Here is a 57,671-nt window from a genome sequence, read left to right on the forward strand (position 1 = left end):
AAGGTGCCAGAGATGATGCAGACGATTTTACTTTAGCTGAAAAGAATTATTTAAAGGCACTTGAGCATTATAACCAACAGAACTTTCATTATATAAATTTAGGTGATAGCGAGGAGCTTTGGGAAAATTTGCTCGAAACGGTAATCAAACATAATCAAGAAACATTCGAAGCAGAGAAAGCCTTTATTGCCAAAAATCATTTCACTAAAATATTTGGCAACCATGATTTATACTGGGACAATGATCCCTTGGCCGGATTTAACCTGAACAGAATTTATGGAAGCCCGATCCGTATCTTCGAAGGTGCAATCTTAAGGATGCCCCTAAAAGAAAGTAAACTTGATATTTTCCTAACCCATGGACACCAGGGCGACCTGCAGAGCGATGGAAACTGGTTTAGTAAATGGTTTGTAAGTAACATATGGGCCCCGTTACAATCGTACCTCCAGATTAACCTCAATACACCAGCTTACGACAATCAGCTTAAAACAGTACACAATGCATTGATGTACGATTGGATATCTACCCAAAAAAATATCGCTTTGATTACAGGGCATACACACCAGCCTGTTTTCGCATCGTTAACACACCTGGAACGGATTTATGTAAAACTAAATAAAGCTAAAGAAGAGAAAAATACCAGTGAGCTTGCATTTTTAAATAACGAACTCCGTAAAAGGATAAAGGAAGGAGATAAGGCTCCTATCTTCGACAAATACAAACCAGGGTACTTTAACAGCGGCTGCTGTTGTTTTAGTGATGGCGATATTACGGGTATCGAAATTGCTGATGGTTTTATAAGATTGATCAAATGGTCATACCATAGCCGTGCCATACCCGAAAGGGTTTTACTGGAGGAAATGAAAATAAACGATTTGTCTGATTTAAACCTATTTAATGGGTAATGTTACATAGAACGTAGTTCCCAAATCTTTTCCATCGCTTTCTGCCCATAACTTACCTTTATGGATATCGATTAATGCATTTGCAGTAATCAGTCCTAATCCATAACTATTTTCGCGGTTAGTACTTACCGAACTTAGGGGCGAAAATTTAAGAAAAACTTTCCCTAAATCTTCCTTGGTTAAACCCACACCTTTGTCCTTTACCGCAATAGTTATCTCATGATCAGCCAGTTGATGGGTGATAAGAATTTCGTTTCCTATTGGCGAAAACTTGATCGCATTATCCATCAGCTGACTAAAAACCATGGCAATTTTATCAGGGTCAGCAAAAACCTCAAGGGTTTCCTGAATGTTGATTAAAACGGTCTGGCTTTTACGTTTAAGCGACAGCGTAAATTCTTTTTTTACCTGTTCCAGTATTTGTCTTAAATCTATCTTATCTTTTTTGGGTTTAAATGAAGTAGCTTCTTTACGGGCAGCACTTAAAATACCATTCAGATTATCAATCATTTTTTTAGATTGTGCATTAATCTTACCGGCAACTAAAATGGCCTTATCATCCATACCAGGGATGCGTCCCAGCAATTCAGATTGAAGTGTAATGGTGGTCATTGGGTTTTTAAGATCATGAACCAATACATGTAATCGATCATCATAAGCCCTCAAGGTTCTTCTGATGGCCATTCTCGACTCCAGTTTTTCCACTACCATACCAGCTAAGTGCTGTAGCATTCTCAATTGCCGTTCTTCAGCCGATTTAAATTCAGTATCGGCAACGTAAATCAGACCAAGATGATAACCGTCAGGTGAGACAATTGGCACTGAAGCAAAAAAAACAAACCTGGCACTATCCAGATCCCGAACAATTTCTAAAGCAGCTCCACCAACCTCCGATTTCACAAAGAAACGACCATCTTCCTCGAAACAGATTCCGGCAAAAGGTACGTCAAATATTTCGGCAGCCAACTGCGAAATCTGATCAAAAGCAATTTCTGCAGGCGTATTTAAAATTTCATAACTACCCAGCTTTTTCAAATGCAGGGTTTCGTTTGAAGAAATATTTTGTTCTGCTTTTTCGTATTGCATTTATAGCTCAGTTAAATAGATAACATGAATAGTAAAGGTAAAAATTATGTACAAACTATAAACAATTAAGCGATAATTTTCGTTATGATAAGGTGGAGATTACAGCGCGGAAAGCATTAAAATTACCACCAAAACTGTTAAATAATGAGACTATATATTGAACGTAAACCTGTTAAGGTAAATCCAGATACGAAGAGAGTTATTGCACGTTTTTTTTTTAATGGAGAAGAGAGAGCACTTGAAGTAATCAGGAAGGTTTTAGAATTTTCGGATGAAAAGGTATTTTCACTGATATCGCCCATACTACAGGAGTATTCTAAAAGACACCGGAATATTACTAAAATCTTAACCCGCCATTGTAAAAAATTAAAAAAACAATTTTTGGCCCTGGGTACCTCATTCGAAGATATTGATGAATACACCAGGTTGTTGATCGGGGCATACTTTACTCACGAATATTCGATAGAATCAGCCGCTTTTTTCAATCCGAGCATTGTTGATGATCCTGATCAAACGGATTTGGTTGAAGGCGAGAAAAGGGTAATTATTAGCTTTAGAGCCGTGGGTGAAGGGCATATTTCTTCGATTGTTTTCCGCCGTGCCCTAATCGATAAAAACAATAATATCCAGGTTTTACCGGTTGGCAATTATGTTGATGAGGCTGAGGTAGTGAAGAATGCCATTTACATCAAAAAATTATTCTTAAAAAAGGCGGCTTATGCACAGATTGATCCAGCTGTTTTAGAAGAAATAGAGTCGAAGCTTGATGATAAATTTGAATATACCAGTTTAAGCAATATCATTAAAGATTCAAAAAGTTTACATAAAGAAAATCCATCCCGATTAATCGAATACGATAAAATTCTTTGGCTTTCAGACACTTACCACACCATTACTTTTTCTAAAGATACTGATATATCTGATCGTGTGATTTTCCCTATTTCTGAATTTGAACGTAAAGGGATCGAAGACGCACGTTTCGTTAAATTTATCAAAGACGATGGCAAAGTGCTTTACTACGCTACTTATACCGCTTTTGATGGTTCTTTAATTATCCCTAAACTCGTTCAAACAGAAGATTTTTATGAATTTAAAGTGATTCCGCTTTATGGAGATGGTGCACAGAATAAAAACCTGGCATTGTTTCCACGAAAAATTAAAGGAAAGTATGTGATGATGAGCAGGATAGATGGATGGAACAATTACCTGATGTTTTCTGATAAAGTAAATGTATGGGAAAATCCGGTGCTTTTAAAACAGCCACGGTACGATTGGGAACTGGTGCAGATCGGTAATTGTGGTTCTCCTATAGAAACCGAAAAAGGATGGCTTGTTATTACGCACGGTGTTGGCCCTATGCGGAGATATTGTATCGGGGTAAGTTTATTGGATCTGGAAAACCCTAGCATTGAAATTGGCCATTTGAAAGAACCTTTGATTATCCCAAATAACGATGAAAGGGAAGGTTATGTACCCAATGTGGTATACTCCTGTGGTTCTATTATCAGTAATGGAGAATTAATTATCCCATATGGCTTATCAGATTATAGCTCATCATTCGCTACCGTAAATTTAGAATTACTGTTAAACAGGTTATTAGAAAATAATTAAATTTTACAGACGTCATCAATTGCTTTGCTGAACCCGTTTTATAGTTAATCTTAAGATAAAAGCCGTCTCAGGCGAACCTCACTGGAGACGGCTTTTTTTTATTTTATCTCATCAAATTGAAAAAAAAAAAGCTGATTCTTTTCGAATCAGCTTTTAATATTTGAAAGAAAGTCTAAATCCCTAGTTGATCTTATCTGTTTCCATCAAAGGTGAAGATAAAGTTTCGTATTCAACCTCAGCAGCTTTCAAAATGGCTAAATGCGAGATAAAATAGGCCAATGTACTCTCGGCGCCCTGGTTTCTGTTTACACTATTAAACTGTAATCCATCCGCACAACCATGGGTTTCATAATCATATAAAGGAATATGAAGACTGTTTTCGCCTAAAAACCATTTATAGCTCATATGCATCAAATGCAGATATTGATCGTCTTTGGTAATCTCAAAAGTTTTGGCATACAATAAAACCATGGCCATTGTCTCTATAGCCTGTTGATCGTAAATTGGATTTTTTCCATGCTTTTTCATCCAGCCCGCATTTCCAACGGGGTTCAGATATCCGTTTTCGAAAGAAAAACTGTTTAAAAATTCAATACTTTCCATCGCTATCTGATACGATTCTTGATTCCCTGTAACATCGTAGTGATGCAGCAAAGCCAGCGGAAGAATGGCATTATCATAAGTTAAAATATCTTCAAACCAATGCCAGTCTCCATCTTTATTTTCATTATATGAGGCTACCAGCGAACCGGCCAGCATGTTAATCTCCTGAATAATCATTTCATCTCCAGGATGTGCGTTTAAGTAATAAGATAACCCAATAATTGTATTTGCCTTTCCGCGTAAATATTTTAATTCTTTAAAGTGCTTTACAGAGTGAGAGAATAACTCACGGCCAAATTCCCGGTAGGAATTATTGGGCGCGCTGGAAACTAAATAACCCAATGCCCAAATGGTTCTGCCAAAAGAATCTTCCGACCCTACTTCATCTAAATATTGCCTGTTAAAACTTAAGAAATTTCTGAAATTTCCATCTTCAGTTTGCATATATTGGATAAAACTCAGGTATATTGGCATAAAAGATAAAGCTCGTTTATTTTTGTCCTGCTCAACCGCCATTAAGGCCATAATTAATGCTCTTGCATTATCATCGATACAATAGCCTTCTTTTAAATTTGGAATGCCGAAGCGTGCATGCTGTATAATCCCTGTATCATCTGTTAACAGCGCAATATGGTTCAAATTTAAGGCTGGCATCCCTTCTACATCTATAATGGGCGGAATCGGCCTTTCTTTAACTTCAGCTGTTAATGCTTCATTCAATACATTAAGATAAATACTTCCGATAGCCGGCCAACGAAGATTTAACCCATATTCGTAGGCGTTTTGTTTCAGTTTATAATATTTGTCATTGTCACTTAAAAGATCATTAACAATTGCTGCCAGTTTATGATGATCTTTAAAATCGAATAATTTTCCCCTATTATCGGCCAATAGCTCCTGGGCATGCCAGTATGGAGTAGAAATTACTGCAGCACCTGCCCCAATGGCATATGATAATGTGCCGCTGGTGATCTGCGCCTCATTTAAATAAGGTGTGATATATAAATGGCAGGCGGTTAAATATTGATGTAATTCATCTTCCGAAACAAATTTGTTAACGAAAGCAATATTCTTTTCCACGCCTAAATCTTTGGCAAGCGCTTTCAAACTGTCGCGATACTCTTCGCCATTATGTTTTACAACGCCAGGATGGGTATTGCCTAATATCATATATAGCACATCGGGATGTTCCGCTACAATAGCTGGTAATGCCTGTATTACTGTTTCCAAACCTTTATTTCTGCTGATCAAGCCAAATGTAAAAAGTACTTTTTTGCCTTTAAACAATTCACTCTGTGCGATCTGATTATTAACTATAGGCTCTAAATCCGGAACACCATGCTCAATTAGTTTTATAGAAGTTTTTGGAATCTGATAGATACTGGTTAAAAACATGACCGCTTTTTTGCTCATTACCACCAATTTAGCCGATTTAGATGCAATCTCCTTGATAATGGTTTGCTGCATAAAATTTGGCTCTTTTAAAACCGTATGTAAAATAGTAATGAAAGGCTTTTTTAAACGATTAATTAATGATAATAAAAAAACACCACTATTACCACCAAATATGCCAAATTCATGCTCAATGATACAGGTATCTACATCACTGTTATTGATAAAATCAGCGGCTTCAATATAATCCTGCTGATTTTGTTGTCGGATAATAAATTTAACTTCTTTTGGATAATGATGTTCGTTCACATCATCCGACTCATTCATCGCAACTACAAAACTCTTATTAGCATCGTATGTTGGATTTAAACTTAAAGCATTAACTAAATTTTGGTTGAAGGTAGCTAAACCACACTCACGGGGCGGATAGGTAGAAATATAGGCTATTTTCATCTTACAAATGTTTTCAATGGTAATTACACAATCGTGATCTCTTCATTCCCTTTATTACTTTGAAAAATCATAATGGTTTCACAAGTATTTCTATAAGGTTATGATCAAATAACATTATAGAATCCAAATAGTTTGCGGTTTAGCCGATTTACAGGTTACAAACCCAAAACAATAAGTTTTAGACACATGTTAATAGGTAAATATTTAAACATTTAGCTATGAGATCAATATGGAAAGGTTCGATTGGATTTGGTTTGGTAAATATTCCGGTCAGGTTATTTTCCGGTGTCCAGAATAGTAACCTGGACTTAGATATGCTTGATGAACGTGATCATGCCAAAATTAAATTTTTGAGGGTGAACGAAAATACGCACAAAGAGGTGCCATATGATAAAATAGTAAGAGGCTACTTTTTAAAGGACAGGTATATAGTTTTGGATAAACATGATTTTGAAGAGGCTGCACCAGAAAAAACAAAGATTATTGAGCTGGAGAATTTTGTCGACATAAAGGATATCAATCCCATCTATTACGAAACTTCTTATTATACCGAGCCCGAAAAGCAGGGTAGAAAGGCCTATAGTTTATTGTTAAAAGCATTACAAAAATCAGGTAAAGCTGGGGTGGCCCGGTTTGTGCTCAGGAATACTGAAAATCTCTGTGTGATCCATCCCATGGAAAATGTGATCGTCATCACAAAGATCAGGTTTGACCAGGAAATCAGGAGCTTATCCGAAATTAATAAGGTTGATGATATCAGCATCACCAAAAAAGAAATGGATGTAGGATTGGCTTTAATTAAACAATATAGCTCAAAATTTGACCTCAGTACGTTTAAAGATGATTACAGTAATGAGTTACTGAAAATTATTAAGGCAAAAGCTAAAGGAAAGCGGGCCACCGTTAAAAAGATGAAACCTAAAAAAGCTTCAAGTGATGATTTATACGATCAACTGATGCAAAGTTTAGGTTCAAAGAAAGGAGCTTAATCGCCTGGCAGTTTGTAGTTATCAGTTTGCAGTTCCGAGTTTTTAAATACTTTACGGTTAACTCCATAGAAAAGCCCCATTGAAGTGTTCACACTTCAATGGGGATAATTTTATTTAAAAGCAGCTTTCAACTGTTCAGCGGCATAGGCCTGAGCAGCTTTTGCCTCTGGTACAAGAAGCGACATGCCAAAGAATTCGTGCGTTACCCCTTCATAATTTTTAGTGTCAACTTTTACACCAGCAGCTTTAAGCTTATCAGCCAGCATTACTCCATCATCATGCAAGGGATCTATTTCGGCAGTAATAATAGTTGTTGGAGGAAGTCCTTTTAAATTCGCATTAACCAATGATATTTTAGGGTCTTTCGCTTCTACCATACTATTCAGGTATTTCTCTGTAAACCAGCTCATCATGGCTTTGTTTAAAGGTTTTGCGTTCGCGTACATCTTGTAAGACTCTGTATTCATATCAGCCTGGGCAATTGGATAAACCAAAACTTCGTGTACAGGAATCATAATATTTTTGTTTCTGGCCATAATAGAAACATTTGCCGCTAAATTTCCACCGGCACTTTCTCCAACTACAGCAATTTTCGCTGGGTCTGCCTTTAAATCTACAGCATTTTTAACTGCCCATTCATAGGCTGCAAATGCATCATTGTGTGCTGTAGGAAATTTATTCTCTGGTGCTAAACGGTAAGCCACAGAAACTACAATTGCCCCAACCTGTTCAGCCAAAGCCTGGGCCGATGCATTATAAACATCTATATTGGCAATTACGAAACCGCCGCCATGATAATAAACAATAAGCGGGTAAGGTTCATTCCCGGCTTTGGGTGTGTAGACACGTAAATGTATCTTACCGCCGCTAGCGTCAATATCCTTGCCTATGGTATCAACCTTAGGCGATGGTACAGCAACATTGTTCTGCTTTGCTAAAGCCATTACCGCATCTGTTGGCGTATGGTTCTTACGTGCATCGGTGGCACTTAAAGTTTCGATAGGCTTATCGCCATAACTGCTTAATTTTTCTATTACAGCCTGCATTTCAGACTTTATTGTTTTTCCCCATTCTGGCGCAGGTCCGGCAGGTTTTAGTGTTGCCATTTGTGTAGAATCAGTCATAGAAGAATCTGTAGCTGCGGTATTTTTTGTTCCGCTGGTACAGGCTGAAAGCAAGATTGCGGTTCCACATGCCAGCATAATGGGTTTTAACAAATTGTTTTTCATAGGATTGTTTTTTATTTTTTTTAAAATATTGATTTATAACATCATCGGTAATAAAAGTGTTTTTATGATCGCACAACTTCTCAGAATTTATATAAATGGCAAACTTCTTGACAGATTAATATGTTCTTAATTAAACGAATAATTATGCTAACGGAAATAACAGGACTACCGGACCACATTTTTGGCGTAAGAGCCACAGGAGAAGTTACAAGTGATGATATAAAAAGCGTTTTAATAACAGGTTTAAAAAGAACAGCTGAAAGGTTTAAAGAAATCAGGTATTTGTTGGTTTTAGAAACTGATGTAAAGAATTTTACAGCTGGTGCATGGGTACAGGATATCAAAGCAGGTTTACAAAATTTCAGTAAATGGAAAAAAATTGCGGTTGTAAGTGCTGAAAAAGGAGTGGAGTGGTTTACCGATGTATTCACCCTTGCTACCCCTGGTCAGTCAAAAGGTTTTAAACCAGAAGAAATAGAAGAGGCGAAAGTTTGGCTCAATAGCGAAGATTAAAGATTAAATGATGAAAGATTCTAAAACGTCGGCAGAAAGTAGCAAGGCTACTGCACCGAAAAATGCAAAAGCTAAAGGTGCTGATGAGCAGGTTACATCAGCGAAAGATGCAAAAAAAGTAGATGTAACCAAAGACAAGTCAGCTAAACAAAAAAAGCAATAATAACATACAGAAAATACCACGATGAAGATTGATGCCGGTAATGTTGACCGTTTTTATGATAAGGCTTATGATTGGATAATTAATAAAGGGCCATCAATAATTTTAGGTGTAATACTGCTTATTTTAGGCTTATGGCTCATTAAGCTATTAGCGAAATGGATGCAGGGGGGCATGCACCGCAAAGATATAAATCCATCGTTACGCCCCTTTTTAACAAGCCTGATTATTATCACTTTAAGGATTTTGCTTGTGCTTACCGTAATGCAGGTTATTGGCATACAGCTTACATTCTTAACAGTTCTTATTGGTGGTATTGGAGTTGCGGCAGGTTTAGCTTTATCCGGCACATTGCAGAATTTTGCAAGCGGGGTGTTGATTTTGCTGCTCAAACCTTTTGTTGTGGGAGACAACATCATTGCACAAGGCCAGGAAGGAACGGTCGCCTCGATCCAGATATTTTATACGATCGTTAAGACATTTGATAACAGAACCGTAGTGATCCCAAATAGTAAACTATCCAACGAGGTAATCATCAATATCAGTAGGGAGGGTACCCGAAGATTGGATATAGAAATTAAATTCAGCTATGGGATTGATTACGAAAATGTGGTTTCCATTTTCAATAACACAGTCGACGAATTCAGCGCCTGCTTAAAAACTCCTGAACGACGGATTGGTGTATCATCTTTAGAAGATAACGGTTTCAAAATAAGTTTAAATATTTGGGTAAATGCACATGGATTTACCGATACTAAACTTTCTTTTCTGGAAGTATTGATGAAAAACCTAAAACTTGGAGGAATAAAATTACCAGGTATGCCCGAGTAAAAACTATTTTTTCAGCAAGGCATAAATTTTATCCATTAAGTCATCGATGTTAAAAGGCTTGGCCATAAAGTCGTCTGCTTCTATACCATCCAATGAATAGTTGCTGGCATTATAACGGGCAGAAATCATTAAAACCGGAATATCTTTTGTAGCTTCTACATTTTTAAGTTCCTTTAAAAGTACCCTTCCATCAGTGTCAGGCAGCATAATATCCATAATTATTACATCTGGATTGAATTCCCGGACATGTTTAATAAAATCTGCGCCTTTGTTGAGTCCATCAACGTTAAAAGCTTCACTTTCTAAAATAAGTGTTATAACATCCAGGATTGCATGGTTATCCTCGATTACCAAAATATTTTTCTTTGCCAAGTTTGAATGATTTTTTAAATTCAAACAAATATATAATAAAAACAAATCTCAAAATCCGAATTTATCAAATTATAGACATTCTAAAATTAGGCTTTATATTTGTTAATTTGCGAGATTAAATATGCTGCAATATAATACACATGACTAAATTTTCTGTAGACCTAACCAATTGTGATCAAGAGCCTATCCATATACCGGGCAAAATTCAGTCACATGGTTTTCTAGTAGCTGTAGATAAAAACAGCTCAACCATTTCCTATATTAGTGAAAATACAGGAGATTTTTTAAAAGAACAGACCAAAAGCTTATTAAATAAACCACTCTCTACACTAAATAATTTAATCAAACAACCAGATTCTGCTCTTTACATTGAAGATTTGCTAAAGCTCGGTATCATCCGTAAAAGTTTCGATACCATGAGTCCACATCCGTTGGAAATTAACGGTAGTCCGTTTTACCTTATTATTTCTTCATCAAAAAACGATTGGTTATTAGAATTCGAACCTGTAACACTACAGTTTGATATTCAAAGTTCCATAGGCCGTTCAGCCTCGTCTATGCTTCAGGGAAAAAACATTTCGTCATTGTTAAAGGGTGCAGCGAAAGAGGTAAAAAGGCTGATCAATTACGACCGTATCATGGTTTACAAATTTTTAGAAGATGGCCATGGCGAGGTTGTAGCAGAAGAAAAAGAAACAGATTTAGAGGCCTTTTTGGGCTTACACTATCCTGCATCCGATATTCCAAAGCAGGCCAGAGAACTTTATAAACTAAATTTAACCAGATTAATTGCAGATGTAAACATAGCTGATTCGAAGGTGATAACATATAAGGAGAATGAAGCGCTTGATTTAACAAACGGAGGTTTACGTGCTGTATCACCTATCCATATCCAATATTTAAAAAATATGGGAGTCCACTCCAGTTTTAGTATCTCCTTAATTTCTCACGGTGAGCTTTGGGGCCTGATTGCCTGTCATAATTATAGCCCTAAATTTATAGATTATAAAGCAAGAGAAGGCGCTAAATTAATCGGACAGATTCTTTCATCAGCACTTGAATATCGCCAGGAAGAAGAAGATGCTAAGGTTATTGAACAATTTAAAAACACAGCAACTATACTTTCTGAACATTTAAACCGTGATAAATATTTAATACAGGCAATAACTACCCACAAACGAACTATCCTGAATGCAACCAGCGCTACCGGCGTGGCTGTCATTTTTGAAAACGAACTCAAAACCATTGGAAATGTACCATCAGAAGAAGATATCAGGCAACTTGCCGAATGGTTAAAGGCAAATAATGATGAGTCAGTTTACTATACCCACCGATTGCCTGAAATCTATTCTCCGGCCCGAAAATATAAAACAATTGCTTCTGGTATTCTTTCTTGTGTGATCAATAAAGAAATGGGCGAAATGATCATCTGGTTTAAACCCGAAATGATTACCAAGGTAAACTGGGCCGGAAATCCCGATAAACCGGTAGTTTCAGCTGAAAACGGGTTGATGACTCTATCTCCACGTAAATCTTTTGAGATCTGGTCGGAAGTTGTTAATAATACTTCTGAAAAATGGATGGCTGAAGAAATTGCCTCCGTATTAAGGATACGGGAAATTATCATCACCGATATTAATAAAAAAGCAAACGAAATCAGATTGCTAAATGAAAAACTTCAGGCCGCTTATGAAGAACTGGATACGTTTAGCTATACCATATCGCACGATTTAAGAACACCACTTACCTCAATCAAAACCTACGCAGAGCTGATGGCTAAAAACAAAAGCATAGATGAGGGCGGTAAGAAAATGTTAAACAGGATTTTGGTAGGTGCCGATAAAATGAACTTGTTGATTAAGGAGATTTTAAATTTAGCAAGAGTTGGCCGTTCTGAAATTAATTTCGAAACAGTTGATATAGCTTCCTTATTAAAAGACATCACAACCGAAATATGGGCAGCATATAAAGCCGAGCATATTACGCTGATTTTAGGACAACTTCCCAATATCAAGGGAGATAAAATTATGATTACTCAGGTGTTTACCAACCTGATCGGAAATGCTGTAAAATATTCGGCAATGGTTAACAAACCCAAGGTTGAAGTTTCTGCGTATATAGAAGGAGGAGAAATTATCTATTCGGTTAAAGATAATGGTATAGGAATTGATAACCGTTATTACGACAGGGTATTTGAGCTATTTAAGCGTATGGATAATGTGAAGGACATTGAAGGATCTGGAGTGGGACTTGCTATCGTAAAGAGGATTGTAGAGAAACATCATGGCAGAGTTTGGTTCGAAAGTACGTTAAATGCAGGATCGACTTTTTTTGTCGCTTTTAAAAACAGATAAATGAAAACACCAGATATATTTTACGTAGAGGACGACATAGACTATGCATTTTTTATGCAGAGTGCGGTAAAGGAGGTTAAGGATAACCTTAATCTGGCCATAGTTGAAGATGGGGTAGAAGCATTGAAAAAACTCCAGCATTTTGCAGAAAACAAAACGAAACCAAAATTAATCTTGCTAGATCTGAATTTACCTGGCTTATCCGGCCTGGATTTATTAAAATTTATACGGGATATCCCTTATCTGAAAACCATACCCGTAATCCTATTTTCTACATCGGATAATCCCGAAGATGTAAAAGCATCTATAGAATTTGGCGCCAATGCCTACCTAACCAAGCCTGATGGCTACGAGAACCTGCTTAAATGTGTACATTCCGTACACGACTTTTGGTTTAATCAACATTTGAAATTAAATTAAAATTTAATAAAAATATGGATAGATCCGGCTTTAAATGCTAAATCTTTTCTAGCTGTTCAGGGATTTTGAACAAATTACATGAGTAATCTTATTTTATCATCAAATTGCAAAAAATTGCGTTGCAATAAGTGCCAGGGCGTTTTTTCGATTGTGAAAATGTGCAAAACTTCTTGTAAATAAATATTTGCTTTCTGTTGTTAATTCGAGGTAAATATGTATTATTGAAAAAAATAAATTTTTTAAACCTTTAAAACATCAATTAGCGATGGAAAAATTCTCAAAAGTTAAAGCTGCTGTTGCTGCTATTGAAGCAGATGTAGAAAAATTTTATAACGCTGGCAACGCAGCTGCTGGTACTCGTGTGCGTAAAGCAATGCAAGATCTTAAAGTTTTAGCACAAGAAATCCGTGCAGAAGTAACTGAAAAGAAAAACTCTGGAAAATAATATTTCGCGAGTATGAAACAAAAAGGGTTCTGGTATGCCGGAGCCCTTTTTGCGTTTATGAACGATTTGTCTTGCGGGGTAAAAAGGGAAGTGTGATAGTGAAAACTCGTAAGCTTCCGGAATGTCATGCGTAATTTATTTCACGGTCTCTTTAACTACATCGCGATCTCCATTTCGCTCAAAATGACTATCGTTTGTTATCAAGCCTTGTAGGTCTGCGGCACACAACAGCCCTTAAAATGATAAAGCTCCCCATCGCGGGGAGCATCTATCCAACTAACAAAACATATTTTAATAGGCATAAGTCTTAGCCGAAATTGATCCTCTGTGAATCAGGTGCATTCATAACGGGATTACCACATCTACTCCCTATCTGTTGATTTATCAAATCCTGATAGCATTACTTACGAGCTTAATCAACCGCTGTAGCTATAACCACTATAATCTCCTTATATATAGATTATCAATTCAATATTCAAATTTATTTAGACTAATTATAAATAATTATGCAAATTTGCAAATAATCATAAGAGTCAAATAACGGTAACAGGATAATTAATACCGCTAAACGGATTAACTTTATATGGAAATTAAACTTTCAACCTATCAGCACACGACGCTTATTGATGAGCAAACGTACCCCGAAAATTTCAACGGGGTTGAAGATATAGAAGAGAGAGTAACGAAATTTGCTACAGATCAGGTCAGTTTACAGGTTATTCAGTTTTTTTTTAGTGGCATTCACATCGCAATTGCAGCAATTGATCCTCAAAGGGAAGAGTGTTTTTGCTTTAAATCTTCTCAACAACATATTGCCTTTTTATTTTGCCTGAGCGGTGCAGTCAGCTATTGTAACAATCAACAATGTGATTTTTTATCACTGTTTCAAAACCAGCAGGACCTCAACATCGGCAGGGTGAATTTAATCAGTTTTAATGCAAAAGAAAAAACCAGATTTGTTTATATCCGGCTCACAGAACGGTATTTTGCTCAGGTAACAGGCAAAAACTTTATGGACAATACAGTGCTAACTCAGAAATCAATTGGTCCTGAAACCAGGCTGGTATTGCAGCAAATTATCCGGCCCAAATACGAGGGTAGAGTCAAACGTTTATTTCTGGAAGCCAGGATATTTGACTTGATCATTGCTTATTTTAACCAAAAACCGGAGAAACAGACACGCATACTAAAAAAGGATGATGCAGAAAAAATTCTTTTGGCTAAGAGACTGGTAGAATATGATTTGCAACATCCTAATTCATTATTGGAATTATCGCGCAAAGCGGGGATTAATGATTACAAGCTTAAAATAGGCTTTAAGGAACTTACCGGATATACCGTATTTGGGTATCTATCTAAAATCAGAATGGAAAAGGCCCATTATCTTCTCTCCAAAGAAAAGAAAAGGGTAAATGAAGTTTCCTTTTTGGTGGGCTATAAAAATCCGCAACATTTTATTACTGCTTTTAAAAAGCAATATCAGATTTTACCGGGAAGTTTAAATAAAAGTTAAAAACTCGGCACAAACGTTTGTTTATTCATTTGTGTCATTTATAATCAGATCGGCATCTACAATTGTATGGTAGTAGGCCTGGTTTTCAGCATTGGGACGTTGAATAAGATCCAATAAGATATTAACGGCCTTTTGTCCCTGCAGATATGGATATTGCTCTACCGAGGCTACCGGTGGGTGATCTAAATAACTGATAATCGGTAGATTAGCATAACTCAATATATCAAAACTGTTAATTACATTTAGCTTCTTGAAGTATTTAATCAGAAAAAGCGCCACATAATCATTAAAAGCGACAATTGCCGTTGGCTTTCTTTTATGGTTTAAAAACTTTTCAGCAGCATCCAAGGTACCTTGTTCGGTTAAATCGCAATTGATCACCAGTGAAGGATCAAACTTTAAGCGGTTAAAAGTAATCGCCTGTTTATAGCCCTCCTTACGCTCCTCACTCGCATACAAAGTTTTGGGGCCATTGATCATCCCGATACTTCGGTGTCCTCTTTTTAAAAGATAGTTCAGGGCTTTAACCGTTGCACTTTCCAGGCTACTAGCAACGTAATGTACGTTCCTAAACGGTGGAATCCGGTCAAAAAATACAACCGGTATATTAAACGAATTTAGTTTTTCGAAATGATCAAATTTAAAGGTGTCTTTACTGATGGATACCAATAAACCATCAACACGCTGATTTTTCATTTTCTCGACAAGCGTTACTTCCTGCTCATAACGATCGTGCGATTGGGCAAAATTACCGTATAATTTTTCTTGATCGCCTCATCTTCGATTGCAGAAATAGCGATGGAAAAAAAATATTCTGATAGCTCCGGTAAGATTACGCCAATAGTATATGTTTTTCCCTTTTGAAAAAGAATGGCAGCCTTGTTAGGCTCGTAATTTAGCGACTTCGCCAGTTGTTTAATTTTCTCCCTTGTAATTGCCCCAATGCTCGGATGATCGTGCAGTCCTCTTGAAACACTGGACGGAGAAATGTTTAAGATTCTGGCTATTTCTTTGATGGTTGTTGGTTTCGACTGCATGATGCCTGATAAACTACTACATTAAATTGCTTCAATACCTAATAATACAAAATTAATCAAACGTTTGTACTGTTTTACGCAATCTTTGTAAAGCTTTTATCGGTAAATAACAGGAGGCATTCGTAATTTAAGATGTAATCAACAGGTCATATAAACAGAACCGACTTCATTTTTAAAATGATATTCATATTTTGGTTGCTCAGAATTCTAAAAATGATCTTCTTATACGTTTTATCTGTTATCGTCACCATATTCCTTATAATCATCAACCTACCGGTTTTTGGTCGTTTGCCAGGAGGATTAAGGTTGGAAAAAATCCGCAGTCAGAATAACTACCGGAATGGCGCACTGCAAAACCTTTCGGTAACGCCGATGCAGCCAGAAGGTGTAAGCTTTTTCAAAATTTTAAATGCTTTCTTTTTCGAAAAGCATTCCAATAAAGTGCCAGGTAAGGCGCTACCAGCTATTTTGCCTAATGTAAATGGTAGTACTAAGGGCAATTTGCCTGAAATTATCTGGTTTGGGCATTCATCTTACCTGATTAAAATAAATGGTTTAAGGGTACTGGTTGATCCCATATTTAGTAAAACGCCTTCTCCATTTTCATTTATCGGGAGTAAGGCTTTTTTAGGTACCGACGTGGTAAAGGCTGAAGAATTTGAAAATATTGATGTCCTCATCATTACCCACGATCATTATGATCATTTGGATTATGAGAGTATCTTAAAAATTTCGCCACAGGTGAAAAGCATTGTAACCTCTCTTGGAGTTGGTTCACATCTGGAGCGGTGGAAAATCAAGAAAGAAAAGATAAATGAACTGAACTGGAATGAGTCAATAACATTGTTTAACAATCTCCATTTAACAGCTGTTCCGGCCAGGCACTTTACAGGGAGAAAGTTTAAAAGAAATCAAACGCTTTGGTCGGCCTTTGTATTGAAAACGGCAAATTTCCGACTTTTTTTAGGTGGCGATTCGGGTTATGACACACATTTTGCCAAAATAGGCGAGGAGCATGGGCCTTTTGATTTAGCCTTGCTCGAGTGCGGACAGTACAATGCTTACTGGCCATACATCCATATGTTTCCGGAAGAAACGGTCCAGGCTGCAATCGATTTAAAAGCAAAATTTTTAATGCCTGTACACTGGGGGAAATTTAGCCTGGCGATGCACCCCTGGAATGAGCCAATTGAACGCGTCGTCTCCGCTGCAGTAGCCAGACAACTCCTTCTGGTTACCCCAAAATTGGGCGAAACCATTATTTTAACTGAATATATGCCAAATGAAAATTGGTGGCTTAACGAATAAAAATTAAACAATAACTGTACTGCGGTGTTTAATGCTAAAATCAAATGCTATATGAAAACTGATCTTGTAGAAATTTTTCAGACTATCAGAGCCGGATTACAGCCCTATGCCACTCAAGGATATACGGTACATGAAAATTCCGAAAACGGATATGATCTGTTTAGTGAAAAAAATATCGAACTGGATGGAGAAAAAATAACCGAGCGCTTTTTTGCAGGTGTTTATATTAATGGAGATGCTGTTGAAGTCAAAGTAAATACAGAAGATTTTTCTACAGAAAACCATAATTTAAGTGATTTTGGCCATCACCAAGCGGGCTTAAAAATTTCGGCCCTTGATGATACTAAATTAAAAGAAGTAGAAACCTTAGTAGAGATTGTCCACGCAAACTTTAAAGAAAAAGAATGGATTTAACCATCTGATGGTTAAATTTGCGATAGATATTTTTCTGAACAAGATCCTACTGATTGAATAATTTAACTTTTGACGATAACTGGCACCACCAACTAAGTTTGGCACTTGCTGATCACAAAATCGGGTGCTTTTTTTTTACAGAAGGTAGATTTCAATTACTGCGGATTGATCATCAGGTTATCCTGCACCTGGTCTGCCTGAAAAACAGCTTTATTCCACAAGACCTTATTGATCTGCAGGAGCGTTATTATCGACAAGGTATTAGACTTATTCACCTTTGGGAAGATCTCTGGTTATCAAAATCAGACCAGGTTTTATCAAGAATAAAATCTTTGCTGGGTAGAAATACCCGCATTCACGGTAGGAAAACTAAAATCGCAAAGATTACTAAACCAGTTGCTGATTCTTTTTTAGCCGAAAATCATTTGCAGGGTGCGGTAACCAGCCGTTACAAAATTGGCTTATTTGAAAAAGATCAGCTTGTAGCCCTTGCTACTTTTTCGGCATTGCGCAAGATGAACTATACCGAAAATTATAAATCTGCAGAATTGATCAGGTTTGCCGTTAAAGCAGGTTACTCCATTACAGGTGGATTAAGTAAACTCATTTCATTCTTTGCCGCAACCTATCAACCTAACGACCTCATGACTTATGCTGACCGCGACTGGTCAGCAGGAGAGGCCTATATCAAATTAGGTTTCAGGCAAACGGCAATTTTGGAACCGCAGATCTACAACCTGGATGAAAATCTAAATCGTCGGCTCAAAAAAGATGAGCAAACTTTTGTGCAGAACGTGTTTAATACCGGAAGTTTAAAATATATTCTTCAATTTTAATGGATCAGCATAATCTCATCATCATTTTAGGGGCAACTGCCTCAGGTAAAACCAAGCTGGCCGTAAGTGTAGCTGACGCTTTAAATGGAGAAATTATTAGTGCCGATAGCCGTCAGGTATTTAAACGAATGGATATTGGCACGGGTAAAGATCTGCAGGACTATCATATTAACGGCAAGACAATTCCACATCATTTAATCGATATTTTATCACCCGGCGAACGTTATCATGTAGATGCTTTCAAAAATGATTTCTATCAGGCCTTTGCATCCATCACGCAAAAAAAAAGCATGCCTATCCTTTGCGGTGGAACGGGAATGTATATCCATAGCCTTTTGCAAAACCAAACTTATACTGCTGTTCCCGTCAATCAACCATTGAGAGATTTATTGGATTTATTATCAAAGGAAGAGTTGATCTTAAAATTGCAGCAGGATAAATTTCAAAAAAAAGATCATGTTGATCTATCATCTAAAAAAAGATTGATTCGCGCGTTGGAGATTGCAGATTATTTGAAGCATCATACACTGGAAGCTGTTGACCGGCCGGCCCTCAAACCGGTTATTTTCGGATTGAAGAACGAAATTGAAACAACCAGGGCCAAAATTCTAGGCAGACTGAACGAAAGGTTCAAAGATGGTTTAATAGAAGAAGTAGAACAATTAATAAAAGAAGGGATTAGCAAGGAAATTTTAATCTTCTACGGACTGGAATATAAATTTATCGTGAATTACCTTGATGGATTATTAAGTTTTGAGGAATTAAAATTAAAACTCGGTACCGCCATTTGCCAGTATGCAAAAAGACAAAACACCTTTTTTAGAAAAATGGAAAAAGACAATATAGAGATTATCTGGCTCGACGCGGCTGCACCAACCAACCTGTTAAAACAACTGATACTTGATAAAGTTTAAGTTAATCGGAAATCTACACAATTAGATCATTTTAAACTATTTTACACCCTAAATCACTACAAAAATGCCCCTTTGGCACAACCTTTGTGTTTATTGATTCATATTATTTTAACTCAAAAACAATATCTTAAACATGAAAACAATTACAAAAATTATTGCTACATCAGCAGCTGTTGTGGCTCTATTTTTTTCTACTAATGCAAATGCACAAAGTTCAGCAAGAAATTTAGGTATCGGTTTAAATGTTGGCGCAGGAACAACAACCGGATATGGTTTAGTACTAGGAGGTGATATTAGATATCAATTTAATGTAGATAAACAATTATCAATTCCTGTAACCGCCGGTTACAATAACTTTTCTCTTAAAGATTCATACGGAGGTGGAAGCTTTGGTGTAATTCCGGTAAAAGCTGGTGCTAAATATTTCTTTAACGATTCGGGTTCCGGTGCTTATGGCTTAGCAGAACTAGGTGCTGGTTTTGGTACAAAATCTGGCAGTGGTACTTCATTTGTTTATTCACCAGCAATTGGATACTCTTGGGCTAACGGTTTAGATTTAGCAGCAAAATACGAAGGTTACTCCAATAATGGTAGCATAGGTTTCGCAGGTATTCGCCTGGCTTACGGATTTAGTTTGTAAGATCATCAACCGCATAAAAAAAGCCCCGGCAAATGCCGGGGCTTTTTTTATTTACGATTATTTCTGAAAAAAATGAAAATATTAAATCCGGATGAAATCATATTACGTATATCTACCAAAACCTTAGTATTAACTTAATTTTATCTAATATGAAAACGATTACTAAAATTTTCGCAACAGCAGCTACTGCGGTTGCCGTGTTTGCAACTACTACATTAAATGCGCAAACCATGACAGAAACTGATCCAAATCCGGCTCCGAAAGGGATGGCTTTCAAAGTAGGGGTTGGTGTTAACGGTGGACTCTTTCGTGATCAATCACCAATGGACTATGCTTATGGTGCTGATTTAAAATTGCAATGGGATCTTTCGCCATATGTTGCCGTTACCGCGTCAGGTGGTTATACTAAACTAATGGCAAAAAATAACGCCATTGACGTTGATTTTATTCCGGCCAAAGGTGGTGTTAAAGTATTCCCGATTAAAAGAATGTATTTGGCAACTGAGGCGGGAGCAGGCTTTGCCATTAAAGATGGTGGTAAAACGAACTTTATTTATTCTGGTGGCCTTGGATATGAGTTCGGTGGTTTCGATGCAGGAGTAAGATATGAAGGTTATGTGAATGATAGTTCATCAGCAACCTATTTCAGAAAAACAGGTCAGTATGCATTGAGACTAGCATACAATTTCAAATTATAATTCAAACATCATATAATTTTAGAGTCCCGATGAAAATTGGGACTTTTTTATTTATTTACCATTTTAATTGCTATTTTGAGCGGAAAACCAAATACCATGAAAAGAATATTCGGAATAGCCACATTGACTATTTTATTGGCCTGTAACCAGGCGGATAAAAAATCTCCCGAAACTAAAGATACTGCTCAAACGAATACCGTATCGGCGAAAAATGAGATTTCTATAAAAGACGAAAGGAAACTGGCCATATTTACAAATTATGTAGATTTAAAAAATGCACTGGTAAAATCTGATGCCGCAAATGCACAAAAAACTGCTGCCGTATTAAAAAGCAGTTTAGCTGCCTACGAGGGCTGTGAGCCAACGGCAGAAATTGCGCAAAAAATTGCATCAAGCAATAACCTGGTTGTGCAACGAAAAGACTTTACAGCTTTAAGTGCTGATATCATCGCTTTGTTAAAAAATACTGAAATAGAAAAAGGTACGATCTATGTTCAACATTGCCCAATGGCAAATAAAGGAGATGGAGGCGATTGGCTATCAATCGAAAAGGAAATTAAAAACCCTTATTATGGGAACGAGATGTTAGAATGCGGAAGGGTTGCCGAAGAGATTAAAGCAAAATAAAGGTGCTAATATGGCTTAAATTAAGCATGATTGTTACGTCATTTTGACCAATTATTCATATTAATTTAACAGATTTGTTATGCATGTATATTAATTTTATATAATTTAGAAAGCTATAAACACAATACAATAATATGTCAGATATTGCAGAGATAAAAGTTGATGGTAAGACAGTAGAATTGCCAGTAATAACAGGAACAGAAGATGAAAAGGCCATTGATATTTCTAAATTAAGAGATTTAACGGGCTTCGTAACTTTAGATACTGGTTTTAAAAATACTGGTTCTACAAAAAGTAAAATCACTTTTTTAGATGGTGAAAAAGGCATTTTAAAATATAGGGGATATGCTATTGAAGAACTTGCCGCAAAATCAAGTTTTTTGGAAGTGATTTATCTGATTATTTATGGTGATCTTCCAACACAATCCCAATTAGAGGAACTTCAGGCCGAAATCAGCAAACATACACTCATCCACGAGGATATGAAGAAGTTTTTTGATGGTTATCCGTCAAGATCGCATCCTATGGGACAATTGGGTTCGTTGATTTTTTCTCTATCTACATTCTATCCGGAATGCTTAAAACCAAATCAAACTGCAGAGGAGCAAAATTTAACCATTATCAAACTCCTGGCTAAATTTCCAACTATTGTTTCTTTCGTTTATAAAAAATCATTAGGTCACCCGCTTATTTATCCAAAAAATAAATATGATTACGTAACTAATTTCCTTTGGATGACCTTTGGACAGCGAACTGAAGATTATGATGTGAACCCGATTGTGGTTAATGCCATGAATAAATTGCTGATTCTGCATGCAGACCATGAGCAAAACTGTTCGGCTTCTACTGTTCGTATCGTAGGCTCATCTGATTGCAACTTATATGCTTCGGTTGCTGCTGGTATTGCGGCTTTGTGGGGACCATTGCATGGCGGTGCTAACCAGGCTGTGATTGATATGCTTGAGTTGATTAAAGCTGACGGTGGTGATACGGAGAAATGGATTGCAAAAGCGAAAGACAAAAACGATCCGTTCCGCATGATGGGCTTTGGTCACAGGGTTTACAAGAACTTCGATCCAAGAGCTAAAATTATTAAAAAAGCTTGCGATGATATTTTAGAGAACCTGGGCATTGATGATCCGATTTTGGAAATCGCTAAAAAACTGGAAGAAGCAGCGTTAACCGACCAATATTTCATCGACCGTAAATTATATCCGAATGTAGATTTTTATTCAGGTATTATTTACCGCGCATTAGGCTTCCCGTCAGAAATGTTTACCGTGCTGTTTGCTTTAGGCCGTTTACCAGGATGGATTGCACAATGGAAAGAAATGCACGAAAATAAAGAACCTATTGGTCGTCCACGTCAGATTTATGTTGGCGAAACCGACAGGGAATTTGTTGAACTTAAAGACAGAAAATAATTTTCACAGCCATAAAAAAAACCACCCAAAATCCGGGTGGTTTTTTTTTATGAATTCAATTTTTTATTAAATTCTGTCATTATCGCGAAGCTTCTCGTGTTCCGTCATTTCGAGCGAAGTGCAACGAAGTCGAGAAATCTGTCTTGATAACACTTTTGATTAGATCTCTCCGTTTCGCTGCGCTTCAATCGAGATGACGTAATATTCTAAATAGCTACGTAATAAATTAAATTGATCATCACCAATTCAGTGAGCTTGAATGCTACAGCATACAAAATCAAGATCCAAAATATTTTAAAAATGGTGCTCCAGGTTTTTCGTTGATAGAATACGGTGAGTGCTTTGAACATATACCAGAACAGATATACCGTAACTCCAATTTCAATAATACTACTCAACAAAGAATCTTCTCCGAACACATGTTTCATGATGGGCTGGGTGAAAATGGAGACAATAAAATAAACCATCATACCATGAATGGTGAAAATCAGGTGATCTAAATAATAGATGTGGTTTTTCCTGAAATTGAGCATAATAAACCAGGCCAATAACGGCATCAATAAAAAATATTGTTTTGGCCGGTTATGTTCGAGGGTTTCCTGGATCACTTCCGATTTTTCTCCAATGGTAATGGCTCTCTTTTTGATCAATCTATCATACCAGCTATCCTGTTCTGCAAGAGGCAATTTCTTCTGGCGTGCCAGGTAAGCGGCATAGGTACTATCATTTCTCCCGATATGGATTTCATTATATTCATCAATAACATCGGAGAGGGAATCGGATTTCAGTTTAGCATTTTCTGCCTTAAGCCTGTTTAATTCCTTCTCTTGCTCGGCAAAGCCAAGTTTTATAAATTCTTTTCTCCTAATTGCTTCATTAATTGATTTTGTTGCTTTATTGGCAATTTCTTTAGATATACCCGTAAGCTTTAATGCTTTATTCACACTGTCAGAAACATCCGCACCTTTTTTTTCTTCGATACCGATATGACCATCATCCGGATCTTTTTCTACATGTTTTGGTGAGTATACTACCAAAAAATACACGATGGAAACAAAAATGTACATGCTCACCGGATTAATATACCGGGCTCTTTTTCCTGCCAGATAATCGAGTGTAACTTTACCTGGTTTGGTTAGGAGAGGGGTCAGCGTTTGAAAAAACTTATTGTCGAAATGAAAATAATGGGCTACGCTATGGCTGATAAATGCCCAGAAACTTTCTTTTAACTCTAAATTTGGCTGACCGCAATCGCTGCAATAATGTTTCTCAACATGAGCACCGCAGTTTAAACAGTTGTGTTCTTTTCTATATTTACCGGCTGACATAAGAGATTAATCGCGAATTATAAATGGTTAATGACTTCGAGTTCTGCCCGGGTATGTTTATGTTTAAAAGTAACAACAAAGACAATGGCAATAATGAGCACATAGATGGTAAAGGTTAACCAGATGTTATGCCAGTCTTTTACATCAAGGGCTCTGCTCAGTTCCCCGTTAGGTAATACATCAATGCCTTTATCTTTAAGAAATTTTAGCAGATGTACATTGTCTTCTTTACTTTTTACATATTTGGAAAGCGAACCGATAGTATGGTAATATGTGGTAAAGAAACGGCTAATCATCCAGCCTGAAACCAAACTGCCAAACACGGCACCAAAGCCATTGGTCATCATCATAAACAAACCCTGTGCAGAAGAGCGGATTTTTGGCGCGGTAGAGGTTTCTACAAACAGTGATCCCGAAATATTGAAGAAATCGAATGCCATGCCGTACACTATGCACGAAATGATAATCATCCAGAGATTGGTTGATGGATCACCATAGGCAAATAAACCAAAACGCAGCACCCACGCAAACATGGCAATGGCAATAACCCATTTAATTCCAAATCTTTTCAGAAAGAAAGGAATAGCCAGGATAAAAAGTGTTTCTGAAACCTGAGAAATCGATAAAATGATAGTAGAATATTTAATGACAAATGATTCGGCAAAAACCGGGAATAATTTAAATTCATCCAGGAAAACATCACCGTAAGCATTAGTTAACTGCAATGCAGCTCCTAAAAACATCGAAAAGATAAAAAACAGCGCCATTTTGTAGTCGGCAAAAAGCTTGAAAGATTCAAGTCCGAGTTTTTGCGCAAATGTTTTTTTGTCGCTGATTAAGTTTAACGGCTTACAAGCAGGTAATGTAAAAGAATATAAACCCAACAATGAGGCACTTATACCTGCAATATAAAACTGATTGGCGCTGGCCTTATTACCCGTTAAATTGGTAATCCACATGGCGGCAATAAACCCAATGGTACCCCAAACCCTAATAGGCGGAAAGTCTTTTATTACATCAAAATTGCCGTTTTTTAAAGTGGTATAACTGATCGAATTGCTCAGGGCTATGGTTGGCATATAAAAACACATGGCTACCAATATTACCCAGAAAAAAGTATGCGGATCATTTACCTGTGGCAGATAAAACATCGTTGCGGCATAAAGGAGATGCAAAATGGCATAAAGTTTTTCTGCATTGATCCACTTATCAGCCAGAATACCGGTAATGGTAGGCATAAACAGCGATGCAATGCCCATAGTAGAGAAAATGATTCCAAAATCTGCACCATCCCATTGTTTGGTTCCAAACCAATAATTTGCTATTGTAATTAACCAGGCCGCCCATACAAAAAATTGCATGAAGCTCATTATCGTTAAGCGAAACTTAACATTCATAATAATAGTTTAGTTTGAATGATTGAAAGTAAAAGCTGAATATAGAACTATTTTAAATGATAATCCAAAATGAACCTAAATTATTTTAAACAATCTGGTTCATTTTAGAATTTAGCTTTTTATAATTGGGATTTACGAAAAAATTGGAATAGATTTGAACAGAAAATCATTTTTGATATGCCCGATACTACGATTTATTGCGTTTATTCAATTCGTCCCTCAATCTAGCGGCCTTTTCATAAGCTTCTTCAGCAATGGCTTCCTGCAATTTTTGCTGAAGTTCTTCTAATGTTAAATCACCAAAACCCTGTTGCTGGCTTGAATTTGATAGATGATCTTTATCATGTTCTTTGGCAATAGAGTCCATATTCTCAAGGAAAAGAAAGTCGTTGCCTTCTATCACGATCCCTGCAGAAGCCAAAATAAATTCATAAGTGTAAATCATGGCATTAAACCGGACGGCCAAAGCAATGGCATCGGATGTTCTGGCATCAACTTCATGGGTATTTTTACCATCAGTACAGATCAATTTTGCATAAAAAACACCATCAACTAAATTGTAGATGATAATCTCCTTGATATCGATATGAAAAGTATCAGCCATTGATTTGAACAAATCATGGGTTAATGGCCTGCTAGGAGTCATTTTCTCGATTTCTATCGCTATAGCCTGCGCTTCAAATGCGCCAATAATAATCGGCAGGCGCCGGCGTCCGTTTACTTCTCCTAAAACAAGGGCATAAGCACCAGATTGAGTCTGGCTGTAAGATAAACCTACAATATCTAATTTAACTTTTTTCATATTTGTGGTAAGACCTCATAGGTTTAATTCGGAATATTTACGTTTTTAACGGCCTCATTGAGGGCTACGCCGTTTTAAAAACCTATAAGGTCTATAAGATACTATCCCTTATGTGCTTTTAATGCTTCAATTAATTTCGGTACAACCTCAAAAGCATCGCCTACGATACCATAATCAGCCACTTTGAAGAAAGGTGCTTCCGGATCTTTATTGATCACCACAATCACTTTTGATGAACTCACACCCGCCAGATGCTGGATAGCGCCAGAAATACCGATAGCGATATAAAGGTTAGGACTAATTGCAATACCAGTTTGACCAACGTGTTCTGAATGCGGCCTCCAGTCTGCATCTGACACCGGTTTGGAACATGCTGTTGCGGCACCCAATAAACCAGCCAATTCTTCAATCATTCCCCAGTTTTCAGGTCCTTTTAAACCTCTACCAGCTGAAACGACCAGTTCTGCATCAGGTAAAGACACTTTATCGGTTGCCCTAACAATCTCTTTTATTACCGTTCCTAAATCCGACTGTTTAACATCTGCAGTAAAGGTTTCAATTGCAGCATCGGCAGCATTTTCTTTAACACCAAATGCATTAGGATTTAAAGCGATTACTTTATTAGCAGATGTTAACTCGGTAATTGCAAATGCTTTACCAGAGAAAGCGGTTTTCTTAACCGAAAACTTTCCATCAGTACTTGGTAATTCTACTGCACCATCAGCCAAACCTGCTTTAAGTTTTACTGCAATACGCGGTGCCAAACCTTTACCAGAGAAAGAGTTAGACAATACAATAATATCAGCACCTTCTTTTTCGGCAGCTGAAGCGATAACACTGGCGTAAGCCTGATTTACAAAGGTTTTTAATTGATCGGCACTTACGTTTAAGACTTTTGATGCACCATATTTCCCCAATTCCTTTAATTCACTCTCGGCAACATCTCCAATAGAAATTGCAGTTAAATTGGTTGATTGTTGATCGGCAATGGCTTTGGCATAAGAAACGGCTTCAAAAACAGATTTCTTAAATTTTCCTTCAGCGTGTTCTACATATACTAATACTGACATATTTATCCTGAACCCCCTTAGAGGGGACTTTATTTTAATGAAATATTCTATTTATTATCTCTTTATAAACTGGCAACCTGCCAATTGACTAAATTACTTTAGCTTCGCTATGTAAAAGGTTTATTAATGATTCTGTTTGATCAGCAGGGATTAACTTTACCGTCCCACGCGGAGCTGGGGTTTCATATCTGATTACTTTAGTTACCTGTTCAGAATCAACCGCATCCACCACATTCAACGGTTTGGTCCTGGCGCTCATAATGCCACGCATATTTGGAATTTTAGGTTCTGCAACCCCCTCTGCACAGCTGGCAATAAATTTGCCCGAAACGGTTAAAACCTCTTTACCGCCTTCAATTTCACGTTCAATTGTTGCCGTATCGCCATCAATATCCAATTTTTTGATAATTGATACCGAAGGAATATCTAAAAATTCGCCAACCATCGCGGCAACCTGATTACCATTATAATCGATTGATTCGCGACCTGTTAAAATGAGATTAAAATCTTTATCTTTTGCATATGCTGCTATCTGTTTAGCCACAAAATAAGCATCTCTGGGCGCTGCATTTACGCGAACCGCATCATCGGCACCAATGGCGAGAGCTTTTCTGATAGTTGGATCATTAGCTGCTTCGCCAACATTGATCACAGTTACCGTTCCTTTCCCACCTTCGGTTAACTCAATTGCACGCGATAACGCAATTTCATCGTAAGGGTTAACAATATATTGAACTCCTGACGTATTGAATTCGGTATTATCATTAGTAAAAGTTATTTTTGTCGTCGTGTCTGGCACGTTACTGATACAAACTAATATTTTCATATGTTAATAGTGGTTTTATTGTTATGAACGATCTCAAACTAAAATTGTTTAGCAATTGACCAGTCCATATACGATATGATTATTATATAAGGTCTTTCTGCAAATTTAATTAAAAAAGCAAGGAAATAAAATGTCATCTACCCGTTTAAGTAAGTTATTGGAATTTTTAGAAAGTGATCCTAACGATCCATTTATATTATATGCCTTAGCCACAGAGTATAACGCTCAAAATGATAAAGAAAAAGCCTATTCTTTTTACCTTCAGTTAACCGATAAACATCCTGATTATGTAGGAACCTACTATCATTTAGGCAAGTTACTGGAAAGAGATCATCAAAAAGAGAAAGCAATCGAAATTTACCAAAAGGGGATGCAAATAGCTCGAAACAAAAGAGATATGCATGCTTTTTCAGAATTACAGGGTGCGTATAATACCGCTGCCGGATTAGATTATGAAGATGACTAGGTCATTTTTCAGTTCACCATTATCAATTTAAATTAATGCAAAACAAACCTATCGCTGCCAAAAAGCAGTGGCTGTTTATCCGGAATGTTATCTTTTTTACCTTCACTTCTTTTGGTGGGGCACAGGCGCATCTGTCTTTATTGCTTAAATATTTTGTTCAGAGTGCCAAATTTATCTCAGAAGAGGAACTTTTAGAGTTAAATGCACTGGCACAGGTACTCCCTGGTCCGTCATCAACACAAACCTTGGTTGGAATAGCCTGGAAAGTGGGAAGGCTTAAACTGGCCATTATTACTTTCCTAATCTGGATCTTACCTACCGCAACGATCATGACTTTTGCAGCAATTAGTTATGCTCTACTTGATCAAAAAGAAAAGTTTAGCTATGTTTTAGAATATATCCAGCCCATAGCGCTGGGTATTGTAGCTTATGGCGCATGGAAACTGGGCAAAAAGGTTTTGTCCTCACAGGTTTCTATATTTTTGGCCATTGCCTCGATTATTGCCACATTGGTTTTAAGAAATGCCTATGTATTTCCATTGTCGATATTAATCGGCGGCATGATCTCTTCCGCGATTGAAACGCCAAAAGAGGAAACAGAGCTAAGGGTTAAACTGTTTTCAAATATCAATCCCCGAAAACTGGTTTACTTCCTCGGTGCTTTGCTGTTGTTTGCATTGGTAGGGGCCATTATAAACAGAACTTCTCCTTTTAGTTTACCGATCCGTTTACTGGAAAACTTTTACCGTAACGGAATATTGGTTTTTGGAGGAGGGCAGGTGCTTGTTCCCTTAATGTTTACCGAATTTGTAGAGATGAAACAGTACCTGCCTTCATCTGGCTTTTTGTCTGGTTTTGCGCTGCAGCAAGCCTTACCTGGTCCAACATTTTCTTTTACCAGCTATTTGGGCGCATTAAGCATGAAGAATTTTGGATATGGCTTATGGGGGCAGATTTTAGGAGGATTGATCGGCGTAATCGGGATTAATTTGCCTGGCCTTATCCTTGTTTTATTTATTGTTCCCTTTTGGGACGATCTGAAAAAAATCTCCAGAATCCGACATAGCCTTTCAGGAATCAATGCCGTTAGTGTTGGATTTATTATTGCCGCTTTCATACTGTTGTTGATACCCATGGGCTTTAACTGGCTGTTTTTAGGCATTATGCTTACTACGTTCCTATTGCTTAATTTCACTAAGGTAAGCCCGCCAATTATAGTATTGGCTGGAATCCTGGTTGGGTATTTACTTTAGTACCAGTGGATAGATTACTGATTGGCCCTATAAAAAAGGATTTAGAATTTGGAAAGCAGGTACAGTACACCATGGGTTAATGTGCTCCCGCTATCACTGCTGCTCCGATGAAGGATCGGGAGCATTCGTTTTATCAGGTTTAAATCGGTTAATGCTCTGCTATCAGGCCGGTTTTCGCGCCATTGACCATTATTTGGCCTTTTATTATAACTGAAATACTTTTTGCTATGCTCTATGTAGTTTATTGCAGAAAAAAAACATGAATGACAGGGGAGTTTAGATGAATTGACACATTATGTGGGGTCGTCATTCCCAACCTGATCCGATAGCTATCGGATGGGAACCACGGAGTGCCCATCGAAGATAATCTTAATGCCATAAGCCTAAAGATTAAGATTCCCGCCTACGCAGAAATAAAGATCAATCTATTGAAGTCTGTCGCCCAAGAGTAATAATTATCTCACAAAAATCATAGGTGTGACATCAAGATTTTGGAGCAGTTTAGGTCGTGTGGAATTTCCTAAAAAGGTGGATCATCATCATTATAATCATCCATTTTTGAAGGACGGATAATCACATTGCTTTGTTTTTCAAAATCCTGAGACGGATACATTCCGGCAGAAGGATCGGCAGCAAACGAGCTTGGCGGCGCATTAAAATCATCCTCCAGATCCTGGAATTTCACGAATTTACCTACGAATTTAAGTGGTACGATTCCGGTTTCACCATTACGGTGTTTGGCGATGATTACCTCACCGATACCGGCCTGCGATCTTCCTTGCTCATCTTCGGTAATACCATAATACTCTGGACGGTATAAAAACAACACCATATCCGCATCCTGCTCAATGGAACCCGACTCACGTAGATCGGATAACATCGGACGCTTACCTTGCAAACCAGGCCTACTTTCTACCGCACGACTTAACTGCGACAGCGCCAGCACCGGAACATCCAGTTCTTTTGCAACCGATTTCAGAGCCCTTGAAATACTACCGATTTCCTGTTCACGGTTACCTCCGCCTTTTCCCTCGCCTTTACCATGCATTAACTGCAAATAATCGACGATAACCAACTGGATATCGTATTGTGATTTTAGTCTTCGGCATTTTGCCCTGAACTCAAAAATATTCAATGCAGGTGTATCATCAATTAATAGGGGAGCTTCGGTTAAACGGCCAATTTTACTATGTAACTGTTGCCATTCCCATTCTTGTAAATTCCCTTTTCTGATTTTTTCCTGCTCAATTTCCGCTTCTCCTGAAATTAAACGATTAACCAGCTGAACGGAAGACATCTCAAGAGAGAATACCACGCAAGGTCTTTGGAAATCAACGGTAGCGTTACGCGCACAGGTTAATACGAAAGCGGTTTTCCCCATCGCCGGACGGGCAGCAATGATAACCAGATCCTGTTTTTGCCATCCGCCGGTAATCCGGTCTAGTCCGGTAAAACCTGTTGGCACGCCTGTTAAACCATCGGTTTTGGTACGAAGTTCCTCTAGTGTGGCCAGCGATTGTTTAACGATATCGTCCATCTTCTGAGTATCTCTACGCAGGTTATTCTGGGCGATTTCAAAAAGTCCTTTTTCAGCCTGATCCAATAAGTCAAAAATATCCGTGGTATCTTCGTATGCATTGGTAATGATCTCCGTTGAAATCCTGATCAGTTCGCGCTGAATATATTTTTGGGATATAATCCTCGCATGAAATTCGATATTTGCTGCTGAAGCAACACGGTTGGTTAAATGGGTGATGTAATAAGCACCACCAACCATTTCTAATGCACCTAAAGTACGAAGCTCGGCGGTTACGGTTAAAATATCTACCGGTTTCGATTTCTGGAACAGAATATGGATCGCCTCAAAGATTTTCTGGTGCGCGATATTGTAAAAAACTTCTGGCTTTAAAACGTCAATTACCGCTGATAAGGCATCTTTTTCGAGCATCAATGCACCTAAAACGGCTTCTTCCAGGTCTAACGCCTGTGGGGGTATTTTCCCCTGCGAACTTATGGTATTACTTAATCTGCTTTTCCTAGCAGTCATGCTGTTCTTTCCGCCTTGTTCATTATCGATACTCATTCTACAAAAGTAATCAAATTTTGATGGGGTTGTTTGAATTAGTTACTAGCCGTTTGTTAACAAATTGAAGCCTAATCAGATTAAATTTTATCGAATTTATAAAGACGTAAAATTTTTAAACAATTAAATGTTAATAAGCTACACATTGTTTAGGGTCAAAACATTTTATTTGAATACTTTTGCCTAACAATTTCGAAACATGGATAATTTTAGAAGACCGCAACGCGCAAAAGAGAATAATGAGTTTGTATTCGGCATCAGGGCCGTAATAGAAGCCGTTAAAGCAGGAAGAGACATTGAAACCATTTATCAGCAACGCGGTCTGGGAGGCGAACTCTTTCTGGAACTGAAAGCCCTTCTAAAAGATACTTTAATACCTTTAAACCCGGTTCCGGTGGAGAAACTGAACCGCATGTCGCAGAAAAACCATCAAGGTATAATTGCTGTAATTTCTCCGATTACCTATCAAAATATTGAAGACATTATTCCTGCTGTTTTTGAAAAAGGCGAAGTGCCATTAATTTTGGTTCTAGATAGTGTAACTGATGTTCGCAACATGGGTGCAATAGCACGTACAGCTGCCTGCGTGGGTGTTCATGCCATAGTTGTTCCGTTAAAAAACGCCGCGCAGATCAATGCTGATGCGATTAAAACCTCTGCAGGTGCATTATTCAGCATCCCAATTTGCCGCCACGCGAACCTCCATAAAACCTGCTTATTTTTACAAGACAGTGGTCTACAAATCGTTGCCTGCACTGAAAAAACCAATGATTTTATTTATACACCGGATTATACCATGCCTACGGCAATTGTAATGGGCTCAGAAGATGAAGGCATTTCTAACGATCTTTTAAGGGTAGCTGATCATTTAGCTAAAATACCAATGGCCGGAAAAATTGAATCATTAAATGTTTCGGTAGCTGCCGGAGTGATTTTATACGAAGCAGTTAGGCAGAGAGGGAAGTAGGATGGAGGATGTAAAATGGATGATGGAATTTGTTTCAACTCATCAAAATTCGTCATCCCGAACTTGTTTCAGGATTTTTACAAACGTTTAAATGTAAAATGAATGATGGAACAATGCCACATCATCCATTTTACATCTAACATCATCAATCTTTATATAAACTTGTTTCCAAATCTGGATTTGACTTCAGCAACAAATTCTTTAACTTTTTGTTCTTCGTTTCTGGAGCAGATCATGAGCATGTTATTGTTTTCAACCACGATGTAATCGTGCAATCCTTGCAAAATCACCAGTTTGTCTTTTGGAACATTTACCATACAATTCGACGAGTCGAACATCAGCACCTGTTCTGAAGGAATAACGGCATTACCCACATAATCTTTTTCAGCCATTTCATAAATAGAGGCCCAGGTGCCTAAATCAGACCATCCAAAATCAGATGGAAGGACATAAACATTCTCTGCCTTTTCCATAATTCCGAAATCTATCGAAATGTTGGTACATTGAAGATAGGCATTATTGATAAAATCCTTTTCTCGGGCTTTATTTAATTCATTTCTTCCAACGTTAAATATTTCATACATATCTGGTAGGTGTTTTTCAAAAGCGCTTAAAATCGCTTTAGCCGACCAGATAAAAATGCCTGCATTCCATAAAAAATCACCACTCTGCAAAAATGATTTTGCCAGTTCTAAATTTGGCTTTTCGGTAAAGGTTTTAACTTTATGCAGATCGGTATCGGTATTAAGCACATAATCAGTATGCTGAATGTAACCATAACCCGTATCAGGACGGTTTGGTTTAATCCCCAAAGTGATTAAACAATCATTTCTGGATGCCGCTTCTAAAGATTGCTCAATAGAGGCCACAAAACCGTCAATATTGGCAATGGTATGATCTGAAGGCGCTACTACAATAGTTGCGTCAGGATTTAGTTCTGCGATTTTTAAACTTCCATAAGCGATACAAGGTGCTGTATTTCTCATCAAAGGTTCAGCTAAAATCTGGTTGTCTGTTAAAAGAGGCAGTTGCTTTTTAATCAGATCAGTATAAATTTCGTTGGTAACGATAAATATATTTTCCGGAGGACAGATATTTAAAAATCTTTCATAAGTACTCTGAATCAGTGTTTTACCCACACCGAAAAAATCGATAAACTGTTTCGGGTATTCTGTTCTACTAACTGGCCAAAAACGGCTTCCAACGCCACCGGCCATAATTAATGCATAATAGTTTTTATTCATTTTATAGTTTAAAATTACACAATGCCTTCATTTAAAAGATCGTGTAAATGGATGATGCCAAAGTAAGTATTTTGTTCCAGAACCAACAACTGGGTGATATTATTTTGTTTAATAATACCCAGGGCATCAACGGCTAAAGCATCAAACTGTATGCTCTTTGGCGTTTTACCCATAATATCTTCCGCTTTTAAGTTTGCAATGGTATTGTTATTTTCCAACATCCGCCTAATATCACCATCGGTAATAATCCCAAGCACCTTATCGTCGGTATCTACAACAGCAACGGCACCCAAACGGTTTTTACTAATTTCTATCAATACATCTTTAACTGATGCAGAGGGATGTATAGCCGGTTTTTCGTTGGATAAGGCTAAATCGCGTGCTTTTAAATATAGTTTTTTTCCTAAAGATCCGCCTGGATGATACTTAGCAAAATCAGATTCGTTAAACTCCCTGCACTCCAACAAACAAATGGCTAAAGCATCGCCCAATGCCAACTGAGCAGTTGTACTCGTTGTTGGCGCCAAATTATTCGGACAGGCTTCCTTTTCGAAAGCCGTATTCAAAATCAGGTCGGCCTGCTCTGCCAAAAAAGAATTCAGTTCGCCAACCATGCCAATCAGCAGATTGCCAGCTGTTTTCAATAAGGGAGTAAGCACTTTAATTTCAGGCGTATTTCCACTCTTGGAAAGGCAAATGATGATATCATCCGCCTGGATCATCCCCAAATCACCATGGATCGCATCTGCAGCATGCATAAAAATGGCGGGTGTACCAGTTGAATTAAAAGTAGCAACCATTTTTTGCGCAATAATAGCACTTTTGCCTATACCCGTTACAATTACCCGTCCTTTACCATTTAAAATGCTTGATACGACCTTTTCAAAATCGTCGTTGATATTCTTTGCAACATTTAATATTGCCGCCGCTTCAAGCTCTAAAGTGCCTATAGCTGATTGGATTATGGATTTTTTACTTTTCAAAGAGAAAAAAATTGTTTGTTAATACTTGAAATTCTTGTAAAATTATGTTATTTTGGATACAAAAATAGCATCGCATATTTTATTACACAAAATGGACGTGAAAAAGTCGTTATTTGATAACCTACAAAATTTCTTCGGGTTTGATAATTTCAAGGGTGATCAGGAGTCGATCATTACCAATATTTTAGAAGGCAATAATACGTTTGTTATTATGCCCACAGGCGGAGGGAAGTCTATTTGCTATCAGTTGCCCGCTTTAATGAGCGAGGGAACGGCAATTGTGATTTCTCCATTGATCGCATTAATGAAAAACCAGGTAGACCAATTAAGGGCTTTTGGTGGAAATGACAGTATTGCCCACTTCCTTAATTCATCCTTAAACAAATCGGAAATTACTCAAGTTAAATCTGACCTCCTGAGCGGTCAGACTAAATTATTGTATGTTGCGCCGGAGTCTTTGGCAAAACAGGATAATATTGAATTTTTAAATCTGATTAAAATCTCTTTTGTTGCCGTTGACGAGGCACATTGCATCTCTGAATGGGGACACGATTTCAGACCTGAATACCGTAAGATCAAGCAGGTTATTGCAGGACTGGGAAATAATATTCCGATTATTGCATTAACCGCAACCGCTACACCGAAAGTACAGCAGGATATTATGAAGAACCTGGGGATGACGGAAGCCACGTTATTTAAATCCTCATTTAACCGGCCAAACTTATTTTACGAAATCCGCCCTAAAAAAGACATCACCAAAGAAATTATAAAATATATCAAGTCTAATCCGGGTAAATCAGGAATTATTTATTGCCTGAGCCGCAAAAAGGTAGAGGAAGTAGCCGAAGCTTTAAACCTTAATGGGATCAGTGCTTTACCATATCATGCAGGCCTGGATCCAAAGGTTAGGGCCGAAACCCAAGATAAATTTTTGATGGAGGATGCGGAGGTAATTGTGGCAACCATTGCCTTTGGTATGGGGATAGACAAACCAGATGTTCGATTTGTCATCCACCACGATGTGCCTAAGAGTATGGAAGGGTATTATCAGGAAACGGGCCGGGCCGGACGTGATGGCGGAGAAGGCGTGTGCATTGCTTTCTACTCTCAGAAAGATGTAGATAAACTGGCCAAGTTTATGAAGGATAAGCCCGTATCTGAAAGAGAGATTGGTACACAAATATTAAAAGAAGTGATTGATTATGCCGAATCTGGCGTTTGCCGTCGTAAGCAGATTCTTCACTATTTTGGCGAAAACTTTAACGAAACGGGCTGTAACTGCATGTGCGACAATTGCAAAAAGCCTAAGAAACAGTTTGAAGTGGAAAGTCAGTTATCTACCTTATTAAAGTTTATCGAGAAATCCGGAGAGAAATTCGACGATGCACACCTGTTAAACGTTTTTTTAGGTCTGGAAACGGCCCAAACTATTGCTTATGAGCATAGTAAGGTTCCTGAGTTTGGAATTGGCAAAGAAGACGGTGAGTTGATGTGGAAATCAATTATCCGCCAGGCTGTTCTAAATAATTACCTTTTTAAGGATATCGATAATTATGGCTTATTAAAATTAACCAAGCAGGGGAAAGATTTCATCGTTAATCCTTACAGCCTTAAATTCATATTAAATGAACCAATAGACAATGGCACCGACGACGATGATGATGATGTAAAACAAGGTACAGGTGCTTTAGATACCCATCTTTTATCATTGCTGAAAGAGCTGCGTAAAAAAATTGCCAAACAAAAGAGTGTTCCACCATTTGTGGTTTTTCAGGACCCATCTTTAGAGGAGATGTGTACCCATTATCCCATTACCATGGAAGAGCTTCGCCAGATTTCTGGTGTAGGTTCGGGCAAAGCAATGAAATTTGGTACGCCTTTTATTGAGCTGATCAAAAAATATGTAGAAGATAATGATATCGAACGTCCTATTGATCTGATTATTAAAACGCAGGCCAATAAATCGCAGATGAAAGTTTCGATCATTCAAAATATCGACAGGCAGATTGGCTTGGAAGACATTGCCGATTCAAAAGGCATCACTTATGAAGAAATCCTGAAAGAAGTAGAATCAATCGTAAATTCGGGCACGAAACTCAACCTCAACTATTTTATTGATGAAGTAATTGATGATGATCGGCAGGATGAAGTTTTTGATTATTTCAGAGCAGCTGAAAGCGATTCTATAGATGAAGCACTTAATGAACTGGGCGAAACCGATTATACCCGCGAAGAAATTCAATTGATGCGGATTAAATTTATGTCGGAACTAGGAAATTGATGTAAGATGGGAGAAGTAACATGGATAATGTATCCCGTTGTTTTTCCCATTTTCATACTTCCATTATCCATCTTCCATTATCCATCTTCCATAATATATTATTTTTCCATTACCCATTTTACAGCTTCCATTACACATGTTTAACTATTTAGATAAATTAAAAAATACAGATTCGGGAAATTTCTTTTTAATGGCGGGTCCATGCGCTATTGAAGGTGAAGATATTGCCATGAGAATCGCTGATAAGATTATTACCATTACCGATAAATTACAGATTCCATATATTTTTAAAGGTTCGTACCGTAAGGCGAACCGGAGCAAAGGAAGTTCGTTTACGGGTATTGGTGATGAAAAAGCTTTACGCATTTTAGAAAGGATTGGAAGAGAATTTGGTGTACCCACCGTTACCGATATACACGAAAGCGGTGAAGCAGCCATGGCTGCTGCTTATGTAGATGTATTGCAGATTCCTGCATTTTTATGCCGCCAAACCGACCTGTTAATCGCTGCTGCTGAAACCGGAAAGGTAGTAAATGTAAAAAAAGGTCAGTTTTTATCAGCTGGTTCTATGAAATTTGCGGTTGAAAAGGTAAAAGAGGCAGGGAACAATAAAGTGATCTTAACCGACCGTGGAAACACCTTTGGTTATCAGGATCTGATTGTCGATTATCGTGGCTTACCCGAGATGCAAAGTTTTGGCGTACCTGTGGTAATGGATTGTACACATAGTTTACAACAACCCAATCAAAGCAGTGGAGTTACCGGCGGTAAACCCGAACTGATCTCTACCATTGCCAAAGCAGCTATTGCAGTAGGTGCTGACGGTTTATTTATCGAAACGCATCCAGATCCTGCAAATGCCAAATCAGATGGTGCTAACATGCTTCACTTAGATTTACTCGAAGAAACCTTGGTTAAATTAATTCGTTTAAGGCAAGCTGTTATATAATGGCAGCAAACAAAGGGATTTTCTTAACTGCAGAATGGCGAAAGTTAGCACTTGCGCAATATACTGTAGATCAAAAAATTCTTTTGAAATATCTTCCTCCGCATACCGAACTAGATACCTGGGATGGGAAATACTATGTTAGCTTAGTTGGTTTTATGTTTAAAAATGTAAAGTTACGAGGCTTTAGTATTCCACTCCATACTAATTTTGAGGAAGTTAACCTGCGCTTTTATGTTCGCTATCAAGATGGCGAAGAATGGAAAAGGGGAGTTGTTTTTATTAAAGAAATTGTTCCTTTGCCCGCAATAACATTTGTTGCCAATACCATTTATAAAGAAAATTATCAAACTTTGCCAATGAGGCATGTTTGGATAACGCAGGAAAACCAGCTTGAAGTAGATTATCTTTGGAAAAATAAAACATGGAATAGTTTTGAGGTAATCGCCCATGCTCAGGCAGAAGAAATTACGCCTGGCAGCGAAGAGGAATTTATCACCGAGCATTACTGGGGTTACACCAAAATTGGTCATAACAAAACGGCTGTGTATGGGGTAGAACATCCGCGCTGGCAAACCTATCCTGTAAAAAGTTATAAAATCAACGTCGATTTTGGAATAAACTATGGTAAAGATTTTGCCTTTTTAAATCATGCCCGGCCAGATTCTGTTTTTTTAGCAGAAGGATCAGCAATCAAAGTACTTAAAGGAAAACAAATTTAGACTAATTCTTCAGGATTTGAATCAAATGCGATGATCATGCCCAATCTAAATTGAATTGTTTGTTGTCCTCAAATCAAAGTTATCCCAATTTAATTGAGCGCAATAGAAAAGGCAATATTACAGTACAAAAGTTCGAACAATTTGTGACATAGTTGGTTTTATGTATGTTGATATCAACTCCGAGGCGTAACTTTTCTTTTACCAACCAGTATTAAGGAATTTAGCTTTAGTTTTTATTTTAAATTTAAAGATGGAAATACCGGAAAAAACCGGTTAATTTTTATCAAAGAGTTTATCATAATATAGATTCTGGTAACGCAACCATTTATAAATATCCAACTATGAAATCTTCCGATCAGAAACCAAATCAGGGCGATAGCAGGCGCGATTTCCTCAAAAAAAGTTCTCTAATTACTGCGATTGCATTAACACCAGGTGTCGCAATTAAAGCAGCAGAAAATAATGCTGATGAACATTTTGCGGAGCTTTTTGAGAAAATGCCTTTAAAGCTTACCGTAAATAATAAAGCTTACCAGACAACAGTAGAGCCAAGGGTGACACTTTTAGATTATTTACGTGAAGAACTGCACTTAACAGGAACCAAAAAGGGATGCGATCATGGCCAGTGCGGTGCCTGTACAGTTCATGTAGATGGACAAAGGGTAAATTCTTGCCTGAGTTTGGCCGTAATGAACGAAGGAAAGAAAATCACCACCATTGAAGGCCTGGCCAATGGCGATACTTTGCATCCTATGCAGGCTGCTTTTATCAAACATGATGGTTTTCAATGCGGATATTGTACGCCTGGTCAGATCATGTCGGCAGTAGCCTGTGTGCGTGAAGGTCATGCCAATTCCAGAACGGAAATAAGCGAATACATGAGCGGAAATATCTGTAGGTGTGGGGCTTACCCAAATATAGTGGATGCCATTATTGAAGTAAAGGAAGGAGGGCAAACGGTATGATCAATTTTCAATACCTCCGGACAACCACAGCAAAATCGGCAATTGCTTTACTGGTTAAAGATAAAAATGCAAAATTCCTTGCAGGCGGCACCAATTTAATCGATCTGATGAAGAGAGGCGTTACTGCACCAGAAAAGCTGATTGATATTAACCATGTCCCGCTAAAGCAGATCAGGCAGGTTGGGAATAAAATCCATATTGGTGCGCTGGCTTCCAATACAGCTGTTGCTGATCATCCCCTGATCGCAGAGAAACTACCCCTACTTTCATGGGCATTACAGGCAGGCGCTTCAGCACAGCTAAGAAATGTGGCTACTGTTGGAGGGAACATGATGCAGCGTACCCGCTGCGGGTATTTTTACGACACCGAAATGCCGTGTAATAAGCGCCAGCCTGGAACAGGATGTGGAGCCATGGAAGGTTTTAACCGTATGCATGCTATTTTCGGAACTTCAGAAAAATGCATAGCGGTTCACCCCAGCGATATGTGTGTAGCTTTGGTGGCTTTAGATGCTGATGTGATAGTAGCTAATGCAAAAGGCGAACATAAAATACCATTTAAAGATTTCCATCGCCTAGCCGGCGATACACCTCAGTTAGACAACAACTTAAAGACCGATGAGATGATCATCGGTTTAGAAGTTCCTGTAAATAACCTGGCAAAAAATTATCATTATCTTAAAGTTAGAGACAGGGCATCGTATGCTTTTGCACTGGTATCGGTAGCGGCAGCATTTGAAATTGTCGATAATAAAATCACCGATGTTAGGCTAGCTATGGGCGGTGTAGCACACAAACCCTGGCGTTTAACCGCATCTGAGCTTTTCTTAAAAGGAAAAGAAGCCAGCTTAGCCAATTTTAATCAGGCTGCACAATTGGCTATGAAAGATGCAAAAAGTTTTGGAGGAAACGACTTCAAGCTAAAGTTAGCACCCAATACAATTATCGAGGCATTAAACCTTGCAAAAGCAAAAGCCTAGTTATGAAAAAGAACATGTTAAAAGACGATAACAATCGTGTAGACGGATTCCTGAAAGTTACCGGTAAAGCCAGGTATTTTGCAGAATATGAATTGCCTGGTTTAACCTATGGGGTTTTGGTAACCAGTACCATTACAAAAGGAAAAATTACCTCCCTTGATACTAAAGCTGCCGAAAAAGCTCCGGGTGTGATTGCAGTAATTTCACACCTGAATAAGCCATCAGCTGCTGCATACGAACAGGAAGGTGGACCACAGATGAAAATTTTTTATACCGATAAGATTTTTTACAACGGACAACCAATCGCTATCGTGGTGGCAAACACTTTTGAAAGAGCAACTCATGCCGCCTCATTGGTTAAAGCTACCTATGCCAGAGAGGCGTTTAATACCGACTTTGAAAAAGCGCTGAAAGATCCGAAGGCCAAAAAGTTTCAGGGACAGGCTGACTATAAACGTGGTGAAGAAAATGCCTATAAAAATGCAGAGGTAAAACTCGAAGAAAGGTATTTTTTACCCATTGAAACACATAATCCTATGGAATTACATGGGATTATTGCTGATTGGCGCCCCAATAACCAGCTTACTGTTTATGCCAAAACGCAGGGAGTAAAAGCTACGCAGGGTACGATTGCTAATGTTTTTAAAATCCCAATGGAAAATATCCAGGTGAATTCGGAGTTTGTGGGTGGTGGCTTTGGAATGGCCCTGCGCACCTGGCCATTAGAAATTGCAACCGTAATGGCCTCCAAACATATTGGCAAACCCGTAAAATTGGTGATTACCAGAATGCAGATGTTTACCATGGTGGGTAATCGTCCGGCAGCAATACAAACCATTGGCCTGGGGGCAAATAAAGATGGTAAATTAACAGGAATTACACACAGGGCTTACGGCGAAACATCTACTTACGAGAATTTCACAGAAGGCGTGGTGAATATGGCAAAATTTATGTATCAATGTGATCATGTAAATACTTCTTATGCCATAGTACCGGTTGATTTAGGGGTACCGATATGGATGCGTGGACCAGGAGAAGCCACCGGGGCTTTTGCGCTCGAAAGCGCGATTGACGAGATGGCGCATGCCCTGGATATGGATCCACTGGAGTTTAGAATTAAAAATGATCCTGAAACTGATCAGCAGAAAAACAAACCTTTTTCGAGTAAAAATATTAAAGAAGCTTATAAAATCGGGGCGGAGAAAATAGGTTGGAAAAACCGAAAAAATAAACCGGGCAGTTTGGTAGAAGGAGCTTGGCAAACTGGTTACGGGGTGAGTGTTGGTGTATTCAACGCCAATAGGGGTAAAGCCAGTGTAAAAGGTATCCTTAAAGTTGATGGATCGCTGCTTTTACAAAGTGCAACCAGCGATATCGGCCCTGGCACCGGTACAGGCATGACTTTAATTGCCAATAAACTGATGAATATTCCCGTAGATAAAATTACGTTCGAATTGGGCGATTCTTCTTTACCACCGGCGCCAAGTCAGGGCGGTTCGGCAACCCTGTCTACGGTAGGCTCAGCTGTGAATGATGTTTGTGTAGCCCTAAAATCTACCATTGCCGAACTTGCAGCAAATTCAAATATGGATGCTACCTCTAATTTTGTTGAAGTGTTGAAAAAGAATAATCTTCCGCAAATAGAAATCACGAGAGAGAGCCAGGGAGGAAAGGAAAGAGATCAGTATTCGATGTATTCGTTTTCCATTCACTTTGTACAGGTAAAGGTAAATAGCCTAACAGGAGTTGTAAAAATGAGTAAAATTGTTTCTGTGGGAGATTCAGGTACTATTGTAAGTCCGAAAACAGCCCGAAGCCAGATGGTGGGCGGCGCAGTTGGCGGGATAGGAATGGCTTTGACAGAAGAATCAATAATCGATCACCGTTATGGAAGATACATCAATAACAATTTTGCCGATTACCACGTTCCCGTAAATGCTGATGTACCGGAAATCGACGTTCATTTCATCAATAAACCAGATCCTTACATCAATCCGATGGGTGCAAAAGGTATGGGAGAAATTGCTTTGATCGGTTTTTCTGCTGCTGTAGCAAACGCTGTTTTTAATGCAACCGGCAAAAGAATCAGGACATTGCCGATTACGCCGGATAAAATATTGGCGTAATCATTCGCTCAAGCAGTCGTCACCCTGATCCGATAACCATCGGATTTATTTCACGGTCTTTCTGTTAAAAGATGCCGAAATGAATTCAGCATGACGGATCAAGGTAAAACCTTTGTTTTAATCTACAAAAAAAATGCGTCCTAATTTTACAATCAGGACGCATTTTTTTATTTGATATAATTAAACTCGTTCAGAACAACAGAATTATTTCGCAACCGACTTGCCTGAATAAGTAGCTGCCAATTTTAATGCATCATAAGCATTTACAATTCCGCCACTGATGCAAAGATCAGAAAAAGGAACGGAAACTTTTTCCGCATCTGGTCCTTCGCCTTTAGCGTATTCTACATTGTGATTTACTTTGGTAACCGACTTAACAATAATCTCTTTAACCTGTGCTGCTGTTAGTTTTGGATAATAAGAACGGATTAAGCCAGCTAAACCTGCCACTACCGGAGACGCCATACTGGTTCCATCCAGATTTTTGTATTTAGAACCTGGCACGGTAGAATAAATCTGTACACCTGGCGCAAAAACATCTACCTGAGTTTTACCATAATTAGAGAAACTGGCTTTTAAGGTTTCATCATCTTTAGGTCCAGAAGCACCAACAGTAATCCACGATGCAATCGTTTTTTCATCTAAATCTTTGTGATTAGGGAAATTATTTTCAACATCAATGTTTTTGTTTTCGTTACCTGCTGCCTGAACAATCAATACATCTTTAGATGCCGCATATTTCATTGCTTCGTTAACAACGGCTTTATCCCAGCTATATGCTTTGCCAAAACTCATATTAATTACTTTCGCACCATTATCAACTGCATAACGTACCGCATTGGCTACATCCTTATCTCTTTCATCACCATTTGGCGTACAACGAACCCCCATAATGGCCACATTATCAGCTACCCCTAAAATGCCGAGTTTGTTGGTTCTGTCAGCTGCAATAATACCGGCTACATGTGTACCGTGCAGCGCATCCGGACCTGCAACATCATTATTGCCATAAAACCGTTCTTTATCATTGTTTGGGTCATCGCCAACTATTGAACGTGGATCATAATCAATATTTAAATTGTATTCGGCCTGGCGGGTATAATAATCCAGGCCTTCTTTAATCTGGTCTTCGTAAAAATCCTTGAAACTGCCTTTTTCCAGTTGCTGACTCATCACATTCTGAATTCTGCCTTCAACCGCTGATGATGGCTTAAAATTCCTAAAGTCTTCTGCCGTTGGATTTTCTTTACCGATTTTTTTCACTACCGCATCTAAGGCTGTTTTAAAACCTGTAATACCGGCTAGATTTTCTTTTGCTTCTGCCAGTTTTTGTTCTAACTCAGCTCTTTCTGCTTTAAATGCTTCAAAGTCCTTTTTATCCTTTTCTGCAACATTCGCATCCGTGGTATTCGCAAAACGTACCTGATCGCGACGAACCAGACGGGTTAATTCTAAAGTTTCAAAGTTTACAGATCCCTTCGGTCCTCCAATAAAATTCCAGCCGTTAATATCATCAATGTAACCATTTTTATCATCGTCCTTACCATTGCCAGGTTTTTCTTTGGCATTTATCCACATCACCCGTTTTAAGTCTTCGTGTGTAGCTTCTACACCACCATCATTTACAGCTACAATAACTTTTACAGATTTTTTACCTTTTAAAAGCTCTTTATATGCTTTTTCGGTACTGATCCCGAATGTGCTGTCACTTTTTAGATCAAGGTTTTGCCAATTGGCTTTTTGTGCATGAGATAAAGTTGGCACTGCACCAGCGATTGCAATACCGAACAGCGCTCTAAATATTCTAGTCTTATTCATTTATGTATTTTTGTATTAAACGACGAAAGTTAATTTTAATTTCTTATTGAAAGAAATTGTATTAAAATTAATTCTTTCAGGCATATTTAAATTACCATAGTTTAGATGTTCACCAATAAAAAAGTCATCACCTCGACCGAAGCAACACGGAGCGGAGAAATCCTCTTCTACAGAATTCCCAACTTCGTTATACTGCGCCCGAAATGATGACCGATTTTATTTGAGGATATTTAATCTATTTTAGATTCGCCAAGATCTTTTTTGCCATCTCATTATGCGATTCTATCACCTTTAAAGTATTCACAGCCCATTCTTTAATGCTTTGATCGCGGTTTTCTGTACCTTGTTTAAATAATGCCACTGTTTTTTCATGATCGGTAACCATCATATCCATATAATGTTTATCAAATGCTGAACCGGTCATTTTTTTCATTCCATCTAAATGAATCTGTTCGTCAGCTGGCAGGGCATCAGGAGTAATCACTTTTTTGTTTACGGCCAAGGCTTTTAATTCCGCATTGGCTTTGGTATGGTCAGCCAGCATTTTGGCAGCAAAATCTTTCACTTCTGCGCTTTTTGCATTCTTTGCTGCAATCCTGGCCGCCTCAACTTCCATAATACCGCCTACAGCTGCTTTTCTTAAAAAGGTAGCACCCGCTTCATCAACTCCTGATTCGGTACTCTCAGATCCAACAACGTGATTCCCGTTTACCATTGTGGTATCGCCAGACACGCTGTCTTTAGTGGTTGCCGATTTTTTGTCTGCAGTTTGGCAGGCCTGAAAGGAAAACGCCAGGGCAAAAGCAGTAGACCATAAAAATATCTTTTTCATGTTTTTTCTATGTTTTGATGTGTATGAAAAACAATAGACATGAAAAAAGGTTTTTTATATCTTATTCAGCTCCCTGTTCATAGGCATTTTGAATTACGATGCCCATTTGGTTTTCGGGATTTTGAATTGGCGAAAAGCCAAATTGCTCATAGAGGCCATGGGCATCTAAAGTAGCCAATTGGTACCGCCTCAACCCTTGCAAGTCCGGATGGAAAATCATAAATGACATCAATTTTTTGGATAAGCCCAAGCCACGGTGATTTTCTTTAACATACACATCACAAAGCCAGGCAAATGTTGCCTTATCGGTTATCCAACGCGCAAAGCCTACCTGTTCCTGATCTTTATAAATACCAAAGCAAAGCGAATTTTCTATGGATCTTTTTACGGTAGCTAAGGGGATATCTTTGGCCCAATAAGATTCAACACTCAAATAATGATGTATAGCCTCATGATCCAAAAGCTCCTTTTGATCAGAAAATATAAAACCGTTCTCGCTGATTTCCATAATTGATTCTGGCAATTGTTAAATTATTTAATCGGTTAATTGTTAGGTTGTTATTCACAATTAACCGATTTAAGTGGTTAGCCGATTAACCTAATTACGCATATTGATAAATTGTAGAGGCTGATCAAAATCTTCGTTTCTGCAAAGGCTGATCACGGCCTGCAAATCGTCAATTTTCTTTGCTGTAACCCGAACCTGATCATCCATGATAGCGGGCTGGACTTTCAAACCGCTAGCTTTGATTTTTGCGACCACTTTCTTTGCTGCTTCCTTATCCAATCCTTCCTTAATACTGATTTCTTTTCTGATCATGTTGCCAGAAGCCTGATGCTCATCGCCAAAATTTAGACTTTTCGGATCCAAATTCTGCTTCATCATCCGGGAAATGATAGACCCTTCAATAGCTTTCAAACGCATATCGTCTTCAGTAACAATGGTAATTACATTGTTTTTTTTATCCAGATCTATCGTGCTTTTTGATCCGTTAAAGTCGAATCGGTTAAGGATTTCTTTTTTAGCATTGTTAACGGCATTATCTAATGTCTGCGCATCAACTTTACTTACAATATCAAAAGAAGGCATGGTTTTAGCTTTAAAGTAAAAAAATAAGTAGATTTAAGAGAAATTAATCCATTCTCACAAAAAAACGAAAATAATATGAAAACCACTAAACCAAAGTCTCAAAAAAAAATCATAAAAAAGGAAGCTAAAAAACAACTTGAGCAGTCGATTACCGCTCAATTTTTAGACGTAATTAAAAGTTTAGGGCATGATGTATCGGAAATTAGTACGGAGGTGGGCAAAGCCAGTAAGCGGGTTGCTAAAAAACTGACAAAAAAATTTACCATTGTTAAAGCAGATGTGGGACAAAAAATTGATGGTTTGTTACATGCTTCCAAAGAAAAAGCAAACGAAGTCAAAAAACCTATTGCCAAGGCCATTAATAAATCTGAAAAATCTGCTGAAAAAGTAGTAAAAAAAGCGGTTGAGAAAGCAAAACCAGTGGTGCAAAGTATTAAAGTTACGGCGATAGAAACGGAAGAGAAGGCAGAAAAGGTATTGGCCAAACCGGTAGCGAAAACAAAAGAATCAGTGAAAAAGGCCACGGGAACAACAAAAAAGACAGTAAATGAAGCACCAGAAAAAGCGGCAGAAATTGTAAAAAAAACCACTGCGAAAGCTGCTCCTGCAGCTAAGAAGATTGTAAAAACAACAACTAAAAAATAAATTTGTTAACGTTAACATGTAAATGAATTAACATCGATTTAACAAATTAATATGCAGTTTTGAACATCCCTGTTTGGCAGGGATTTTTTATTTTTTAAATGAGCAATAAGAAGATTCCATTTTTTAACCGCGAAATCAGTTGGCTTTACTTTAATGAACGTGTACTGCAGGAAGCAGCCGATGAAACAGTGCCATTAATTGAAAGGATTAAATTTCTGTCGATATTTTCTTCCAATTTAGAGGAGTTTTACCGCGTAAGGGTGGCCACCATAAGCCGTTTAACCAATCTGAATGATAAAGCGAAAGCACTTTTGGGTTTTAATCCGAAGAAAATTCTGAATGAGATTAAAAACATTGTTGTAAAACAGGAAAAAAAATTCGACCAGCTTTTTCAGGCTACCTTGATTAATGAACTTGCTCAAAACAGGATTTTTATTTTAAATGATACCCAGCTGAATGTAAGCAGGGGAGAATTTGTTAAAAATCATTTCAGGGATAAAATTTTATCCAACCTGGTTCCTATCATGCTGGATATGGACAAACCCTTTCCGGAATTGAAAGACCGGTTTCTTTACTTTTTTGTTAAACTTTCGAAAAAAGAAACAAAAGTTAAGGAGAAATATGCACTTATTGAAATTCCACCTAATTTACCCCGGTTTCTGGTACTGCCTGAAACAAACGATCTGAAGTTTATAATCCTTGCTGAGGACATTATCAGGTATTGTTTAGATGATATATTTTATGTTTTTACTTACGATAGTTTAGAGGCTTATTCGATCCAGTTAACCAGGGATGCTGAGTTGGATATTGATAAAAACATTAGCGATAAGTTTATTGATGATTTAAAAAACAGCTTAGAGAAGCGCAAAAAGGGAAAACCCATGCGTCTGCTTTATGATTCGGCAATGCCGCTGAATATGCTTACTGTATTGGTTAATAAACTTAAGCTGGAAGCTGAAAGCTTAATACCAGGTAATCGTTACCACAAGTTTGGCGATTTTATTGCCTTTCCAAATGTGGGCAAAAAGGAATTGGAATATGCTCCGAATATACCGCTGAAAGTTCATGGGCTGCATAGAACACAAAGCATGTTCAGTAAAGTTGCGCAGCGCGATTATTTAGTCAATTTACCTTATCAATCTTATGATTACATCATTTTGTTTTTGCGTGAGGCTGCCATCGACCCAAAAGTAACTGAAATACAGATCACCTTGTATCGGCTAGCCGAAAACTCGAAGGTAATTAATGCCTTAATCAACGCCGCCAAAAATGGTAAAAACGTTTCTGTTCTGTTAGAACTTAAAGCTCGTTTTGATGAACAGGCCAATATTTATTGGACAAGCCGCTTAATGGAAGAAGGTGTTAAAGTAAACTATGGTTTAACGGATTATAAGGTACACTCTAAAATTTGCCTGGTAAAACGGATAGAAAAAGATAAACCAAAATACTATGCGAACCTGGCAACAGGAAATTTTAATGAAAAAACCGCAGGCTTGTACTGCGATCATAGCATTTTCACGGCCAGGAAGGAAATTACCAATGACCTGGTTAAACTTTTTGATGCATTGAACAAGCGTACCGTAACCAGAGGCTTCAAACACCTGATCGTTTCTCCACTGGAGAGCCGTTCTAAACTGGTTAATTTTATCAACCGTGAAATCAGAAATGCCAAGCAGGGTAAACTGGCTTACATTATGTTAAAAGTAAACAGTTTGGCTGATGAAGGCATTATTTCCAAACTTTACGATGCAAGCAATGCCGGGGTAAAAATTCAGCTCATTGTACGCGGAATCTGCTGTTTGGTACCTGGGGTTAAGGGCTTTAGCGAAAATATTACGGCTGTTAGTATCATCGATAAGTTTTTGGAGCATGCCAGGGTCTATATTTTTGGCAATAACGGCAAGAATGACATGTATTTATCGTCTGCAGATTTGATGAGCAGAAATTTCGAACATCGCGTTGAAGTCGGTTTTCCTGTGCTCGACAACGATCTGAAACAGGAGATACAGGACATTATCGACCTGCAACTACAAGACAATACCAAATCGAGGCAAATTAATGCCTTAAACAATAACAAATATCATAAAAACAGATTAAGCAGAAAGATAAGGGCGCAGGTAGATATTTATAACTATTTAAAAACCAAGCATCAATCATAATGTTGAGATACGCAGCTATCGATATCGGTTCGAATGCAGTGAGGTTACTCATCGCCGATATTAGTAAACAAGACGGAAAATATAAATATAAAAAGAACACCCTGATACGTGTGCCACTCCGATTGGGAGATGATGCATTTCTGGATCAATATATTTCAGAGAAAAAATCAGCAGATCTGGTCAAAACCATGGCTGCCTTTAAGAATTTAATGGACGTTTATCATGTTTCTGAATATTTAGCCTGTGCAACCTCTGCCATGCGCGAAGCGCGTAACGGTGAGGATATCGTAAAGCTGATTAAACAAGAAACAGACCTTACTTTAGAAATTATTGAGGGACAGCGCGAAGCCAATATCATTTATGCCAATCATATCGAAGAAGCATTAGACGAGAATAAAACGTACCTGTATATTGATGTGGGGGGAGGGAGTACAGAATTATCTGTTTTCGTAAAAGGAGCACCTGAAGCATCAAGATCTTTCAATATCGGTACCATCAGAATGCTTGATAACCAGGATAAGGAAGAAACCTGGGAGGAGATGAAAGATTGGGTGAAAGAACATACCAAAGCCTATAAGCATTTAGCCGGCATTGGTACCGGCGGCAATATCAATAAATTGTTCCGCATGTCGGATGAGAAAGAAAATGCGCCCCTATCATTACAGAAACTGAATTCGATGTATAACAAATTAACCAGTTATTCATTGAAAGAAAGAATTCATACACTGGGTTTAAACCCCGATCGTGCAGATGTGATTATCCCGGCCTGCGAGATTTATTTAACCTTGATGAAGTGGACAGGCATAAAACAGATTTATGTACCTAAAGTGGGTATGGCTGACGGAATTATTAAGTTGTTGATAGAGGAGAAGCTGGATTAAAGCAATCCTCAAATTACTCCTGCTGTTTGCAAGACCATAATTCGATGTACTGGGAGATTCTACCAGTGAGATTTCTCCGTTCCGTTGCACTCTGGTCGAAATGACGATTGATAGTTGAGGATAACTTTCAAATAATCTGTGGTGTCAGATTTTAACATTTGACACCGCAGATAAGTATTGTTTTACACGTCGGATGGTAACATCCGACAGCACATTTATCTAAGCATCCAAAAGTGAAACTGCTTTATCATCAACAAACCAGGTTAATTTACCGTCAATCGGATCAATTAACTGAGCAGGGTACAGATCAGGATTTTTTTCCGTATCGCCAATTACGTGTTTCAGGGCTTCTGCTTTATTCTCGCCAAACACCAGAAAGGCAACGTTATCAGCTTTATTGATCAACGGTGCCGTAAAGCTAATTCGATAAGTATCCAGTTTTTCTACGTATACGGCCGCTACGTTTACTTCTTCATCTTTAACCAGGGTAGTATGTGGAAAAATTGAAGCAGTATGTGCGTCATCACCCATGCCTAGCAGGATTAAATCGAACACGATATCTTCGCCATCAAAATGCTTGTCTATTGCTTTTTTATATTCAATAGCTGCTTTCTCTGGTGCCAAAGTGGTATTCACATAAAAAATATGATCTTCTTTAATGCCCAGGGGATCCAGAATGGTATTTTTGGCCATTAGTCCGTTGTAGTTATCATCGTTGGCCGGAACGTTGCGCTCATCGCCAAAAAAGAAATATACTTTTTCCCAGTTAATTCTATGCTTCCCTTCGGTAGCCAAAAAATGATAAAGTGCTTTAGGAGAACTACCACCCGTAAGTACAAAATTAAAGCGATCGTTTTCTTCGATAGACATTTCTGCAATTTTGATTACATAATCTGCCAGGTCCTGGTTTAATTCTTCTAATGTTTTGTATATAAGTAGATTCATTTTGTCAGTAATAAAATTGGCATACTGGTCCGATAGCTATCGGATTTATCCAGCATCTAACTGGAAAAGACCCTGAACTAAATTCAGGGTGACGCCCAGTGGGTAATTATTCTTTATTTTTCAATGGCAGATTAAACCAGTGGAAACCATCTCTTGCAATAAGTGCCTCAGCTTCTTCTGGTCCCCAGCTATCAGCAGGATAATTAGGGAAGTTGATTGATTTTTTACTTTCCCAGGTATTTAAAATCGGCATCACCAATTCCCAGGCAGCCTCTACCTGATCGCCACGCATAAATAGCGTTTGATCGCCCATCATGGCATCCAATAATAAGGTTTCGTAAGCTTCTGGTGTATCGCCCTCGTAGGTTCCTTTATAATCGAATACCATATCCACAGGGTTTAATACCATGTCTAATCCAGGTCTTTTGGCCTGTACCTGCATGCGGATACTCATTTCCGGCTGAATACTGATAACCAACCGGTTCTGTTGCCAGTTTTCAGTTACCCCAGATGAAAAAATTTGATGTGGAACATCTCTAAACTGAATGGTAATTAAGGATGAAGTTTGGTTTAAGCGTTTTCCTGTTCTTAAATAGAAAGGAATACCTTGCCATCTCCAGTTATCGATATGGAATTTAACTGCTGCAAAAGTTTCGGTATTGGAGTGAGGATCAACACCTTTTTCCTGACGGTAACCTGGAACTTCCTTACCTTCTACCCAACCTTTGCTGTATTGTCCACGCACCGTGTGAAACCGGATATCTTCAGCAGAGAAAGGACGCATTGCTCTTAACACCTCCACTTTGCGGTTCCTGATTTCATCGGCATCAAAATTGATTGGTGCTTCCATTCCAACTAAACAAAGCAATTGCAAAAGGTGATTTTGGATCATATCTCTCAAAGCGCCAGAACCTTCATAATAACCGCCACGATCGCCTACACCCAATTGTTCGGTTACCGAAATCTGGACGTGATCGATATACGAGCGGTTCCATAACGGCTCAAACAAGGCATTGGCAAAACGGAAAGCCATCATATTCTGCACGGTTTCTTTACCCAGGTAATGATCAATCCGGTAGATCTGCTTTTCAGTAAAAATAGTGCTAAGCAATGTATTTAACTCTTTTGCCGATTCTAAATCGTGGCCAAAAGGTTTTTCGATAACGATACGGCTGTTGTCTTCATCCTGTGTCAATTTATATTTCTGCAAGCACTCCGCAATAATAGGGAAGAAGTTAGGCGCAACTGCCAGGTAGAAAATGACCTGTGTGCCTGTGCCAAACTCTTTTTGATATTTTTCTACCGCAGCTTTCAAATTTTCGAAAGTTTTAGGCTGTGCAAAGTCGGTAGGGCAGTAATGGATGGTATTGGCAAAATCGTCCCACTTATCCTTTTTAACTTTTCCGGTTCGGGAAAATTCGTTCACAGCTTCTTCCAAAGCCGTTTTATAACTATCATCGGTAAATTCAGTTCTTCCTGTACCAATAATGGCAAACTGATCGGGCATGTAGCCCTCCATAAACAGGTTATACAGGGCCGGTGCTAATTTCCTTTTATTTAAATCGCCTGTTCCACCAAATATGACAAAAATGGTCGGGTTTAATGCGGTTTTGGTTTTCATTTTATGATTTCTGTTCTTAAGTCTGATTAGTTATGATAATTTGTTCCAATCGGCATGGAACACGCCTTCTTTATCAATACGCTCAAAGGTATGGGCGCCAAAGAAATCTCTTTGCGCCTGGATTAAGTTTGAAGGCATACGGCCTGTTGTAATCGTATCGAAATAAGTTAGCGTTGAAGCAAAAGCAGGTATACCTAAACCGGCATTTATACTGGCACTGATTGTTTTACGGGTACCGGATAAAGTAGCTTTAATAATGTTTTGAATACCTGCATCACCAAATAAATGCTCAAGAGCATTATTTTTATCATAAGCCTGATAAATATCTTCCAGGAATTTAGCCCTGATGATACAGCCGCCACGCCAGATTTTGGCAATTTCCTGCAACTGTAAATCGTATTGATATTCTTTTGATGCCTGAACCAGTAAATGCATCCCCTGGGCATAAGCACTGATCATCGAGAAATAAAATGCATCTTCCAGCTCCTCAACTGTAATCTCAATTTTAGCATCTTTTTTACCGAATGCTTCTTCTAAAGACACCCTAAGGGCTTTAAATTTAGATAAATCACGGTTAGAAACCGCTTCGTTAATCGTTGGTACAGGTAACTGAAGCTCCATTGAAACCTCCGAAGTCCACTTTCCGGTACCTTTTGAACGTGCTTCATCTTTAATCTGATCTAAAAGATCGTTTTGTGTATCGGTATCTTTAAACAGGAAGATTTCTGCAGTAATTTCTAACAGGAATGATTGCAGTCTGCCTTCGTTCCATTTTTTAAAAACTTTATAAATTTCCTCATTTGAATACCCCATGCCGTTTTTAAGGATACCATATACTTCGGCAATAAGTTCCATAATGGCGTATTCGATACCATTGTGTACCATTTTAACAAAGTGGCCGGAAGCACCCGGACCAATGTAAGTTACACAAGGATCGGTTCCAACTTTCGCAGCTACCGCATCAAAAACATCTTTAACTACATTATAAGCTTGTTTATCGCCACCTGGCATCATACTCGGACCAAAACGTGCGCCTTCTTCACCACCGGAAATACCCATTCCGAAAAAATGTAAGCCATCTTTCTCCAGCTCATCCACACGGCGGTTGGTATCGGTAAAGTGGGAGTTTCCACTATCGATGATAATATCACCTTTACTTAAAAGTGGTTTCAATTCGGCAATAACGCTATCTACAATTGGACCGGCAGGCACTAATAAAATCAGCGTACGCGGAGTTTGCAAGCTTGAAATAAAGCTTTCTATATCATTAAAGCCTTCCAGCTGATGTGCTTTGCCTTCCTCTTCCAACTTAGCAATCATTTTGGTGTCTTTATCGTAACCGGTAACCGAGAAGCCTTTATCAGCCATGTTTAATAAAAGGTTTCGGCCCATCGTGCCTAAGCCGATCATGCCCAATTTATATTTTTTCGAATCGTTATTTGCCATTTTTTATTTTTTTGAATGCACCCAAAAATAGGGTTTACAAATTAATATTGCAGATTTTGTTGTTAAAAGATTGTAATAAACAATGAATTCAGCGTTGTGCTATTTTTTTGGCGATACAGTAAAAATATTGTATTTATCGGCAAGTTTCCAGAGTTTTGCCCCACCTTTAATGCCATCTCTGTTCGTTACAATTTTAATATTGCCTTCCAGTTTAAAATCGATGTGTTTAGAATTACCACCACCAATGTATAAAGCATCATAATTGAAAACCGTTTTATAAACTTCGATAATCTTTTTTAAACGTTTATTCCAGCGTTCAGCACCGATTTTTTCAAAAGCCTTATTCCCGATATAATCGTCATAATCTTCTTCTTTATTAATCGGAAAATGCGCCAGTTCTAAATGCGGCAATAATTCGCCATCAAATAACAGTGCCGTTCCAAATCCTGTTCCTACTGTAAAAACAATTTCAAAACCTTTGCCATCAACTACACCTAAGCCTTGTTGATCGGCATCGTTTACCAAACGTACGGGATGCCCCAGTACATTGGCAACACGTTGCGCCAGATCAACATCCTCCCATTTATTTTTCGCCAGATTAGGTGCGGTTTTAACGATGCCGTTTTTAACATAACCTGGAAAACCAATCGAAATGCGGTTGAACGTTTGCGGGAAAGGTTTAACCAGATCTACTATTCCGTTAACAATATCTTTAGGTGTAGCTTCAGGCGGAGTTTTGCTTTTAACATATTCATTAAGCATGTTGCCGCTTTCATCCAAAAGAACTGTTTTTATACTTGTACCACCAATATCAACCGATAATATATTGTTGTTTCCAACTTTTTTCTCTGTAGCCATAAACGCTTTAATCATAATTTCGAAGTTCTACAAATAAATTAAAATGGCAAATATTAAATGAAGATTGATTTTTTTAGATAAAATAATATACACTATAAAATCTATATATTTAGTAGAATATAATTAAGTTTGTTCCGTTAATTTAAAAAGATATAAACGGTTATGACGGTAAACTACCTTGCATTTGCTATTCCAGCATTCTTTATTTTTGTATTTATTGAATTTAAAATAGCCCAATACCAAAAGAAGGCTAAAATTTTTAAATATGAGAGTACCGTTGCAAATTTTAGCGTAGGCATTGCTGAAAGGTTATTAAATTTATTCATCGCGGCAAGTTTTTATCAGGTGTACAACCGGGTTTATACCAACTATGCCATTTTCGACATTTCTACCAAATGGTATGTATGGATTTTGCTATTGCTTGCCACCGATTTTGTTTGGTACTGGTATCACCGGTTAGGGCATGAGATTAATTTTTTATGGGCTGCGCACATAGTTCACCACCAAAGTGAAGAATTTAATTTATCTGCCGCAGCACGGATTACCACCATTCAGGCCATTTTTCGCAATGTATTTTGGTGTATATTACCCTTATTGGGTTTTCATCCTAATATGATCATCACTATACTTTTGGCTCACGGAGCTTATTCATTTTTTACGCACACGCAATTAGCCGGTAAATTGGGCTGGTTGGAAAATATATTGATCACACCTTCTTTACATGGCGTTCACCATGCATCGGATGAGAAATACCTGGACAAAAACTATGGCGACGTTTTTGTTTTTTGGGATAAACTCTTCGGTACCTTCCAAAAGGAAGAAGAAGCTCCAAAATATGGCTTAACCCACCCGATCAAAAGTTACAGTTTTCTTTGGCAGCATTTTCATTATTATCTGGAAATAGGCGAAGCCTACAGGCGTGCAAATGGATTCAGGGCAAAATGGAATGCTATCTTCGGCAGCCCAGCCTTGATGGATCAAAATATCAGGCCTGTTTTAGAAGAGCGTTATTTCCAGCAAAGAAAACAATATCAATCCAAACCTAAATTTAAAACTTATTTAAATATTCAGTTAACTGGGGTAGTTGCCATGCTTACAGGTACTACCATGTTTTACGAATCATTAACATCAATACATAAAATAGCCATAGCAGTTTTTATTTTGGTTACACTGATTAACATCGGTGCGTTATTGGAGCAGCGCAAGTGGATTTATTACCTGGAATGTTTCAGATTGATATTGGTATTTGGTTATCTTTTCTACCGTTTTGATATCATCGAATTTTTAATATTACCAGTTGTAGGATTGATCATTCTAGAGCGTAATTTTTCTTTGAACAGCTTGTACAAAAAACACTTTTTCAGCTACCAATCCAACACAATTAATACATAGGTAACCTAAAATAAAAGTTGGCTTAATATTATCGTAACCTTGTCAGGCTACTTTTGCTGGCAAGATGAAGGATGTATATTTAAGCAAAAGTGATGAAGAGTTAATGTCTCTGATGATCAATCAGGACAGCCTTGCATTAGAAACGCTTTTCAACAGGTATTATCCTGCTTTATGCAAATTTACCTCTATCTATATTAAAGATTACAATAGGGCTGAAGAGCTTATTGCTGATCTTTTTATGAAGCTCTGGGACAAAAGAAATGAACTGCGGATCAGATCGATCAAAAAGTACCTGTTTACCGCGGCTAAAAATTTAGCCTTTAATGAAGTTCAACGTGTAAAATTCAATATTTTAAGTATTAACGATCGTGAAGATACGCTAGATTTTCCGGATACTTATTTAAATCCACACGAACAGCTTACCAGCAGGGAATCTTATTCCGAAATTATGGATTTGATTAAACTGTTACCAGATCGGCAGCGGGAGGTGCTTTTAATGAGCCGCATAGATATGCTGGAGAAAAACATGATTGCCGATTTACTGGGCATAACGATCAGAACGGTAGAAACCCTGCTATATCAGGCGGTAAAAAACTTCAGATCCCTTACTACCGACCGTTCTGCTATTTAATCTGCTCTTCTTTGCCTACCGTATTTAATGCTGAAGTGATGTGGCCCTGAGGGGATCAATTATTTAAATATCAGCATAATTAGTTTTTTGGAAGCGTAATTATTTGCATGTATATCGCGTATCATCCAGGCAACCACGTA

General features: G+C 38.0%; 54 protein-coding genes (1 of these 54 cut by a window edge). 32 read left to right on the forward strand and 22 right to left on the reverse strand.

The features are described from left to right. On the forward strand, positions 1-905 hold the 3' portion of the coding sequence (locus tag ACK1I8_RS08370; RefSeq protein ID WP_412468878.1) for a metallophosphoesterase. 199 nt of this gene lie to the left of the window's left edge; 905 of the gene's 1,104 nt are visible here — the last part of the coding sequence; its start codon lies beyond the left edge, outside the window; it ends in the stop codon at positions 903-905. Here ACK1I8_RS08370 and ACK1I8_RS08375 read toward each other — a convergent pair. Further along, complete coding sequence (locus ACK1I8_RS08375; protein WP_412468879.1) at positions 891-1,991, reverse strand: sensor histidine kinase; 1,101 nt, start codon at positions 1,989-1,991, stop codon at positions 891-893. The two genes, ACK1I8_RS08370 and ACK1I8_RS08375, sit on opposite strands and share 15 nt — an antisense overlap. A 144-nt stretch (positions 1,992-2,135) precedes the next feature. On the opposite strand from ACK1I8_RS08375, the gene ACK1I8_RS08380 reads away from it, so the two are divergent. Further along, a complete protein-coding gene (locus tag ACK1I8_RS08380) occupies positions 2,136-3,602 on the forward strand; it encodes a glycoside hydrolase family 130 protein (RefSeq protein WP_412468880.1) in 1,467 nt (488 codons plus the stop codon). Between the two features lie 180 nt (positions 3,603-3,782). Here ACK1I8_RS08380 and ACK1I8_RS08385 read toward each other — a convergent pair whose 3' ends face one another. Beyond that, complete coding sequence (locus tag ACK1I8_RS08385) at positions 3,783-6,050, reverse strand: glycosyltransferase (protein WP_412468881.1); 2,268 nt, start codon at positions 6,048-6,050, stop codon at positions 3,783-3,785. Between the two features lie 218 nt (positions 6,051-6,268). Here ACK1I8_RS08385 and ACK1I8_RS08390 point away from each other — a divergent pair, with 218 nt between their 5' ends. Beyond that, positions 6,269-7,039 (forward strand): Ku protein, encoded by a 771-nt coding sequence (locus tag ACK1I8_RS08390; protein ID WP_412468882.1) that lies wholly within the window; start codon positions 6,269-6,271, stop codon positions 7,037-7,039. A gap of 110 nt (positions 7,040-7,149) precedes the next feature. Here ACK1I8_RS08390 and ACK1I8_RS08395 read toward each other — a convergent pair whose 3' ends face one another. Beyond that, a complete protein-coding gene (locus ACK1I8_RS08395; protein WP_412468883.1) occupies positions 7,150-8,268 on the reverse strand; it encodes an alpha/beta hydrolase in 1,119 nt (372 codons plus the stop codon). A gap of 144 nt (positions 8,269-8,412) precedes the next feature. Here ACK1I8_RS08395 and ACK1I8_RS08400 point away from each other — a divergent pair, with 144 nt between their 5' ends. From ACK1I8_RS08400 to ACK1I8_RS08410, 3 genes are read left to right on the forward strand one after another with little or no spacing between them, the layout of a single operon-like run. After that, a complete protein-coding gene (locus ACK1I8_RS08400; RefSeq protein ID WP_412468884.1) occupies positions 8,413-8,781 on the forward strand; it encodes an STAS/SEC14 domain-containing protein in 369 nt (122 codons plus the stop codon). Between the two features lie 7 nt (positions 8,782-8,788). Beyond that, positions 8,789-8,944, forward strand: coding sequence for a hypothetical protein (locus ACK1I8_RS08405; protein ID WP_412468885.1), 156 nt, complete (start codon positions 8,789-8,791; stop codon positions 8,942-8,944). 21 nt (positions 8,945-8,965) lie between these two features. Then, positions 8,966-9,772 (forward strand): mechanosensitive ion channel family protein, encoded by an 807-nt coding sequence (locus tag ACK1I8_RS08410; RefSeq protein WP_412468886.1) that lies wholly within the window; start codon positions 8,966-8,968, stop codon positions 9,770-9,772. Between the two features lie 3 nt (positions 9,773-9,775). Here the strand turns inward: ACK1I8_RS08410 and ACK1I8_RS08415 are convergent, their stop codons facing one another. Then, positions 9,776-10,144 (reverse strand): response regulator transcription factor, encoded by a 369-nt coding sequence (locus ACK1I8_RS08415; protein ID WP_412468887.1) that lies wholly within the window; start codon positions 10,142-10,144, stop codon positions 9,776-9,778. Between the two features lie 140 nt (positions 10,145-10,284). Between ACK1I8_RS08415 and ACK1I8_RS08420 the strand changes: the two genes are divergently transcribed. The 4 genes from ACK1I8_RS08420 (at position 10,285) to ACK1I8_RS08435 (ending at position 14,876) form a co-directional block, all read left to right on the forward strand. Further along, a complete protein-coding gene (locus ACK1I8_RS08420) occupies positions 10,285-12,498 on the forward strand; it encodes an ATP-binding protein (protein WP_412468888.1) in 2,214 nt (737 codons plus the stop codon). Then, positions 12,499-12,918, forward strand: coding sequence for a response regulator (locus ACK1I8_RS08425; protein ID WP_412468889.1), 420 nt, complete (start codon positions 12,499-12,501; stop codon positions 12,916-12,918). A 265-nt stretch (positions 12,919-13,183) separates the two neighbouring features. Further along, positions 13,184-13,363 (forward strand): hypothetical protein, encoded by a 180-nt coding sequence (locus ACK1I8_RS08430; RefSeq protein ID WP_056096518.1) that lies wholly within the window; start codon positions 13,184-13,186, stop codon positions 13,361-13,363. A gap of 583 nt (positions 13,364-13,946) precedes the next feature. Further along, a complete protein-coding gene (locus tag ACK1I8_RS08435) occupies positions 13,947-14,876 on the forward strand; it encodes a helix-turn-helix transcriptional regulator (protein ID WP_412468890.1) in 930 nt (309 codons plus the stop codon). 21 nt (positions 14,877-14,897) lie between these two features. On the opposite strand, the gene ACK1I8_RS08440 is transcribed toward ACK1I8_RS08435, so the two are convergent. Then, positions 14,898-15,572, reverse strand: coding sequence for a substrate-binding domain-containing protein (locus tag ACK1I8_RS08440; protein WP_412468891.1), 675 nt, complete (start codon positions 15,570-15,572; stop codon positions 14,898-14,900). A 14-nt stretch (positions 15,573-15,586) separates the two neighbouring features. Continuing rightward, positions 15,587-15,913, reverse strand: a complete 327-nt coding sequence (locus ACK1I8_RS08445) for a LacI family DNA-binding transcriptional regulator (protein ID WP_412468892.1) — start codon at positions 15,911-15,913, stop codon at positions 15,587-15,589. Between the two features lie 213 nt (positions 15,914-16,126). Here ACK1I8_RS08445 and ACK1I8_RS08450 point away from each other — a divergent pair, with 213 nt between their 5' ends. The 8 genes from ACK1I8_RS08450 to ACK1I8_RS08485 all read left to right on the forward strand — a co-directional run bounded on the left by ACK1I8_RS08450 (position 16,127) and on the right by ACK1I8_RS08485 (position 22,774). Next, positions 16,127-17,221 (forward strand): MBL fold metallo-hydrolase, encoded by a 1,095-nt coding sequence (locus ACK1I8_RS08450; protein WP_412468893.1) that lies wholly within the window; start codon positions 16,127-16,129, stop codon positions 17,219-17,221. Positions 17,222-17,272: 51 nt separating this feature from the next. Next, positions 17,273-17,635, forward strand: a complete 363-nt coding sequence (locus ACK1I8_RS08455; RefSeq protein ID WP_412468894.1) for a hypothetical protein — start codon at positions 17,273-17,275, stop codon at positions 17,633-17,635. 53 nt (positions 17,636-17,688) lie between these two features. Continuing rightward, positions 17,689-18,471 carry a hypothetical protein gene (locus ACK1I8_RS08460; RefSeq protein ID WP_412468895.1) on the forward strand — a complete coding sequence of 261 codons (783 nt, stop codon included), beginning with the start codon at positions 17,689-17,691 and terminating at the stop codon, positions 18,469-18,471. Continuing rightward, the gene (miaA, locus tag ACK1I8_RS08465) at positions 18,471-19,385 is read left to right on the forward strand and encodes a tRNA (adenosine(37)-N6)-dimethylallyltransferase MiaA (protein WP_412468896.1); all 915 of its coding nucleotides are present in this window, start codon (positions 18,471-18,473) and stop codon (positions 19,383-19,385) included. Before ACK1I8_RS08460 ends, miaA begins: the two co-directional genes overlap by 1 nt. 133 nt (positions 19,386-19,518) lie before the next feature. Next, positions 19,519-20,025 (forward strand): hypothetical protein, encoded by a 507-nt coding sequence (locus ACK1I8_RS08470; protein ID WP_412468897.1) that lies wholly within the window; start codon positions 19,519-19,521, stop codon positions 20,023-20,025. Between the two features lie 149 nt (positions 20,026-20,174). Continuing rightward, positions 20,175-20,723, forward strand: coding sequence for a hypothetical protein (locus ACK1I8_RS08475; RefSeq protein WP_412468898.1), 549 nt, complete (start codon positions 20,175-20,177; stop codon positions 20,721-20,723). A gap of 96 nt (positions 20,724-20,819) precedes the next feature. After that, positions 20,820-21,350, forward strand: coding sequence for a DUF3347 domain-containing protein (locus ACK1I8_RS08480; protein WP_412468899.1), 531 nt, complete (start codon positions 20,820-20,822; stop codon positions 21,348-21,350). A 134-nt stretch (positions 21,351-21,484) separates the two neighbouring features. Then, the gene (locus ACK1I8_RS08485) at positions 21,485-22,774 is read left to right on the forward strand and encodes a citrate synthase (RefSeq protein ID WP_412468900.1); all 1,290 of its coding nucleotides are present in this window, start codon (positions 21,485-21,487) and stop codon (positions 22,772-22,774) included. Between the two features lie 206 nt (positions 22,775-22,980). On the opposite strand, the gene ACK1I8_RS08490 is transcribed toward ACK1I8_RS08485, so the two are convergent. From ACK1I8_RS08490 to ACK1I8_RS08510, 5 genes are all read right to left on the reverse strand, one after another. Continuing rightward, positions 22,981-24,102 carry a DUF3667 domain-containing protein gene (locus tag ACK1I8_RS08490; RefSeq protein ID WP_412468901.1) on the reverse strand — a complete coding sequence of 374 codons (1,122 nt, stop codon included), beginning with the start codon at positions 24,100-24,102 and terminating at the stop codon, positions 22,981-22,983. A 17-nt stretch (positions 24,103-24,119) separates the two neighbouring features. Continuing rightward, entirely contained in the window at positions 24,120-25,499 is a 1,380-nt protein-coding gene (locus ACK1I8_RS08495; RefSeq protein WP_412468902.1) for a nucleoside permease, read from the reverse strand. 187 nt (positions 25,500-25,686) lie between these two features. Then, entirely contained in the window at positions 25,687-26,301 is a 615-nt protein-coding gene (locus ACK1I8_RS08500; RefSeq protein ID WP_412468903.1) for a bifunctional nuclease domain-containing protein, read from the reverse strand. 101 nt (positions 26,302-26,402) lie between these two features. Next, positions 26,403-27,371 (reverse strand): electron transfer flavoprotein subunit alpha/FixB family protein, encoded by a 969-nt coding sequence (locus ACK1I8_RS08505; RefSeq protein WP_412468904.1) that lies wholly within the window; start codon positions 27,369-27,371, stop codon positions 26,403-26,405. Between the two features lie 88 nt (positions 27,372-27,459). Further along, positions 27,460-28,197, reverse strand: coding sequence for an electron transfer flavoprotein subunit beta/FixA family protein (locus ACK1I8_RS08510; protein ID WP_412468905.1), 738 nt, complete (start codon positions 28,195-28,197; stop codon positions 27,460-27,462). Between the two features lie 130 nt (positions 28,198-28,327). Here ACK1I8_RS08510 and ACK1I8_RS08515 point away from each other — a divergent pair, with 130 nt between their 5' ends. Together ACK1I8_RS08515 and chrA are read left to right on the forward strand one after the other, a co-directional pair. Beyond that, the gene (locus ACK1I8_RS08515) at positions 28,328-28,663 is read left to right on the forward strand and encodes a tetratricopeptide repeat protein (RefSeq protein WP_412468906.1); all 336 of its coding nucleotides are present in this window, start codon (positions 28,328-28,330) and stop codon (positions 28,661-28,663) included. 35 nt (positions 28,664-28,698) lie between these two features. Beyond that, a complete protein-coding gene (chrA, locus tag ACK1I8_RS08520; protein ID WP_412468907.1) occupies positions 28,699-29,916 on the forward strand; it encodes a chromate efflux transporter in 1,218 nt (405 codons plus the stop codon). A gap of 520 nt (positions 29,917-30,436) precedes the next feature. Here the strand turns inward: chrA and dnaB are convergent. After that, the gene (gene dnaB, locus ACK1I8_RS08525; RefSeq protein ID WP_412468908.1) at positions 30,437-31,999 is read right to left on the reverse strand and encodes a replicative DNA helicase; all 1,563 of its coding nucleotides are present in this window, start codon (positions 31,997-31,999) and stop codon (positions 30,437-30,439) included. A gap of 199 nt (positions 32,000-32,198) precedes the next feature. Here dnaB and rlmB point away from each other — a divergent pair, with 199 nt between their 5' ends. Continuing rightward, positions 32,199-32,966 (forward strand): 23S rRNA (guanosine(2251)-2'-O)-methyltransferase RlmB, encoded by a 768-nt coding sequence (gene rlmB, locus ACK1I8_RS08530; RefSeq protein WP_412468909.1) that lies wholly within the window; start codon positions 32,199-32,201, stop codon positions 32,964-32,966. A 152-nt stretch (positions 32,967-33,118) separates the two neighbouring features. Here the strand turns inward: rlmB and ACK1I8_RS08535 are convergent, their stop codons facing one another. Then, positions 33,119-34,210 carry a mannose-1-phosphate guanylyltransferase gene (locus ACK1I8_RS08535; protein ID WP_412468910.1) on the reverse strand — a complete coding sequence of 364 codons (1,092 nt, stop codon included), beginning with the start codon at positions 34,208-34,210 and terminating at the stop codon, positions 33,119-33,121. A gap of 14 nt (positions 34,211-34,224) precedes the next feature. Further along, on the reverse strand, positions 34,225-35,193 hold the full coding sequence (locus tag ACK1I8_RS08540) for a KpsF/GutQ family sugar-phosphate isomerase (protein ID WP_412468911.1): 969 nt from the start codon (positions 35,191-35,193) through the stop codon (positions 34,225-34,227). 91 nt (positions 35,194-35,284) lie between these two features. On the opposite strand from ACK1I8_RS08540, the gene recQ reads away from it, so the two are divergent. The 6 genes from recQ (at position 35,285) to ACK1I8_RS08570 (ending at position 43,213) form a co-directional block, all read left to right on the forward strand. Beyond that, complete coding sequence (gene recQ, locus ACK1I8_RS08545) at positions 35,285-37,474, forward strand: DNA helicase RecQ (RefSeq protein ID WP_412469359.1); 2,190 nt, start codon at positions 35,285-35,287, stop codon at positions 37,472-37,474. A gap of 136 nt (positions 37,475-37,610) precedes the next feature. Then, positions 37,611-38,423 (forward strand): 3-deoxy-8-phosphooctulonate synthase, encoded by an 813-nt coding sequence (gene kdsA, locus ACK1I8_RS08550; RefSeq protein WP_412468912.1) that lies wholly within the window; start codon positions 37,611-37,613, stop codon positions 38,421-38,423. Further along, positions 38,423-39,142 carry a YqjF family protein gene (locus tag ACK1I8_RS08555; protein WP_412468913.1) on the forward strand — a complete coding sequence of 240 codons (720 nt, stop codon included), beginning with the start codon at positions 38,423-38,425 and terminating at the stop codon, positions 39,140-39,142. The genes kdsA and ACK1I8_RS08555 overlap by 1 nt, the downstream gene beginning before the upstream one ends. Positions 39,143-39,483: 341 nt before the next feature. Beyond that, positions 39,484-40,107 (forward strand): (2Fe-2S)-binding protein, encoded by a 624-nt coding sequence (locus ACK1I8_RS08560; protein WP_412468914.1) that lies wholly within the window; start codon positions 39,484-39,486, stop codon positions 40,105-40,107. Then, positions 40,104-41,087: an FAD binding domain-containing protein gene (locus tag ACK1I8_RS08565; protein WP_412468915.1), complete on the forward strand. Its 984-nt coding sequence runs from the start codon at positions 40,104-40,106 to the stop codon at positions 41,085-41,087. The genes ACK1I8_RS08560 and ACK1I8_RS08565 overlap by 4 nt, the downstream gene beginning before the upstream one ends. A 2-nt stretch (positions 41,088-41,089) precedes the next feature. Next, positions 41,090-43,213, forward strand: a complete 2,124-nt coding sequence (locus ACK1I8_RS08570) for a xanthine dehydrogenase family protein molybdopterin-binding subunit (RefSeq protein WP_412468916.1) — start codon at positions 41,090-41,092, stop codon at positions 43,211-43,213. A 204-nt stretch (positions 43,214-43,417) separates the two neighbouring features. Here ACK1I8_RS08570 and ACK1I8_RS08575 read toward each other — a convergent pair whose 3' ends face one another. From ACK1I8_RS08575 to ACK1I8_RS08590, 4 genes are all read right to left on the reverse strand, one after another. Beyond that, on the reverse strand, positions 43,418-45,031 hold the full coding sequence (locus ACK1I8_RS08575) for a S8 family peptidase (protein WP_412468917.1): 1,614 nt from the start codon (positions 45,029-45,031) through the stop codon (positions 43,418-43,420). Positions 45,032-45,266: 235 nt separating this feature from the next. Continuing rightward, positions 45,267-45,863: a DUF4142 domain-containing protein gene (locus tag ACK1I8_RS08580; protein WP_412468918.1), complete on the reverse strand. Its 597-nt coding sequence runs from the start codon at positions 45,861-45,863 to the stop codon at positions 45,267-45,269. A gap of 61 nt (positions 45,864-45,924) precedes the next feature. Further along, complete coding sequence (locus tag ACK1I8_RS08585; protein ID WP_412468919.1) at positions 45,925-46,371, reverse strand: GNAT family N-acetyltransferase; 447 nt, start codon at positions 46,369-46,371, stop codon at positions 45,925-45,927. A 90-nt stretch (positions 46,372-46,461) separates the two neighbouring features. Beyond that, positions 46,462-46,953: a YajQ family cyclic di-GMP-binding protein gene (locus tag ACK1I8_RS08590; protein ID WP_293786416.1), complete on the reverse strand. Its 492-nt coding sequence runs from the start codon at positions 46,951-46,953 to the stop codon at positions 46,462-46,464. A gap of 75 nt (positions 46,954-47,028) precedes the next feature. Between ACK1I8_RS08590 and ACK1I8_RS08595 the strand changes: the two genes are divergently transcribed. From ACK1I8_RS08595 to ACK1I8_RS08605, 3 genes are all read left to right on the forward strand, one after another. After that, the gene (locus ACK1I8_RS08595; protein WP_412468920.1) at positions 47,029-47,598 is read left to right on the forward strand and encodes a hypothetical protein; all 570 of its coding nucleotides are present in this window, start codon (positions 47,029-47,031) and stop codon (positions 47,596-47,598) included. A gap of 98 nt (positions 47,599-47,696) precedes the next feature. Further along, on the forward strand, positions 47,697-49,757 hold the full coding sequence (gene ppk1, locus ACK1I8_RS08600) for a polyphosphate kinase 1 (protein WP_412468921.1): 2,061 nt from the start codon (positions 47,697-47,699) through the stop codon (positions 49,755-49,757). After that, on the forward strand, positions 49,757-50,638 hold the full coding sequence (locus ACK1I8_RS08605; RefSeq protein ID WP_412468922.1) for an exopolyphosphatase: 882 nt from the start codon (positions 49,757-49,759) through the stop codon (positions 50,636-50,638). Before ppk1 ends, ACK1I8_RS08605 begins: the two co-directional genes overlap by 1 nt. A 219-nt stretch (positions 50,639-50,857) precedes the next feature. On the opposite strand, the gene pgl is transcribed toward ACK1I8_RS08605, so the two are convergent. The 4 genes from pgl to ACK1I8_RS08625 all read right to left on the reverse strand — a co-directional run bounded on the left by pgl (position 50,858) and on the right by ACK1I8_RS08625 (position 55,523). After that, complete coding sequence (pgl, locus tag ACK1I8_RS08610) at positions 50,858-51,583, reverse strand: 6-phosphogluconolactonase (RefSeq protein WP_412468923.1); 726 nt, start codon at positions 51,581-51,583, stop codon at positions 50,858-50,860. 106 nt (positions 51,584-51,689) lie between these two features. Further along, a complete protein-coding gene (gene zwf, locus ACK1I8_RS08615; RefSeq protein WP_412468924.1) occupies positions 51,690-53,204 on the reverse strand; it encodes a glucose-6-phosphate dehydrogenase in 1,515 nt (504 codons plus the stop codon). 30 nt (positions 53,205-53,234) lie between these two features. Then, positions 53,235-54,650, reverse strand: coding sequence for an NADP-dependent phosphogluconate dehydrogenase (gene gndA, locus ACK1I8_RS08620; RefSeq protein ID WP_412468925.1), 1,416 nt, complete (start codon positions 54,648-54,650; stop codon positions 53,235-53,237). A 99-nt stretch (positions 54,651-54,749) separates the two neighbouring features. Then, entirely contained in the window at positions 54,750-55,523 is a 774-nt protein-coding gene (locus tag ACK1I8_RS08625; RefSeq protein WP_412468926.1) for an ROK family protein, read from the reverse strand. Between the two features lie 147 nt (positions 55,524-55,670). Between ACK1I8_RS08625 and ACK1I8_RS08630 the strand changes: the two genes are divergently transcribed. Continuing rightward, entirely contained in the window at positions 55,671-56,900 is a 1,230-nt protein-coding gene (locus tag ACK1I8_RS08630) for a sterol desaturase family protein (protein ID WP_412468927.1), read from the forward strand. A 64-nt stretch (positions 56,901-56,964) separates the two neighbouring features. After that, positions 56,965-57,531, forward strand: a complete 567-nt coding sequence (locus ACK1I8_RS08635; protein WP_412468928.1) for an RNA polymerase sigma factor — start codon at positions 56,965-56,967, stop codon at positions 57,529-57,531. The last annotated feature ends 140 nt before the right edge of the window (positions 57,532-57,671 follow it).

It is taken from the genome of Pedobacter sp. KLB.chiD, from assembly GCF_047040275.1.
In the GTDB taxonomy this organism is placed as follows: domain Bacteria; phylum Bacteroidota; class Bacteroidia; order Sphingobacteriales; family Sphingobacteriaceae; genus Pedobacter.

Bases quoted from the DNA above. Each gene is read 5' to 3' on its own strand.
- ACK1I8_RS08375 (WP_412468879.1), bottom strand. From the start codon at position 1,991: ATGCAATACGAAAAAGCAGAACAAAATATTTCTTCAAACGAAACCCTG.
- ACK1I8_RS08380 (WP_412468880.1), top strand. From the start codon at position 2,136: ATGAGACTATATATTGAACGTAAACCTGTTAAGGTAAATCCAGATACG.
- ACK1I8_RS08385 (WP_412468881.1), bottom strand. From the start codon at position 6,050: ATGAAAATAGCCTATATTTCTACCTATCCGCCCCGTGAGTGTGGTTTA.
- ACK1I8_RS08390 (WP_412468882.1), top strand. From the start codon at position 6,269: ATGAGATCAATATGGAAAGGTTCGATTGGATTTGGTTTGGTAAATATT.
- ACK1I8_RS08395 (WP_412468883.1), bottom strand. From the start codon at position 8,268: ATGAAAAACAATTTGTTAAAACCCATTATGCTGGCATGTGGAACCGCA.
- ACK1I8_RS08400 (WP_412468884.1), top strand. From the start codon at position 8,413: ATGCTAACGGAAATAACAGGACTACCGGACCACATTTTTGGCGTAAGA.
- ACK1I8_RS08405 (WP_412468885.1), top strand. From the start codon at position 8,789: ATGATGAAAGATTCTAAAACGTCGGCAGAAAGTAGCAAGGCTACTGCA.
- ACK1I8_RS08410 (WP_412468886.1), top strand. From the start codon at position 8,966: ATGAAGATTGATGCCGGTAATGTTGACCGTTTTTATGATAAGGCTTAT.
- ACK1I8_RS08420 (WP_412468888.1), top strand. From the start codon at position 10,285: ATGACTAAATTTTCTGTAGACCTAACCAATTGTGATCAAGAGCCTATC.
- ACK1I8_RS08425 (WP_412468889.1), top strand. From the start codon at position 12,499: ATGAAAACACCAGATATATTTTACGTAGAGGACGACATAGACTATGCA.
- ACK1I8_RS08430 (WP_056096518.1), top strand. From the start codon at position 13,184: ATGGAAAAATTCTCAAAAGTTAAAGCTGCTGTTGCTGCTATTGAAGCA.
- ACK1I8_RS08435 (WP_412468890.1), top strand. From the start codon at position 13,947: ATGGAAATTAAACTTTCAACCTATCAGCACACGACGCTTATTGATGAG.
- ACK1I8_RS08440 (WP_412468891.1), bottom strand. From the start codon at position 15,572: ATGAAAAATCAGCGTGTTGATGGTTTATTGGTATCCATCAGTAAAGAC.
- ACK1I8_RS08445 (WP_412468892.1), bottom strand. From the start codon at position 15,913: ATGCAGTCGAAACCAACAACCATCAAAGAAATAGCCAGAATCTTAAAC.
- ACK1I8_RS08450 (WP_412468893.1), top strand. From the start codon at position 16,127: ATGATCTTCTTATACGTTTTATCTGTTATCGTCACCATATTCCTTATA.
- ACK1I8_RS08455 (WP_412468894.1), top strand. From the start codon at position 17,273: ATGAAAACTGATCTTGTAGAAATTTTTCAGACTATCAGAGCCGGATTA.
- miaA (WP_412468896.1), top strand. From the start codon at position 18,471: ATGGATCAGCATAATCTCATCATCATTTTAGGGGCAACTGCCTCAGGT.
- ACK1I8_RS08470 (WP_412468897.1), top strand. From the start codon at position 19,519: ATGAAAACAATTACAAAAATTATTGCTACATCAGCAGCTGTTGTGGCT.
- ACK1I8_RS08475 (WP_412468898.1), top strand. From the start codon at position 20,175: ATGAAAACGATTACTAAAATTTTCGCAACAGCAGCTACTGCGGTTGCC.
- ACK1I8_RS08480 (WP_412468899.1), top strand. From the start codon at position 20,820: ATGAAAAGAATATTCGGAATAGCCACATTGACTATTTTATTGGCCTGT.
- ACK1I8_RS08485 (WP_412468900.1), top strand. From the start codon at position 21,485: ATGTCAGATATTGCAGAGATAAAAGTTGATGGTAAGACAGTAGAATTG.
- ACK1I8_RS08490 (WP_412468901.1), bottom strand. From the start codon at position 24,102: ATGTCAGCCGGTAAATATAGAAAAGAACACAACTGTTTAAACTGCGGT.
- ACK1I8_RS08495 (WP_412468902.1), bottom strand. From the start codon at position 25,499: ATGAATGTTAAGTTTCGCTTAACGATAATGAGCTTCATGCAATTTTTT.
- ACK1I8_RS08500 (WP_412468903.1), bottom strand. From the start codon at position 26,301: ATGAAAAAAGTTAAATTAGATATTGTAGGTTTATCTTACAGCCAGACT.
- ACK1I8_RS08505 (WP_412468904.1), bottom strand. From the start codon at position 27,371: ATGTCAGTATTAGTATATGTAGAACACGCTGAAGGAAAATTTAAGAAA.
- ACK1I8_RS08510 (WP_412468905.1), bottom strand. From the start codon at position 28,197: ATGAAAATATTAGTTTGTATCAGTAACGTGCCAGACACGACGACAAAA.
- ACK1I8_RS08515 (WP_412468906.1), top strand. From the start codon at position 28,328: ATGTCATCTACCCGTTTAAGTAAGTTATTGGAATTTTTAGAAAGTGAT.
- chrA (WP_412468907.1), top strand. From the start codon at position 28,699: ATGCAAAACAAACCTATCGCTGCCAAAAAGCAGTGGCTGTTTATCCGG.
- dnaB (WP_412468908.1), bottom strand. From the start codon at position 31,999: ATGAGTATCGATAATGAACAAGGCGGAAAGAACAGCATGACTGCTAGG.
- rlmB (WP_412468909.1), top strand. From the start codon at position 32,199: ATGGATAATTTTAGAAGACCGCAACGCGCAAAAGAGAATAATGAGTTT.
- ACK1I8_RS08535 (WP_412468910.1), bottom strand. From the start codon at position 34,210: ATGAATAAAAACTATTATGCATTAATTATGGCCGGTGGCGTTGGAAGC.
- recQ (WP_412469359.1), top strand. From the start codon at position 35,285: ATGGACGTGAAAAAGTCGTTATTTGATAACCTACAAAATTTCTTCGGG.
- kdsA (WP_412468912.1), top strand. From the start codon at position 37,611: ATGTTTAACTATTTAGATAAATTAAAAAATACAGATTCGGGAAATTTC.
- ACK1I8_RS08555 (WP_412468913.1), top strand. From the start codon at position 38,423: ATGGCAGCAAACAAAGGGATTTTCTTAACTGCAGAATGGCGAAAGTTA.
- ACK1I8_RS08560 (WP_412468914.1), top strand. From the start codon at position 39,484: ATGAAATCTTCCGATCAGAAACCAAATCAGGGCGATAGCAGGCGCGAT.
- ACK1I8_RS08565 (WP_412468915.1), top strand. From the start codon at position 40,104: ATGATCAATTTTCAATACCTCCGGACAACCACAGCAAAATCGGCAATT.
- ACK1I8_RS08570 (WP_412468916.1), top strand. From the start codon at position 41,090: ATGAAAAAGAACATGTTAAAAGACGATAACAATCGTGTAGACGGATTC.
- ACK1I8_RS08575 (WP_412468917.1), bottom strand. From the start codon at position 45,031: ATGAATAAGACTAGAATATTTAGAGCGCTGTTCGGTATTGCAATCGCT.
- ACK1I8_RS08580 (WP_412468918.1), bottom strand. From the start codon at position 45,863: ATGAAAAAGATATTTTTATGGTCTACTGCTTTTGCCCTGGCGTTTTCC.
- ACK1I8_RS08585 (WP_412468919.1), bottom strand. From the start codon at position 46,371: ATGGAAATCAGCGAGAACGGTTTTATATTTTCTGATCAAAAGGAGCTT.
- ACK1I8_RS08590 (WP_293786416.1), bottom strand. From the start codon at position 46,953: ATGCCTTCTTTTGATATTGTAAGTAAAGTTGATGCGCAGACATTAGAT.
- ACK1I8_RS08595 (WP_412468920.1), top strand. From the start codon at position 47,029: ATGAAAACCACTAAACCAAAGTCTCAAAAAAAAATCATAAAAAAGGAA.
- ppk1 (WP_412468921.1), top strand. From the start codon at position 47,697: ATGAGCAATAAGAAGATTCCATTTTTTAACCGCGAAATCAGTTGGCTT.
- ACK1I8_RS08605 (WP_412468922.1), top strand. From the start codon at position 49,757: ATGTTGAGATACGCAGCTATCGATATCGGTTCGAATGCAGTGAGGTTA.
- pgl (WP_412468923.1), bottom strand. From the start codon at position 51,583: ATGAATCTACTTATATACAAAACATTAGAAGAATTAAACCAGGACCTG.
- zwf (WP_412468924.1), bottom strand. From the start codon at position 53,204: ATGAAAACCAAAACCGCATTAAACCCGACCATTTTTGTCATATTTGGT.
- gndA (WP_412468925.1), bottom strand. From the start codon at position 54,650: ATGGCAAATAACGATTCGAAAAAATATAAATTGGGCATGATCGGCTTA.
- ACK1I8_RS08625 (WP_412468926.1), bottom strand. From the start codon at position 55,523: ATGATTAAAGCGTTTATGGCTACAGAGAAAAAAGTTGGAAACAACAAT.
- ACK1I8_RS08630 (WP_412468927.1), top strand. From the start codon at position 55,671: ATGACGGTAAACTACCTTGCATTTGCTATTCCAGCATTCTTTATTTTT.
- ACK1I8_RS08635 (WP_412468928.1), top strand. From the start codon at position 56,965: ATGAAGGATGTATATTTAAGCAAAAGTGATGAAGAGTTAATGTCTCTG.